The sequence below is a fragment of the Hyphomicrobium sp. genome (genome assembly GCF_009026145.1).
Taxonomy (GTDB): Bacteria; Pseudomonadota; Alphaproteobacteria; order Rhizobiales; family Hyphomicrobiaceae; genus Hyphomicrobium_A.
On sequence record NZ_WBUE01000033.1, the window covers coordinates 1 to 41,640 of the forward strand.

Here is a 41,640-nt window from a genome sequence, read left to right on the forward strand (position 1 = left end):
GGCGCGCGGCCTGTCCCGCAACCGGCACCCGGCGGCTATGGCACCGGGCGCCCACTGCCCCAGCAGCCCGCGCGCCCGACGGCCGGCTTGCGCAAGGACGCTGGCCTACAAGGCACCTCGGCGCGCGCTGCAGACCCTCTTCCGCAAGACGGCGCGGGCGAGGAGAGGGACGTGCCGGGATCGGCGCTGAAGTCGCTGCGCGACCGGCTCATCCAGCGTCAACAACGCTGAGCTCACACTTGCGCTAGCGCGGCGGCTCGCTCGCGCGGATGGCGACGACGCGGCGCGGTCCGCTCTCCCCCTCCTCGGCGGCCGGCGTCGGCGCCGCGGCCAGCATCTGAGTAAAGCGGCGCCAGCTGATGGGGATTGTCGCCAGATAGACGAGGCACGCGCCGGTGAGCGTGCCGAACGGATAGGTGACCAGCAGTGCTACGAACCCAATGGCGAGCATGAACAGCGGCAGCACGTATTCGCGCGAGATGCGCTCGCCCAAGAGCTTGCCGGAGAAGGTCGGGATCGTCGACACCATCAGGAACGCGATGGCGAGCGTGTAGAGGAGCACGAGATCGAGCATGAACGGCGAGGAGCGGATGGCCCCAAAACCTAGATGCTCGATGTAGACGGGCAGCAGCACGACGATCGCCGCCGCCGGCGTCGGCATGCCGCTGAAGTAGGCGGTCTGCCACTTCGGCTTGTCCTCGTCGATCGCCACGTTGAAGCGCGCCAGACGCAGGGCCGAAGCGAGCGCGAAGATCATCACGACGATCCAGCCGAGGCTTTTCAGGTCGCCCAGGCCCCAGGTGAAGATCAGGAAGGCCGGCGCCACACCGAAATTGACGAAGTCGGCCAGGCTGTCGAGCTCGGCGCCGAAGCGCGAGGAGGCTTTGAGCAGGCGCGCGACGCGTCCATCGACACCGTCGAGCAGGGCCGCGAAAACGATGGCCGCCAGCGCCAGCTCGTAGCGCCCCTCGATGGACATGCGGATCGACGTGAGTCCGGCGCACAGCCCCAGCAGCGTGAAGAAGTTCGGCACCAGCATGCGCACCGGCACACGCTGGTGACGGAACATGGGTGTGCGCCGCCGACGGCGCGTCTCGCGCTCCAGTCTAGGAAGGATCGGATCCATGCCGAGTGCCTTCTGCTCCCGATAGCCTATACGCCAATGCCTCGCCTTGACCATCGTCAGCTCCGCCGCGCCACACGCTCTGGTTCCGCCGACTGCAGGTCCGCCAGCACCGTCTCTCCGGCGGTGGCGATCTGGCCGACGGCGACCAGGGCATGCTTGCCCGGCGGCAGGTAGACGTCGACGCGCGAGCCGAAACGGATGAGCCCGATCCGCTCGCCGACGCCCACACTATCACCCTCGTGCACGAACGGCACGATGCGCCGCGCCACCAAGCCGGCGATCTGCACGACGCCGATTTCCGTGCCGTCCGTCTTCTGGATGATCATCACCCGGCGCTCGTTCTCTTCGCTCGCCTTATCGAGAGCAGCGTTAAGAAATGCTCCCGGAACGTAAATAGAGCGCACCAGGCGCCCCGAAACGGGCGCCCGCGTAATGTGAACGTCGAGCACGCTGAGGAAGGTCGAGATGCGCACGCGCTGCTCGGGGCCAAGGCCCATTTCGGCCGGCGGCTGCACGCTTTCGATGGCCGCGATGCGCCCGTCGGCGGGCGCGATGATCAGCCCCTCGCGCAGCGGTGTCACGCGGTCCGGGTCGCGGAAGAAATACGCGATGTAGAGCGCCGCGATCACGCACACCCAGGCGAGCGGCGGCCAGAGCAGGAAGAAGACCAGCGCCAGGCCGGCGGCGATGGCGATGAACTTGTGTCCATCGCGGTTAACCGGCGCGAGGCTGTCGATGATGGTGTCGACGATGCCGTGGCGGTTCGACACGTGCAGCTCCTTCGATGGTTTGACATGGGGTGCAGCGCGCGCTGCGACTGCAGTTGGCGACCGTTGTTGCCTCTTATTCCACGGGAACCGAGACGAACCTGTGGCCACCCTTGGCGTCTTCCACCTCGAGCATCATCGATTTGCGGCTGCTCTTCTTGACGGCCTCGATGCGCCGCGTGACGTCCTGCGGGCCGGCGACCGGCTCGTTCGCCGCCTGCACGATGACGTCGCCGGGCTTGATGCTCGCGGCGGCCGGACTCTTCGGATCGACGGCGTCGACGAGCGCGCCTTTGACGCCGGCATCGAAGCCGTACTTGGAGCGCAGCGCGTCGGTGAGCGCCGATAGCTTGAGTCCAAGAACCTCCGTCTCGGCAGCGGCAGGCTTGTCGTTGCCCGCGAGCACCTTCTCGTCGTCCTCCGACAGGCGCCCGACGGTGATCTGCAACGTCTTGCGCTCGCCTTTGCGCAGCACGTCAACCGGCACCATCTTGTCGATGGGCGCGCGCGCCACGAGGCGCGGCAGGCTGCGCATGCTCGTCACATCCTCGTTGTCGAACCGCATGATGACGTCGCCGGCCTGAACGCCGCCCTTGGCGGCGGGGCCGTCCGGGGTAATGGCGGCAACGAGAGCGCCGCTGTTCTCCGGAATGCCTAGCGCGCTGGCGATCTCCTCGGAAACCGACTGGATCTTCACGCCCAGCCAGCCGCGGCGCACCTCGTGATATTGGCTCAATTGCTGCACGACCGGCGCTACCGTATCGGCCGGCACCGCAAATCCGATGCCGATCGACCCGCCGGTCGGCGAGATGATGGCCGTGTTCACGCCCACGACCTCGCCGTCCATGTTGAACAGCGGGCCGCCTGAGTTGCCCTTGTTGATCGAGGCATCCGTCTGCAGGTAGTCGTCGTAGGGCCCCGAGTTGATGTTGCGCGCCTTGGCCGAGATGATGCCCACGGTGACGCTGCCGCCGAGCCCGAACGGATTGCCGATGGCCATCACCCAGTCGCCGACGCGGATCGTCGCCGAGGAACCGAACTTCACCGCCTTCAACGGCGCCTTGGGCGTCACCTTCAGCAGTGCGATGTCGGTCTTGGTGTCCTTGCCGAGCACCTCCGCCTTGAGCTTAGAGCCGTCGTGCAAGTTGACCTGAATCTCCTCTGCACCATCGATCACGTGGTTGTTGGTGACGATGATGCCTTCCTTGCCGTCGACGATGAATCCCGAGCCGAGCGAGGACACCATGCGGTCCGGGGCCGAGCGGCCGTCGCGGTTGTCGAAGAACTCATCGAAATATTCGTGATAGGGCGAGCCCTTGGGAACGCTCGGCAGCGGCAGGCCCTGCGGCCCCTTGATCGCCTGGCTGGTCGAGATGTTGACAACCGCCTCGATCAGCTCCTCGGCGACCGGGGCGACCGACTGCGGCCCGCGCGTCTGCGCCGCCGCGCCCGGCGTGCAGGCCAGTGCGCCCCACACCAAAGCGAGCGACAGCAGCCCGAGCCGCCGAAGTGCTACGGGGGTGCCGCACGCCCACCGGCCGCGCGCCTTCCTCACTTGCATTGTTCACTTCTCCTGTCGGCCGGGGCCCGGCCCACACCCGCACGCGCCTCGTTTCTCCGCGACTGATACCGAGCGGTCGCGGCAAGTGGATGGCAAGCCGCGGCAGCTGTCAACGCGGCCCAAGCACCTCTGAACCGGCGCCTTTCAACCGCGGATCAACCAGACTAGGACAAGTCCCACGAGAACCGAGCTCCAGCCGGCGATGCGCAGGCTGTTTTGCGGCACCGATGCGGCAGCTTCCAGCAGGCGCGTGGCGAGATGCGGAACGAGGGCCCAAAGCAGGCCCTCGATCACCAGGACGAGCCCGATGCCGACGACGAGATCGCTCATTGCCGCGGCGGTTGTCCCGAAGCCGGCGGCGGTGACTTGCCGTGCGGGTCGGTGAAGTACTTGAAGAAGTCGCTGTCGGGTGTGATCAGCAGCCGCGTGTCGGCAGATTTGAGGCCGTGCTCGTAGGCCTGCATCGAGCGGTAGAACTCGAAGAACTCCGGGTCGCGATTGTAGGCCTCGGCGTAGATCTTGTTGCGCTCGGCGTCGCCGGTACCGCGCAGCTCCTCGCCCTTGCGGGTGGCTTCGGCGCGGATGACGGTGGCTTCGCGGTCGGCGGTGGCCTTGATGCGGTTGGCCTCGGCGGCGCCCTGGGCGCGGAACTCGGCCGCCTCGCGCTGGCGCTCGGCACGCATGCGCTCGAACACGCTCTTGGAGTTCTGCTCCGGCAGATCGGCGCGCTTGATGCGCACGTCGACCACCTCGAGGCCGAATTCGTTGCCCTCCTGGTTCACCTGGGAAAGGATGCGCTTCATCAGCTCCTCGCGCCTGTCGCGCACCACGTCCTGGAAGGTGGCGGCGCCGAGCACGCGCCGCATCGCCGAATCGACGATCGGGCCAAGGCGCGAGCGCACGCCCTCCTCATAGCGCAGCGTCTGGTAGAACTTCAGCGGATCGACGATGCGATAGCGGGCGAAGCTGTCGACCACCAGACGCTTCTGGTCGGAGGCGGTGACCTCCTGCGGCTGGCTGTCAAGATCGAGGATGCGCTTGTCGTAGATCTCCACGGAATCGACGAGCGGCACCTTCCAGTTGAGGCCCGGAGACGTGACGACGCGCTTGGGCTCGCCGAAGCGCAGCACGAGCGCCTGCTCGTTCTGATGCACGATGAATGCCGAGGCATAGACCGCCACGGCAGCGAGGCCGACGCAAATGATGAGCAATGCGAGGAACGCGCGCATGATCAGTTGCCCTCCTCGGTGGTAGCCGGCGTGCGGCTCTGCAGTCTATCGAGCGGGAGGTACGGCACGACGCCGGACCCGGCGCCCTTGCTGTCGAGAATGATCTTGTCGGTGCCGCCCAGCACCCGCTCCATGGTTTCGATGAACATGCGCCGGCGTGTCACCTCGGGTGCGTTCTTGTACTGATCATAGACCTGCAGGAAGCGCGACGTCTGACCCGTGGCGTCGTTGACGACCTGCTGCTTGTAGCCCTCCGCGCCCTGCAAAATGCGCTCGGCTTCGCCCCGTGCCTCAGGCACCACCTTGTTGAAGTAGGCGTAGGCCTCGTTCTGCAGGCGCTCCATGTCGGCGCGCGCCGCCTGCACGTCGCGGAAGGCGTCGATCACCTCGGCCGGGGGATCGACCTTCTGCAACTGCACCTGATCGATCTGGATGCCGGCGCGGTAGCTATCGAGCGTCCGCTGCATCAGCGCCTGCACCGCTTCCTCGGTCTTCTGGCGCTCCTGCGTGAGGATTGGCTGGATCTTGGACTGGCCGACCACCTCGCGCATGGCGCTCTCGGCGACCTCTTTGACGGTGGTGTCCGGGTTCTGGATGTTGAACAGGTACTGCTCCGCGTCCTTGATGCGCCAGAAGACGACGAAGTCGATGTCGACGATGTTCTCGTCGCCGGTCAGCATCAGGCTCTCGGCGCGCTCGTCGCGCATGCCGGCATTGAGACGTCCGGCGGTCGAGCGCACGCCCACCTCGATGATGTTCTGGCGCGTGACCTTGGGTAGCCGCACCTCGTCGATCGGGTACGGAAGGCGGAAGTGCAGGCCGGGAGGGTACTTCTCCACGAACTTGCCGAAACGCATCAATACGCCGAGCTCGTCCGGGTTAACCCGGAAGGTGAACGCCTGCCAGGCGATGACGGCGCAGGCGATGACGGCGACGAGAAACAGCAGCGGGCCGGGGATGCCGCCGCCGTGCATGACCTGCTTGACCTTGTCCTGGCCTCTTTTCAGCATCTCCTCGAGGTCGGGGGGTTGCCCGCCGCTCGGTCCCTGTCCCCACGGACCTCCGCCGTTGCCGCCGCCGCTCTTCCAGCCGCCGCCGCCACTCTGATTGTTCCAGGGCATTATAGAGGTCCTTCAATCCTTTAGGGGGTAACGCCAAGGCCGGCGGCACGTGGGCTGTCCGGGGAATCCGTTCCCTTATCCTCGGCGGGAAGGTTGGCGTGCTCGCTTATAGGACAGGGTGTCCCTGCAGCGCAAACGCGCGATGTACATTTGGTGGGCGCAGGGCCGGTTCAAGCACCGGCCGAGCGTCGAAATTCAGGCGCGGCGGCGGTACAGCACGACAAGCGTGGCGGCATAATCGTCGCTGGGACCGCGCGGCAGCGCCTCGCGCGAGACTTCCTGCCATTGGCTCCAGTCGACGGCGGGGAACGTTGCATCTCCCGCCGGATTGCCGTGGACCTCCGTCTTGTAGATGCGGTCGGCGACGGGCAGCGCCGCTGCGAACACCGCCGTGCCCCCGACCACGGCGATCTCGCCGACGCCGCGTTCCTTCGCGCATGCCTGGGCGATGGTGAGGGCCGCGGCAAAGTCGTTGGCGGTGATGGCCCCTTGCGGCTGGTAGTCCGTGTTGCCCGTCACCACGATGTTGTCGCGGCCGTCGAGCGGCTTCTTCAACGATTGAAACGTGCGCCGTCCCATGATCAGCGGCTTGCCCATGGTGAGGCGGCGGAACGTCTTGAGGTCGGAGGAGATGCGCCACGGCAGGCCGCCGTCGCGGCCGATGACGCCGTTGTCGGCAACCGCGACGACAATGGAGATGATCATCTGTCGCTCAGCCCTTCCGTGCCCAGCTGGCGCGCCTCCCCTCAATCCCGCGCAGGCCGGAACCCACGCAAGCTTCCGCAGGCTCTCCTGGCAGAAGCCAAGTAGGACGCCGCAACGTGTAAGGTCCCCTGCTCAACTCTGTCACACCGCGACGGGGGCGGCGATGTGCGGGTGCGGCTCGTAGCCGACGAGCTTGAAGTCATCGTACTTGAACTTGAAGATCGATTTCACCGCCGGGTCGATCTCCATGCGCGGCAGGGCGCGCGGCGTGCGCCGCAACTGCTCGTCCGCCTGTTTAAGATGATTGAGGTAGAGGTGCGCGTCGCCGAAGGTGTGCACGAACTCGCCCGGTTTAAGGCCCGTCACCTGCGCCATCATCATGGTCAGCAGCGCGTAGCTAGCGATGTTGAACGGCACGCCAAGGAACACGTCGGCCGAGCGCTGGTAGAGCTGGCAGGACAGCCGCCCCTCGGCGACGTAGAACTGGAACAGGCAATGGCACGGCGCCAGCGCCATGTCCGGGATATCCGCCGGGTTCCACGCCGACACGATCATGCGCCGACTGTCGGGGTTGGTCTTTAGAGTTTCGATAATCTCGGTGATCTGGTCGATCATGCCTCCATCGGGCGCCGCCCAGGAGCGCCACTGCCTCCCATAGACCGGCCCGAGATTGCCGTTCTCGTCCGCCCACTCGTCCCAGATGGTGACGCCGTTGGCCTTCAAGTAAGCGGTGTTGGTGTCGCCGGCGAGGAACCAGATGAGCTCGTGGATGATAGACTTCACGTGCAGCTTCTTGGTGGTCACCAGCGGGAAGCCGTCGGCGAGGTCGAAGCGCATCTGGTGCCCGAACACGGACAGCGTGCCTGTGCCGGTGCGGTCCGCCTTACGGACGCCGTGATCGCGCACGCGGCGCATCAGATCGAGATACTGCTGCATGGCGTGAATATAGGACGATTCCGCACCGCTGCTTAATGGCGATGGCTCATACGGGCGACGGCAGCGTAACGAAGTACAGCACCACTCCGACCGCCGTGTTGTAGACCGCGTGGCAGAAGATGGTCACCCACACGCTCCCCGTGCGCACCAGGAGCCAGGAGAAATAAAGGCCGATGGCCAGCACTTCGATGAGGCCGAACACCGAATAGCCGAAGTGCAGCGCCGTCCAAAGAACGGCGGTCAGCACGCCGGTGCCGGCGACGCCCAGGCGGGACTTGGCCAACCCCGAAAACAGAAAGCCGCGAAACAGCAGCTCTTCGGACAGCGGCGCGCCGAGGCCGATGACGAGCAGCGCCATCAGGGCTGCATCGCCTTGCAGCAGCTCCTTGAACACCCGTAGATCACCGATCACGACCTCCGGCCGCCACCACAGCAGCAGCGCCGTCCACGCGCCCGTCAGGGCGAACATGGGGATCAGCGCCAACCCCAGGACGCGCCAGCCCCCGCGCGGTGGGCGCAGCGCCAACGTTTCGGCGCGATTGGAGGAGAAGAAGCCCGCGGCAACGATGGTGAGCACGATGAGCCCAACCTGCAGGCCGGCCAACCAGGCGGTGACGACCTGCAGCGGCGCCTGCGGAGACGTCGCTTCCACGCCCCCTTGCGCGAGCAGCGCCGAAACGACGATCGAAACCGCCAAGCCGACAACGGCAGAGATGGCAAAGATGGCAACGCCGGCCGGCAGCACCGCCCACGTCGGCCAGCCGGTGCGCGGCACGTAGGCTGGGCCTAGCTCGGTCGTGCTTGCTTCGATCGATGGAACTGTCAGCTTGCGGCTCCCGTGCAGCGCCACTTCCAATGCGTCCGGCGCGCGCCAATCGTCTCCGCCCTATAGCACGGCCGCCGCCGCGCGCATCCGAGCCAAATTCTCGCGCACACCATGGCGCGGCATCGATTGCCGGCATGATTACCGGATGCTTGCGCGCATCCATCCTCGGCATGTCTGCACATGTCGCGGGTGCGACAGGCTTTTTTTCTGCCGCGTCTGCCTCTATATTCACCTAGCCGGATTCGTCCGGCTATGGCGATAAACGCGGTCGTAATAAGCCGATCGGACCCGGGGGCAGTACCCGGCGCCTCCACCAAATGCCGCCGACAAGAGCACGTTGCGTCGGATGGGCACGTAGGATCAGTCGCGGGTCATACCGCGGCGGCATCTGATGGGGGCGAACTAGGATCGACGAAGGTGTAAAGGGCTTAGCTTTCGCTCGGCATGGTTCCGCCGTCATCGGGCCATTCAGAATAGTTGCCAATGACAACTATGCTGAGGCTGCTCTCGCTGCGTAACGCAGTGCGAAAAGCCTGAACTTGAAGCCCTTGCCCCTAGCCGGGTAAGGCGCGGTCCGGAGGGCACCGGGCAACAGAAGCCCTCCAACTCTACCTCGAGCCGAGCACGTCTTCGGCTCGAGAGTGACCGGGGACCAAATAAGCGAGACCGATGCCGGCCGAGCCGACGATCGACTACGAGGCCTTAGCTCAGGACGCCATGCGCGGCGTCGTGCGCACGGTTCTCACGCAGGCGGCCAAATCCGGCTTGCCGGGCGACCACCATTTCTACATCTCGTTCGATACCGCCGCCTCCGGCGTCGTCCTCTCCAAGCGGCTGAAGGACAAATATCCCTCCGAGATGACGATCGTGCTGCAACACCGCTTCTGGGACCTGTCCGTGTCGGAAGCCGGCTTCGAGGTGAAGCTGACTTTCGACGGCATTCCCGAGCGTCTCGTCGTTCCTTTCGCCGCCATCCGCGTGTTCTTCGATCCCTCGGTGCGCTACGGCCTGCAGTTCGAGGACCCGAATGCGGAGCCGGACTCCGGCGATAGCATGGGCCAGCGCTTTGCCAGTCGCGCCGGCGAGCGCGCCAACGGGCGGGCAACGCTGCGCTCGACGGCGCCGAAAAAGCCGCGCGTGCCGCGCAAGGCAAAGAACGAGCAAGCCACGCCTGCGCCAGCCGAGCCGCAGCCGAGCCGCGCTGCGGCCCCGCCGGTGCCACCTCCGGCACAGCTGAAGCCGCAGGCCCCGTCGCCGACGCCGCTTCAACCCGTCGCCGCCAAGGCCGCCGACGACAAGCCGAAGCAGGACAACGGCGGCGCGCAGATCGTCCGCCTCGACGCCTTCCGCAAGAAATAGAATTCGCCCACGTGGGGCCGCAGACGGTCGCGACGGCGGCGTCGATCTTGGCGTCGAGCCGGCGGCCGATTGGCTGAACTGCAAACAAAGATAACCCTGGAAGCGTGTAACGAATCCGCAAGCCCGCATTCTGCGGGCCTCCCTGCGCATTACGCGCAATTGTATCTATCTCTTGCGCGTGTAACCGAGGCGGACCGAGCCGCGTACCTGCGGGCACCAGGAAACGAACCCACAGGAGAACCGCCATGAACAAGCCTATCTTTGCCGCTCTCGCCCTCGCGCTCGCTGCTACCGTTGCCGCAGGCCCGGTCTACGCCGGCGTAGACGAAGGCAGCCTCTCCGACAAAGTGATGCAGGATGCGCCGGGAACGAAGGGCGGCACCACCGCCAATCCGACTGCCATCCCCGAGACCGGCAGCGCGACGCAAAAAGGCGATGCAGGATCTGCCGGGCACCAAGGGTGGCAGAACGGCCAATCCGACCGGTGTGCCGCAGAGCGGCGCCCTCACACAGAAGGCAATGGGGGATCATCCGGGCACCAGATAGCTCGCGAATTCGCGGCGCTCTTTCGCCAGCCAACTTGTCCGGCGGTGCGCGATCCTCACCACCGGACAAGTCGGCGCGTGAGCGGTGCAATGCACTCGGCACCGCGCAATGTTCCCGATGTGACATCGCGCAAATGAGCTAGCATGCCAAGCATCGACTCGACGGGCAAGTAGCCTGCCGCCATCATCGCAACCTCAATGATGAACCCGGCAGCGCAACAGATGCGCTGCCGGCTTCCCGCAATTGTGCTTCACGTCGAGCGTAGCAGCGAAGCGTTGATCGGCAGCTTGCGCACGCGCACGCCCGTAGCCGCATAGACGGCGTTCAGCACCGCTGGAGCCAGCGCCGATGTGCCCGGCTCGCCGATACCGCCCGGCGCTTCCGAGCTGTTGACGATCTCGACCTCGATCTTCGGAACCTCATCGATGCGCAAGATCCGGTAGTTGTCGAAGTTCGATTGCTCGACGCGGCCATCTTTGAGCGTGATCTCGCCCCACAGCACCGCCGTGATGCCGAAGATGATGCCGCTCTGCAGCTGCGCCTCGACCGTATTGGGGTTGACCACCGTCCCGCAGTCGACGGCCGCCACGACACGATCGACGTGCACCTCGCCGTTGTCGGCGACGCTCACCTCGGCAACCTCGGCGAGGTACATGCCGAAGGCGTTGAGCAGCGCGATGCCGCGCCCCTTGCGCGGGCCAAGCGGCGTGCCCCATCCCGAGAGCGCAGCGGCGCGCTCGATAACGTGGCGCGCGCGCCGGCTCTTGGCCGCAAGCTCGAGCCGGAACGCGACTGGATCCTTCTTCGCCGCCGTGGCGAGCTCGTCGATGAAGCTTTCCACCACGTAGGCATTGCGGGTGGGGCCAACGCCGCGCCAGAATGCCGTCGGAATTCCGGGCGGCTCCTCGCGCACATAATCGACGAAGAAGTTGGGGATGTCGTAGGCGAGCTCCACGGCCCCATCGACGGCGTCGACGTCGAGACCGTCCTTGAAGGCGTCCGGCGCAAAGCGAGCCACGATCGACGAGCCGACGATGCGGTGCTTCCAGGCGACGATCTTGCCCGTTTCGTCTAGGCCGGCGCTGATGCGGTCGTAGTAGTACGGCCGGTACATGTCGTGCTGGATGTCCTCCTCGCGGCTCCAGATGACCTTCACCGGATCCTTCGACTGCTTGGCGATCAGCGCCGCCTGCAGGATGAAGTCGAACTCGAGCCGGCGGCCGAAGCCGCCGCCGAGCAGGTGATTGTGAATGCGCACCTGGTCGAGATCGAGCCCCAGCGTCTTGGCGACCACCGTCTGCGCGATCACGGGGATCTGCGTGCCAACCCAGATATCGCAGCCGCCCGGTGTCACGTGCACCGTGCAGTTGATCGGCTCCATGGTGGCGTGCGCCAGGAAAGGATTTTCGTAGACGCTCTCCACCTTCGTCGCCGCCTTGGCCAGCGCGCCCGTCGCGTCGCCCACTGATTTGCCGACGGCACCGTCGCGCTCTGCCGCTTTCGCCAGCGCCTTAACGACATTGGCGGTCGAGATCTTGGCGTACACCCCCTCCACGAACGTCGGCCTCGCCGCGGCAAGACCCTGCTTGGCCGCCCAATAGTGGTCGGCGATGAGCGAGACCGCATTGTCGAGCTTGGCCACCTGGCGCACCCCCGGCACCGCCAACGCCGCCGCCTCGTCGACGGTGGCGAGCGTGCCGCCGAACACCGGCGAAGCGGCAACCGCTGCAACCTTCATGCCCGGCACCTGGGCGTCGATGCCGTACTTGGCCGCACCATTCACCTTGCCCGCGACGTCGAGCCGCTTCGCCGGCGTGCCGATGATGCGGAACTGGCTCGGCTCCTTGAGCGCGATGTTCGCCGGCACGGGAAGCTTCGCCGCGTCGTCGACCAGCGCGCCGTAGCCGACGCGCTGGCCGCTCTTGGCGTGCACGACCCCACCCGCCTCGGTCGTCAACTCTGCAGCATCGACGGCGAGCTTCGCCGCCGCGGCCGTGATCAGCATCTGCCGTGCCGCAGCCCCCGCCTCGCGCATCGGCTTGAAGAAGCCGCGCACCGAGGTCGAGCCGCCGGTGATCTGCGCGTTGAAGTTGGCGGGGTTGCCGTAGAGCTTGTCGTTCGCTGGGGCGTGATCGACGCCGACATCCTTCATGTCGACATCGAGCTCCTCGGCCACCAGCATCGGCAGCGCGGTGTAGGTGCCCTGGCCCATCTCGATCGACGGCGAGATGACCGTCACCTTGCCATCGCGATCGATCCGGATGAAGGCGTTGGGCGCGAACTCGCTGACCACCGTGTGACCGAGGCCCGGCTCAGCGTTCGCAACTTCCACCCAGCCGATCATCAGCCCGCCACCGAAGGCGGCTCCGGCCTGCAAGAACCGGCGCCGCGACAGAGTGCCCGCATCCATCGCCTTCATGCCTTGCACCATGGCGTGCCTCCTCACTTGCCGGCGACGGCCTTGGCCGCCTGCTTGATGGCCTCGCGGATGCGCAGGTAGGTGCCACAGCGGCAGATGTTGCCCGACATGCCCTGGTCGATGTCGGCGTCGGTCGGCTCGGGGATCATCTCGATGATCGCCGCCGCGCTCATGATCTGCCCCGACTGGCAGTAGCCGCACTGCACGACCTCGGCGTCGAGCCAGGCGTCCTGCACGGCCTTGCCAATCTTCGTCGCGCCGATGCCTTCTATGGTCGTTATTGCCCGGTCGGCGACGTCCGACACCGGCGTCAGGCAGGAGCGGCGCGGCTCGCCATCGACGTGCACCGTGCAGGCGCCGCACTGACCGATGCCGCAGCCGAATTTCGTGCCGGTCATGCCAAGCACGTCGCGGATCACCCACAAAAGCGGCATGTCATCCGCGACGGGCACGGAAACCTTGGATCCATTGACAGTGAGATTGATCATAGGGGGCTACTCCCTCGCGGGGGTTGGCTCACGCGAGTATAGCGTCGCCGCGCGCGAACGGAACGCGCATGGAGACGTCGCATTTTTATTACATGTGCCAGCTAAATGAGCAGCAGCCTAATCTTCGGCGAAGGCCTTGAGGCGCGCCAGCGCGTCGTCCCACTGCCGCGAGATGCGCTCCAAATACGCGCGCGCATCCTCGATCGGCGCCGGCTTCAGCTCGAACAGCGCCTCGCGTCCCGCGCGCACGCTGCGCACCACCCCCGCATGCTCTAGCACACGCAGGTGCTTGGTCACCGCCTGCCGCGTCAGCTGCGTGCCCTCGGTAAGGCGCGCGATCGACTGCGGCTCGCCGCTCAGCAGCTTGCCGACTACGCCGAGCCGAGTCTCATCGCCCAGCGCGGCGAACACGGTGGCGCGCGTCTTCAGCGACGCAAGCTTGCTAGGCCGCTTGTCGGACATGGCGCTCGATATTCCCCATTTGCGCTTGCCAGCCGCCTTCGTTCATGCGGAAAGCCTCATCGCGCCGGTGTGCCGGAATCTTGTCGAACCCGCTTTCCACCACCCGCAGCAGCGTGCCGCCCTTGGTCGGCTCCAGCGTGAACTCTACCAGCGTCGGCGTCTCGTCGGCATAATCGACTTTAGGGTCGACGGCATAGGGATGCCAGGTGAAGGAGAACAGGCGCTCCGGCTGCATCCTCTGCACCATGACTTCCATCGTCACGTGCTCGTAGCCCGGATGCGTAATCCGGCCGCGCGACGCCTGCCCTGGCACGAACGGCCCTTCGAGCCGCACGCGAAACCACGCCCCGAACTCAAGATGGTCGGTGAGCGCCTTCCACACCCGCGCCACCGGCGCCTTGATCTCGATGGTCTTTTCGATGCGATCGCTCATGCGCAACCTCCTGGTTGCGCATAGTCATAGCGACAAGCGCCGCGTCATGCAACCATTTTGTTGCTCTTTTTTCTAGTCGCGGTCGGGTGCACCGAGCGGGAAGAGTGGGCGATAGGGCCGCGCCTCGTCGACGGCGCGGGCGAACGACGGGCGGGCCAGCAGCCGCGTGCGGTAGGCGCGCAGCACGGGATAAGCGTCCGGGATCTGGTGAGTCCAGTCGGCATAGAACAGCGAGGGCGCCGCCGCGCAGTCGGCCAGCGTGAAGTCCGCACCGGCGCCCCAGGTCCTGCCGGCAAGCTCCCCTTCGAGCCAGGCGTAGGCGCGCTCCAGCTTTTCCCTGGCGATGACCAGTCCTTCCTCGCTCTTCACCGGGACCCGACCCAGCGCACTGTCGACCGCAATCTGCATCGCTTCCATCACGTGCAGATCGAAGAAGCGGTCGAGAAAGCGCACGTCCAGCGCGGCCATCGGATCCACGGGCAAGAGGCGCACCGGCCCGGGATGCTTAAGCTGCAGGTATTCGATGATGATGCTGGTCTCGACGACCTGCCGCTCGCCATCGAGCAGCAGCGGAAACTTGCGCAACGGCCAGCGCCGCAGCCACTCGGTGACGTGCTGCGGCGTATCCGGCCCGATGCAGCGGAACTCGAAGGGCATGTCGTTCTCGTACAGCGCGATGAGCACTTTCTGCGTGTACGACGAGAATGGATGACCGTAGAGCGCTATTGCCATGGTTTCCCTCTTGGCGCGTACCCGCGCCGCGATCAGTTGCTCTTTTGCAGAACGACGTGAGTGACGCCCGGCGTCGTGACGTGCTCCGCGACGCGGTAGCCGAGCTTCGGTAGGTCGAGGGCGGCGAGCAGGTGCTCTCCCGAGCCCAGCAGCACCGGCGCCACGGCAACGTGCATCTCATCGATCAAGCCTGCCGATAGGTACTGGCGAATGGTGCTGACCCCGCCGCCGAGGCGTACGTCTTTGCCGTCTGCGGCTTCGACGGCGCGTTGCAGGGCCGCCTCGATGCCGTCGGTGACGAAATGAAACGTCGTACCGCCTTCCATGGTGATGGGCGCGCGTGGATGATGGGTAAGCACGAACACCGGCGTGTGATAGGGCGGGTTGTCACCCCACCAGCCTTTCCAACTCTCGTCCGGCCATGCGCCGCGCACCGGGCCGAACATGTTGCGCCCGAGGATCCAGGCTCCGACGTTGTCGAATCCCCGTTCGATGAAGTCGTTGTCGACGCCAGTCGACCCCCTGTCGTTGCCGAGCATCTTTTGGAAGGCGCGCGTCGCAAAGGCCCAACCGTGCAGCGACATGCCGCCGACACCGAGCGGGTTGCCGAGGCTTTGATCAGGCCCGGCCCCGTAACCGTCGATGGATACGGTGAAATTGTGGATGCGAAGCTTGCCCATGCACGCCACCTCCTCACTGCTTTCATTTTGCAACCAGTTGTCCTCTACCCTAACCGCTCTTACTTTGCAAGCAGTGGCGATTCGAAAGACACAAACGTTGGAAAGCACGCAACGTTCCGGCTGCCCAATCAACCTCACGCTCGAGACGCTGGGCGACCGCTGGAGCCTCATCGTCATCCGCGACATCATGTTCGGCAACCGCCGGCACTTCCGCGAGCTCTTGCAGCGCTCCGAGGAGGGCATCGCCTCCAACGTACTGGCCGACCGCTTGAAGCGTCTCGTCGAGGCGGGGCTGCTCACCAAGCGCGACGACCCGACCCACAAACAGAAGGCGATCTACTCCCTAGCCGAGCCGGCCATCGCGCTCGTGCCGCTGCTCGCCCACATGGGCGCCTGGGGCTGCCGCTACATGCCCGTCTCCGAGGAGCTGTCGATCCGCGCGCAGCTGCTCGCCGACGGCGGCCCGCGCCTGTGGGAAGCTTTCATGAAGGAGCTGCGTGCGCTGCATCTCGGCGCCCCGGCGCCACGCCGCTCCGTGCTCGCCGAGCTGCGCTCGGCCTACGAAGCTGTGGTCGCCAAGCGGCAGATCTCCGCGCGTCGCGCGACTCGGTGAGCCGCGAGCGGCGCGGGCTTGATCCATGTCAGCGACAACCGGCGATGTGCCGCTCGAGCGGATGGACGCGAACGACGAGCGCTACTGCTCGTCGACGGCGACAGAATTAAGAGCTACAACAATGTCACGGCCATCAACGGGCGACGCATGCCTGACATGAGCGAGCCATCTACCGCGCCTCCTTGCACGCCCGCCCGGCGACGTCGCCGCGCGCTGGGTCGGGCAAGAGCTTGCCATCGCGCTGGCGGCCACCACCGCACCCGGCGCCGGCCGTTTTGCCGGGCAATCGCATACGGCAGCGGGATGTTCAGCCTCTGCCCCTTGCCGCAACCACTGCAGCAGCGGCACCATCAGCATCGGCCGCGCCGGCTGCCACACGCGCTGCGCCGCGGTGCGCATCGATCGGACAACCTGCGCGGACGCCGGTCAGGACGGGGCAGGATGTCGTTCAGCCGCTTGTTCCGGAAAGAAAACGCTGCATCGACGCCAGCACTTGTTCAGCGCTCTCCTCGCATACGAAATGCCCGCCGGGCACCGCGTGGCCTTCGACGCTACTGGCCCATGCGGACCAAGTCGTCAGCGGCTCACCCCTGGCGACGCTGAACTCCTCGCTCCAAACGATAAGCAGGGGAGCCGCGATCTTGCGCACGCCGCGGTCGGCCTCATCGTGGGCGCGATCGACGCTCCACCCGGCGCGATAGTCCTCGCAACTCGCATGGATCGACGCGGGAGCGCGGAAGCAGGCGACGTAGTCGACCATGCTCGCGGCCTCGAATATGAAGCCTTGGCCAGCCCAACTGCGCATCACGGTACGCAAGAAAAGCTCGGGATCGCCGCCGATCAGCGTCTCGGGCAACGGCTGCGGCTGCGCTAGGAAGTACCAGTGGTACATCGCCATGGCACGCTCGGCGCTGGCGCGCGCCCATACCTCGGCCGTCGGCAGGATGTCGAGCAGGACGAGGGCGCGCACCGCATCGGGGTGATCGAGCGCCAAGCGGTAGGCGACGCGCCCCCCGCGGTCGTGCCCGGCGACGGCGAAGCGGTCGAAACCCAGCGCACGCATCGTGGCGATCTGATCACGGGCCATGACGCGCTTCGAATAGAGCTCGTGAGCCGCATCGCCCGGCGGCTTGTCGGAACGGCCGTAGCCGCGCAGGTCCGGCACCACGACGGTAAATTGCCGGGCCAGCGCGGGGGCGAGGGCGCGCCACATCACGCGCGTCTGCGGATACCCATGCAGGAGGAGCAGCGGCGGCCCGGACCCGCCGACGAGCGCATCGATCATAACGCCGTCGCCAGTCAGGGGGCGGCGCGTAAAGCCCTCGATCAGTCCTTCGGGCAGGGCGGCAGGCGGCATGTGGCTACGGCTGATCTCGCTGCGCAGACGAGCCTACAGGATGCGAGCGGCGCCCGTCACGCCGAATGCGGCCATCCCATGGCACGGAGCTGAGCCTAACGCGCCGCCGCCATCCCCTGTGGATGCTGCGTCAACAGATCCTCCACGTCACGGGCCGGAACAGGCTCACTGAAGTAGAAACCCTGCACCTCGTCGCAACCGGCCTTCAGCGCCGTAGCGACTTGATCGGCGGTCTCGACGCCTTCGGCGACCGTCTTCATCTCGAGCTGATGGGCAAGCCCGGTGACGGCATTGATGATCGCCACGCAATCCTCGCGCTCGGGATGATTGACTTCGCGAACGAACGTTCGGTCGATCTTGATCTTGTCGAAGGGGAAGCTGCGCAGGTAGCTGAGCGAGGCATACGCGGTGCCAAAGTCGTCGAGCGCGATGCTGATGCCGAGGTTGTGGAGCTTGTGCAGCGTTTCATTGGTGCAGAAGTCGTCGCGCAACAACAAGCCCTCGGTGATCTCCAGCTCGAGACGCCGGGCCGGGAGTCCAGAGCGTTCGAGCGCTTCGGCCACCACGAGGTGCAAATCGCCGCGCTCGAATTGTAGGGGCGACAGATTGACCGTCACCTTGACGTCGCGGCTCCAGCGCGCTGCCTCGCGGCAAGCCTCCTTGAGGGCCCAGGCGCCCATCTCCACGATGAGGCCGGTCGCCTCGGCGATGGGAATGAAGTCGCTCGGACCGATCATGCCGAGCACCGGGTGGTGCCAGCGCATCAGAGCCTCGAAGCCGGCGATCTCCTGCGTGCGCGCATCGTAGATGGGCTGGTAATAGAGCTCGAGCTCGCCCCTGTCGACGGCGCCCCTGAGGTCGAGCTCCAGCGACCGGCGCCGTCCCCCTTCCTCCGCCGTGCCGCCGCAGTACACGCGATAGACGCCGCGCCCCGATGCCTTGGCCTCGTACAGGGCGATGTCCGCCTGCTTTATGAGCTCCTCGGCGTCGCTGCCATGCTCGGGCGCCAGCGAGATGCCGATGCTCGCCCCGACGTTGACCGAGTGTCCGAGGATGTAATGCGGCTGCGTGATGGTGCGGATGACGCGGTTTGCAAGATGCGCCGCCTGCTCCGCCGTTTTCGCCCCGCGCTGAATGATCGAGAATTCGTCGCCACCAACGCGCGCCACGATATCGGGGCCGCGCAGAACTTCGCGCAGGCGTCGCGCCACGCTCTTCAGCAGCGCATCCCCCACCGGATGGCCGAGCGTGTCGTTCACCTCCTTGAAGCGGTCGAGGTCGATGGCGTGCAATGCAAAGCCATCATCGGGGCCCAGCGCCGCAAGCGTCTCGTTGAGTTGCTCGCGGAAGTGGAAGCGGTTGGCGAGCTCGGTCAGGGTATCGTGCCGCGCCAGCCAGGAGATCTTGTGCTCCGCCTCGCACTTTTCGGTAATGTCCTCGAGCAAATCGACCCAGCCGCCATCCGGCAAAGGCTGATTGCTGACGAGGATCGTACGCCCATCCTGCAGATGACGCGTGCTGGAGAAGGACTTGCCGAGCGCCATCTCCGCCACGTGCGCCGCAATCCATTTCTTCTGACCTGCCATCTCCTCGGGCCCATCGCGACCACTCTCGTGCTTCACGTGATAGCGGACGATATCGGCGAATGGCGTACCGGGCTGGGTCAGCGACTCGGGCAGCGAAAAGATGTCGCGATAGCGCTTGTTGCAGACGATCAGCCGCTGATCGGCATCGAACATCGAGAGGCCGCGGCCCATATTGTTGAGGGCGATCTCGAACCAACGATTGAGCTGCGCGAATTCCTTCTTTCCGCGCTTGCCGTTTCTCGCCGCCTCGAAGGCGCGCAGGCTGGGGCTGAGATCGACGCTTAGGCCCGCGCCGCTCGGCGCATACTTGCTTGGTTCTTCGGTTGCCATGGCTGACGGTTTACCCCCGGCTCGTCCGTATAGCGATGATCTGGCAACATACCGGCGACGGCTGAGAGAACCGGCAACGCGGTCGTCGCAATTAAGACGATGCCGTTAACCTCCGATCAGCACTCTCCGCGTGGTGAGTCGCCCGCTGTTCGAGGGGCACCAGGATGTGGCTCAGTGGAGCGGCTACGCTCCCGAAGCCATGCCGGTGAGCCGAAAGCCGAGGGGCGAGCGCGACGATGTCGCACCCAAGCCATCGGGCACGCTCGGACAGCCGCGCAAGCATGACGAGATCGATGCTTTCGAAAAGCGCACGTGCAAACAGCGGGGCAAGAGCTCGCCGCGACGAAACCCGACAAGAGGTCACCTCCCATGCCCCGATGGATAGTATCTTCGGCGCTTCTCCGCGCGCGAGTGTCCGTTGTCGCGAGCACAAGCGGTGCGCCTCATGTGCCACTGCGAGAGCGCGGCTGCAATCACTTACGGCTGCTCACGCAGTGTCGGCACGTTGACCGCCTCACAACTTGCGATTGACGGCGCCGCGACAATGCTCGGCGAGCTCACAACTCGTTCATCGCATGGCAATGACGTTCGCAAATTTCGCACTGGCGACGGGAACGATCGGCAGGCACGTTGACCGGGGTCAAGTACGCGACGGTCCGCACCCGTCCTAATCTCGACTCGTAAACCAGCGCCGCGCAGCGGTGCTCGTGGCAACATCAAAGTGGACGAGTCGAGCAATGGGGGTGCCTACCCATCTAAGCGATCGAGCTGAGTGCGGCCAGACCAAGATACTCCTCATCGAGGACTCCGCCAGCGACGCGCAGCTCATTCGGCTGCTGCTGAGATCCGAGTTCGCCGTCACGACGGCCTCGCGGCTGAGCCGCGGGCTGACGCATCTGCGCCGCGAGCAGTTTGATCTCGTGCTCATCGACCTGTCGCTTCCAGACGCCGACGCAATCGACGCCATCGGCCAAGTGCAGCGCACGCTTGCCAGCGTACCAATCGTGGCGCTCAGCAGCGTCGACGACGAGCAGCTCGCCCTGCGGGCACTGCGCGAAGGAGCGCAAGATTGGCTCGTCAAGGCGCAGATGGACCGGTCCCTTCTCTTGCGCGTCATCCGCTATGCACAAGAGCGTCACCGGCTGCTAGCGGCGCTGCAAAGCCTTGCCCTCACCGACACGCTGACGGGCCTCTATAACCGGCGCGGGTTCATAACCGTCGCCGAAGAGCAGCTGAAGCTGGCGCGGAGATCGGGGTACAGCCTGGCGCTGGCCTTCGTCGATCTCGACGGCATGAAGCGCATCAACGACGAATTGGGACACGAGTTCGGCGATCAGGCGCTCGTCGCCACGGCACAGATATTGCGCTCGACATTCCGCGCCTCCGACGTCATCGCGCGCCTCGGCGGCGACGAGTTCATTGTCCTCGCCATCGCCGCCGGACCGGCGGTCAGCAACCGCATTCGCAGGCAGCTCCTGCAGTCGCTGGCCGAGCACAACCGCGTTCCAGGGGCGGTGCCGCTGTCGTTCAGCGTCGGCTTTTCCTATTATCATCCGGCCACCGACGGCGGCGAAGCCGGCATCGAGGAGCTGATGGTCGAGGCTGACAAGCAGATGTACATCGAGAAGCAGTCGAGTCGCGCCAGCCGTACGTTCCAGGAAAAGGCCGCCGCGCTGTCGAGCTAAGAGCGTCGGCGCAGATGCACCGCACCGCGGCGACGGCGCCTAATCAGCCTCCAGGCCGGTCCGAACCATCGTCGACACTTCGGAATACATTCCGACGATGGGAGATATCACCGTGTGCAGGGCATTCTTCGTGATCAGCGTGTCGTTGACGACGAGCTGGTCGATGCCGGTGGACAGGAAGCAGTCGACCGCATCGCGCGGCGTTTCGACGATGGGCTCGCCCTTCACGTTGAACGAGGTATTGACCAGCACGGGAACGCCGGTCAGCGCCTCGAACTCGAGAAGCAGCCGATAGAGCCGCTCGTTGGTATCGCGCCGCACCGTTTGCACACGTGCCGTTCCGTCGACGTGCACGACGGCGGGTATACTGGCTTGCCATGCGGGACGAACCCGCATGGCCACGAGCATGAACGGCGACTCCTCGTCCCCCTCGAAGATCTCGAACGCGCGCTCCGCGAGCACGATCGGGGCAAAGGGACGGAATGCCTGCCGATGCTTGACGCGCTTGTTCAGCTTGTCCTTCATCGCCACGGAGCGCGGATCGGCCAGGATGCTGCGATTGCCCAATGCGCGCGGCCCGAATTCCGAGCGGCCTTGGAACCAGCCCAAGACGTTCCCTTCCGCCAGCAGCCGTGCCGCCTCGGCGCATACATCTTCGCTCAGGCTGGACTTCGTTTCGATGCGCGCCAAAGGTGCACGCAGCGCAGCGTCGAGATCGTCCTGGCCATACGCCTTGCCGAGATGCGCGTGCCTCATCACGAACGAGCGCGGCTGCTTCCGAATGGCTAAATGGCCGTAATAGGCACAGCCGATGGCGATTCCGTCATCGCCGGCGGCCGGTTGAATCCATACGTTGTCGAACCCAGCCTCCCGCACGATGCGGCCATTGGCGACGCAATTTAGTCCCACGCCTCCGGCTACGACGAGGTTCTTGGCGCCGGTCGTCTCGCGCAGCCAGCGGGCGCGCTCGAGCAGCACCGTCTCGGTGTCGTGCTGCACCCGCCACGCCATGTCCTCCCAATGAGCCTTGTTGGGACTCTCCTCCCACTCCTTGTCCACGTCCGGCAGCCATAGCTTGTCGAGCGCCGAGGTCCACTCGGGCACGACCAGACAGCCATCCTGCAGATGAAGCAGCGGACCAAGCCGATCAGGGCGACCGTAAGGGGCCAGCCCCATCACCTCTCCGCACTTGTTCCAGTCGCTGAAAATATAGCTCGACACCCGGCTGTAGAGAGCGCCGAGCCCGCCCATGAAGAAGAATTCGTCGCTCAGGAAGCCGCGCGCCGGCTCGAGCCACACCTTTTTCAGCGTCTCGAGCTGCGCGCCCTTGAACCGGTAATAGCTCTCGGACTCGCGCGCCAGCGGATTGACGTTCTCCGTCAGCTGGCCCGGCTCGCGCACGTCGCAAGCATAGTTGCCGACCCCGTCGACGATCATCACCACCCCCTCCTCGAAGGGGCAGGCGGCAAACGCGCTATAGGCATGCGCGAGATGATGCGAGACCGTCACCATCTTGTCCGACTTGGCACGGTAGAGCGGGCTCTTGGAGGCCTGCTCGCGCTCCTTCGTGTCCATGAACTCGGGGATGTCTTCGTAGGTGAGCCGTTCCTCCATGTCCTCGACGGGTAGCACGTAGCAGTTGCGCACGATGAGATCGACGTCCTGCAATGCAATGCCCTCGGCTTGCAGGCAATAGTCGATGACCTCCTGATAGAAGCCAGTGTCGTGCTTATCGCGCGAGATGCGCTCCTTCGCGATAGCGAAGGCGATCTCGCCGTCGCGCAACAAGCACGCGCTGACGTCATGGTCGTAGGCGTTGATGCCCAGGATGTACGTGTGCTGCTTCGCCATCGACCTTCCATCTGTGTATGCGCTGCGAATGTCACGCGTTGAGTGGAAACGGATCGTGCCGATTTCGACACGTTCGCCTTGGCACCGCCATAGAAAAGAGCAATACTGTCTTCAGTTGGATCTCGATGACGTTGGGCTGTCACCCGCAAGGCAATCGGGTGGCACCTTGCATTCTTGCTGAAGAGCCGCGCTTTTTCGCGGTGGAAGGCGGAGGCAATCGAATGACTGAGAGCATCAAGGCAATTTGGCAGGGGCTGCAGTCGCTGGGTCGAGGCTTGCGTCGCGGCGTCGTTGCGGTGTGCGCCGCCGTGGCCATGGTCGTAATCTACGGCCTCGGCTCCATTGGCACGTACGGCCTCAGCGTCGCCGGCATCTCGACGCTATCGCTCGCCACCAGCAGTACGCCGGCCAACGCCCGCCGTCGTTGGCGCAGGAGGAGAGGCTTCGGGATATGGTTCGGCCGTCGGCGCAGGCGGCGCCGGTACTACCGGCGGCGTCGCAGGCGTGGACACGGCATCTACCTCTACATCCGGTAACGGACTGCAGGGTGACCTTCCCGGGGCGGGGAGGTCACCTTTTTTGCGACTGCCTTCCGCGACGTCGACAACCGTTTCCGTTCGAGGTGTCCTCGCAGGCAGCTTGCGCCGGCTGACGCCTCACTCCGCGTCCCGCTTCGGCGCCCGCGGCGCGCCGGCCCCAAGGGCGGCGCCTAGCTCAATCGGAAATGGGAACACGATGGTCGAGCTCTTCTCGCCCGCGATATTGAGCAGCGTGCCCAGATAACGAAGCTGCATCGCCTCCGGACGCCGGGCGAGGATTTCTGCCGCGCTCGCCAGGCGCTCGGCCGCCTGATACTCGCCCTCGGCATCGATGATCTTGGCGCGCCTCAAGCGCTCCGCCTCGGCCTGCTTGGCGATGGCGCGCACCATCGTTTCGTTGAGATCGATGTGCTTCAGCTCGACGTTGCTGACCTTGATACCCCAGGCGTCCGTTTGCTCATCGAGGATTTGCTGGATCTCGGTGTTGAGCTTCTCCCGCTCGGCCAGCATCTGATCGAGATCGTGCTGCCCGACGATGGAGCGCAGCGTCGTTTGCGCCAGCTGGCTCGTCGCGTCATCGAAGTGCTCGACCTGGATGATCGCCTTCTCGGCGTCGATCACGCGGTAATAGAGCACGGCGTTGACTTTGACCGAGACGTTGTCCCTGGAGATGACGTCCTGGGGCGGCACGTCGAAGACGCGGGTCCTGAGATCGACGCGCACCATTTGCTGGATGAAGGGCACGATGATGACGAGGCCGGGACCCTTCACCTTCCACAGGCGCCCGAGCAGGAAGACGACGCCGCGCTCGTACTCGCGCAGGATGCGGAACGTGGAAGCTATGACGATCACCAGAAACAGGACTGCGAATGCGAGCCACATGGGAACACCAATGGTTGGAGGAATAGGCATGATCTACCTCGAGGCTACGCGACCTCCTCGACGGTCAACGTGAGACCGACGCGGCCGATCACGCGGGCTTTGCGCCCACGCGCCAGGCTGTGGTCCGAGCGCGCGGCCCAAATCTCGCCGTGCACCCGCACCTGACCTTGCGTGCCGATCCAGCTGAGCACCTCGCCGACGCTGCCGATCATCTCCTCGGCGCCAGTGCGCACAGCGCGGTGGCGCGCCTTGAGGGCAAAGCCCATGATGCCGATCACCAATAGCGCGCTGGTCGCTGCGGCGCCGAGGATCAGTGGCCAGGCGACGCCGAAGCCGAAGCTCGTCTCCGCCGGATCGAAGAGAAAGAATGCTCCCACCACGAATGCGGCAATGCCGCCCAGCCCGAGCACGCCGAAGCTCGGCACGAAGGCCTCGGCCACCAGCAAGGCGATGCCGAAAAGGAGAAGCGCGAGCCCGCCGTAGTTCAGCGGCAGAACCGACAGGGCCGTGAGCGCCACGATGAGGCAGATGCCGCCGATGATCCCCGGCGCGACCGCGCCTGGATTCATGAACTCGAACAGGATGCCGTAAATCCCGATGAGCATGAGCACGAAGGCGATGTTGGGATCAGTGATGATCGACATCAACTGCGCCTTCCAGCCGGGATCGATCTCGACCACGGTGAGCCCCTTGGTGCTCAGCGTGACGTCGCCGGAGACGGTCGCGACCTTGCGCGCGTCGATTGCGTTGAGCAATTCAGCGACATCGGGGACGACGACTTCGACGACGCGCTGCTTCACCGCCTCGGAGGCGGTGAGCGTCGCCGCCTCGCGCACCGCCTTTTCGGCGAAGTCGGCATCACGATTTCGGATCTCGGCGAGACTGCGCAGATACGCCGCGGCGTCGTTGACGGCCTTGCGTTCGGCGGCAGGACCGGTGTCCGGCTCGGGTGATTTCTTATCCTTGTCGGGTGTTGGCTGCTGGGGCGGCGAGCCGGGCAAGCCGGGGACGCCAAGCGAGACCGGCGTGGCGGCGCCCAAATGCGTTCCCGGCGCCATTGCCGCCAAATGCGAGGCATAGACGAGATAGGTCCCGGCACTGGCGGCGCGCGCGCCACTCGGCGCCACGTATACGACCACCGGGATGGGGGAAGCGAGAATGTCGCGGATCATGTCGCGCGTCGACGACAGCAATCCGCCCGGCGTATCGAGCCGGACGATCACCAGAGGCGCCTCCTCGACCTTGGCCCTCGCCAGCGCCTTGCTCAGCTGGTCTGCGGCGACGAAGCCAATGACGCCATTGAGGTCGAGCAGCAGCGCGGGTCGCGGTTTGCTGTCCTGGGCGGGCGCGGAAAGCGCAAGAGCGACCAAGAGGGTGATCAGCGTCACGGCGCAGCGACCACCCCGGCGGAGCACCCCCGCATGGGCGGGTGGCGTGTCGCGGGCGCAGCATGCCTTACGCGTCGGAGCGAAGCGCCTCATGCGCTACTATATATGTTCGCCGCCGAGCTAGCACATGGGGTTCACGGGCCGTCCTGGCCCCTGGCAGGTCAGGCGAACCTGCTCCGCCAGGGTGCTTCGGAGAAGACGATGGCCGCATCCAAACCAAACAAGTATGAGGGCCAGGACCGCCCCGCTCCCCGTGCGTTTCACCCTGGGCGTCCCGCCGCGGGCCAATGCAGCGCGCCTTGCTCTTTTGACATCGCTCGGCCCCTCGCCTCCCCTCAAGGGATGGGGAAGTGAAAGGGCTCGTGCATCGGTGCTGCCGCTCTATTCCCCGCAACGTGTACCAGGTAGAGTGCGTGCATGGACGACAACGTCATCATCGATCGCGCGGCCATGGGCCGGCTCGCCAAGGCCCTCGCCTTCATCTGCGGGCCGCAGCATCCGACCACCGTTCGCCCTCCAGACGGCGGCGGACAGCGGCTCGGAGCGTGACATCAAGACAGCACGCACGGCGTTCCTCAAGCTGAAGCCGTCGGACCGCCGCTCCGCCCTGTCGATGCTGCGCGAGACCGACTGACGCGCACCCTACCACCAACTGCCTGCTGCCTGCTGCCGTCCCGCGTGCTATGGCGGCGCAGCCAAACACCCGCAACGGACCCTGCCATGACAGCCAAGAAGACCCGCACCGAGACCGACACCTTCGGCCCCATCGAGGTCGACGCCGACAAGTACTGGGGCGCGCAGGCGCAGCGCTCGCTGGGCAACTTCAAGATCGGCTGGGAGCGCCAGCCGCTGCCCATCGTACGCGCGCTCGGCATCGTCAAGCGCGCCGCCGCGGAGACCAACATGGCGCTTGGACGCCTCGATCCAAAAATCGGCGACGCCATCGTCAAGGCGGCGCAGGAGGTGATGGAGGGCAAGCTCGACGATCACTTCCCGCTGGTCGTGTGGCAGACGGGCTCGGGCACGCAGTCGAACATGAACACCAACGAGGTGATCTCCAACCGCGCCATCGAGATCCTTGGCGGTGAGAAGGGCTCGAAGAAGCCCGTGCACCCCAACGATCATGTCAACATGAGCCAGTCGTCGAACGACACTTATCCGACGGCCATGCACATCGCCTGCGCCGAGGAGATCGTGCACCGGCTCATCCCGGCGCTGCAGAAGCTGCGCAACGCACTCAATGATAAAGCGCAGGCGTGGAAGGACATCGTCAAAATCGGGCGCACGCACACGCAGGACGCAACGCCGCTAACGCTCGGCCAGGAGTTTTCCGGCTACGCCCAGCAGGTCGAGAACGGCATCAAGCGCATCGAGCAGACGCTCCCGTCGCTTATGGAGCTGGCGCAGGGCGGCACCGCCGTCGGCACCGGTCTCAACGCGCCCAAGGGCTTTGCCGAGACGATCGCCGAGCGCATCGCCGCCATCACCCAGCTTCCCTTCAAGAGTGCTCCAAACAAGTTCGAGGCGCTGGCCGCGCACGATGCCATGGTGATGAGCCACGGTGCCATCAACACCATGGCGGCGGGGCTGTTCAAGATTGCCAACGACATCCGCCTTTTGGGCTCCGGCCCGCGCTCGGGGCTCGGCGAGTTGGCGCTGCCCGAGAACGAGCCCGGCTCCTCGATCATGCCCGGCAAGGTCAACCCGACCCAGTGCGAGGCGCTAACCCAGGTGTGCGTACAGATCTTCGGCAACAATGCCGCCATCACCTTCGCCGGCAGCCAGGGCCACTTCGAGCTCAACGTCTATAATCCCGTCATGGGCTACAACTTCCTGCAGTCGGTGCGGCTGATGGCGGACGCCGCCATCTCGTTCACTGACAACTGCGTCGCGGGCATTACCCCGCGCGTCGACAACATCAAGGCGGGCCTCGAGCGCTCGCTGATGCTCGTCACCGCGCTGGCCCCCAAGATCGGCTACGACGCGGCGGCGAAGATCGCCAAGACGGCCCACAAAAAGGGTACGACGCTGCGCGAGGAGGCGGTGGGCGGTGGCTATGTTACCGATGCCGAGTTCGACGCCATCGTCGACCCGAAGAAGATGCTGTGCCCCGACTGAGCCCTGGCGAAGCCTATTTGACCTGCCGGTCGTCCGCATGCAGAATGCGCATTGACTATGCGCACTGGAGGATTAACCGATGCGGGATCACGCCAAGCGCAAGAAGAAGGCTGTCAACCTGTCGATCGACGCCGACCTGCTGGCTGAAGCCAAGCAGGCGGGCATCAACATGTCCGAAGCGCTCGAACGGACTCTTGCCAACGAGCTCAAGCATGGTCGCTGGGAGAAATGGCGGAGCGAAAACCGTGCCGCCATTGAGAGCCACAACGAATTCATCCGTAAGCACGGATTGCTCAGCGACGACTGGCGCAAGTTCTGATGCGTCAATACGACGTCTTCCAGAACCCCTCGCCGCGAACGCGCAAGTTGATACCGTATCTCGTCGTGCTGCAGTCCGATCTCGTCTCCGAGACCGACGCCGTGATTGTGGCGCCGCTCTCCAAGTCTGTCCGCTCTGAAGGATCGAGGCTGTATCCCCAGTTCGCTGTCGCCGACGGTTACTACACTTTGCTAACGCCCGACCTCGCCTCCATACCTCGCGTCGCGCTGACGGAACGAGTCACGAATCTGGCGAAGGATTGGAACCGCATCACCGCAGCAGTCGACATTCTCTTTACAGGCATCTGACGCAGGAGTTCGCAATGAGCGCCGAGATCGTCAATCTGCGTCGGGCCCGAAAGGCTAAGCAGCGCCGCGACGCGCAAGCACGCGCCGCGGAGAATCGCGCCGCCTTCGGCCGCAGCAAGGCGGAGCGCCAAGCAACCGAGGCCGAGCAGAGCCTCGCCGCACGCCGCCTTGACTCTCTGCGCCGCGAGCGCGGCGGCGACGAGCCGCGAGAGTAATGCCCGCCGCCGATAAGCATGCGAGTCTGCAGCGGATGACGCGCCCGCTGAAGCGCTCGTTCGCCATCAAGGGCCACCGCACCTCGATATCCATGGAGGCGCCATTCTGGGAAGCCCTGCAGCAGGCCGCGATGCTGGAGAACAGCACGCTGGCCGGGATCGTCGCGCACATCGACGCGGCGCGCGGCGACGCGGGCCTGTCGAGCGCCGTGCGCGTCTGGATTCTCGACTATTTCCGCAAGCGGGCGCTGCCGCCCCCGCGCTGACGCTCGTCGATCGGTCAGTTGGTGTTCTGCAAATTGCGCAGCACCTGCTCGCCCGGCTGCACCTGACGCTGCGGGCGCCGCGGCCGGTAGACGCCATTCTGCATCACCGGCGGCGTGATGCTGCCCGCCTCGGCTGGAGCCGTCGCGGCGGGATCGGCCGGCGCGGTGCCGAAGGTTTGGCCCTCCTGCCCCGGCGCCGGCGGCACGACAACACCGGGTGCGCTGGCGCTGCTGGGAGGAATGGCCGGCGCCGCGGCTGCGGCCGGCGGCAATGTCGGATCGATAGGAGCGGCGCTGGCCGACGGCTGCGGCGCTACCGGCGAGACGGGCACCGGGGCAGCCGGCACCGGCGTCTGCACATCCGGCGGCGCGCTGCTCTGATCGGATTCGAGCGCCCGCCGACGCTCATCCTCGCGGCGTGCGCGCTCGGCATCCGCCTTGTGCAGGCGCTCGAGCTGATCGGCATCGAGCTCCATTTTGCGGATGGCCAGCTCGCGCTCGAGCGGCTCGGCGGTAATGCGCGAGTCGAGCGCCCAGGCATTGGCCAGCGGCCCAGTGTAGACAACGCCAACGCTCGGCAGCGCACCCTGGCGCGGCCGGTCGGCCTGCGGAATGTCGGGGGCCCGCGGCTCGACGAGCCAGGCGCTGTCGACGATAAGCGAGGCCAGGTCGACCGTCGTCTCGACCTTGGTGGTGCCGGCTGGCGACTCGAGGGTGACGAGGGCGAGTTTTGCCGCTCCGTCCGCGATGTCGATCGGTATGGTGCGCGGACCGACGGCCACCTCGCTGGCCTCGATTTGCGTGCGCAGCGCGCTGGCGAGCTGCTCGCCGCTGCCGCCAGCCTCACCGTTGAGCACGGCCTCGGACGTGGCCACAACCGCCAGCGGGGTTGGCGCGTGCAGGCTGAGGTCGCCGAGCTTCAGCTCGCCCTTGCCGGACACGACCGAGATGAGCGCGCCGGGAGTCGAGGCGCGGCCCTTGAAGTCAAGCGACAGAGAAGCTTGCGGATCCTTTGCCAGTTGCGCCGATGCGCTCGCGTCCGCCGGGCGGACGTGCATGTCGGCGATGCGCAGATTGCCATCGAGGCTCGCACCGCCCGGCGCGCGCTCCAGAACGAGGCTCGACTCAAATTCGCCACCCAGCACCTTGCCTTCCAGCTTGCTTACCGTGATCTTGCCTGGCGCCAGCGCGATGTCGGCGCGCGCATTGGCAAGCGACATCCGCTCGGTGAGCGTAAGGTTGCCGAAGACGACGCTGAGCTTGCCCTCGATACCGTCGAGCGCCGAAAAATCGAAGGCGTGCTCAGGCCATATCGACTTGCCGGCGGTGAGCGGCTCGCCACCCGGCGCTTCGGCGACTTGCTTGCGGTCGAGCGTCAGGCCGAGCAGCCCGGGTATAGATGCGGCATCCACCTCGATCTGCCCAGTGGCGATGGCCGGCCCTTCGCTGGGATAAGCAAGTGCGAGACTGCCGTCCACTTTGCTGCCGCCGATGGTCAAGCCTTGCGGCTTCAGCTCGGTAGCGTGCTCGGCAGAGGCGACCTTCAGCGTGCCGGCGACGGGCGTCTCGCTGAGCGCCACACCGCCGCCCAATCCTGCGACGGCCATGGCGTCGCTCAATGCGCGCGCCGAAATGCGCAGCTCGCCATCGAGTCCGCGCTTGCCGTCAGCGGGGAGGACGATGCGACCGTCATAGCCGAAGAATAGCGCCGCCGCCTGCGCCGACGCGGTCGCCGTCATGCCCTTCGCCGGCGTGCCGACAGCCTTGAGGAAGACCTCGCCGGCTTGTGGGGCGCTGCCGGCAGACCGCGCCGTGGACGAACCGCCTACCCCGAGGCTCGCCACGATGGGGACGAGGTTCGCGCTGTCGACCGTGACCGTGATATCGGCCGGCGCCGCGCGCCAATTGCCGAGCCCGCCATCGAGCAGCGCGCTGGCGACCAGCCGGCCGCTGCCCTGCACGCCGCCGTCGATGGCGATATCGGCCGCTCCCGGCTGCCGGATGCCGAGCTGCACGGTGCCGGCGATGCGCATGGGGGCCAACGCCGCGAGCGCATCCGCCTGCCGGCGCAGATCGTCGGATAGATCGAAAAGCTCAACCAGCGTCGCGTAGGTGCCCTGGGTGGGCGCCGCGATGATCCACTGGACCGCACCGCGCGGGGCCTTGGTCGCGTCGGCGACATTGCCTTCGAGCTCCATCTGCAGCCCATCGGCGGTAGCGAACTTTAGGGCGCGTATGGCGAGGCGCCCCTGCTCGATACCGATATCCATCTCGACGTCGCGTAGACGCCCATGCTCGGCGATGACTTCGCCGGCGCGCAGGCGTAGGTGCTGATCCGTCGTCGCGGCATCGAGCCAAGGGAACTTCGACGGCGCGCTCGAGGTATCGTCGGTGGCACCGCCGGCGAGCAGCCGCTTGAACCCGCCGACGCCCGCCGGCCACAATTGCCCGGCATCGATCTCGGCGCCATCGAGCGTCACCGCCAGGCGCGGGCGACCCTTCGTACCATAGTGCACCTCGCCGGTGATCGGGCGGCCCCCGATTTCCGCGCCGGCCTCCGTGAGGTCGATGCCGCCTTCGCTCATGGCCAGCCGCCCCTGCAGAGAGAACGGACCCTCGTTGCTCACGGCTTCGGCCAGCGCCTTGTCCTTTGCCGCCCAGTCGAGGAAGCGCGCCAAGCTCGTCCCGTGCAGCGTGACATCACCGCGGAAGGCCTGGCCACTCGCGGCATCGGCCACGGCGCCGTCGAGTGCCAGCTTGGCTCCCCCTGGCACCCCGGCGCGCAGATTGTCGAGCAGCAGGGCACCCTGCTTGCGTGCCACCTCGAGGCGAATGCCGCTTACCGCCTCGCCGCCGAGCGTCGCCTGATCGAGGTCGAAACTGACCTTGCTGTCGGCATTCTTCGGCAGCGCAGCCATCATCGCCAGGATGAAGTTGCGCGCGGTGTCGAACGGACTGCCGGCGTCTTGCTGCGATACCGCCACCCGGTCGAGGTCGAGCCAGCGCGAGGACAAGTCCATCTCGACGCTCAGTGCCTCGTCCCAGGTCGCAGTGGCCGAGCCGGCGATGAGCTGCGGCTGGCCGACGTGCTCGAAGGCGAGCGCGATGTCATCGACCCGCAAGCCTTTGGCATCACCGGCGATGCGCGCCTTGAAATCGATGACTGGGATTTCCGTCTTGCCAGCGGTATCGCCGGGCGCCCCAAGAGGCGCGGAAGGCGCGAGCACATCGGATGCCAGCGTCAGCTTGGCAGTGATCTCGCCATCGATGCGCGGCCGTCCCTTGAGGTCATCGAGGCGTCCGTCGACCGAGTATGTGGTGGCATCACCGGCGGTGCCACGCACCGTTGCCTTGAAGCGGATGCCGCCGCTGGCCTCGGTGGCGCCTGTGGCGATGCGCACCTCGCGGTCGCTGTCCTGCCACTTGATGGTTCCCTTGAAAGCGAACGGCCCGTCGATCGAATCCGCTTTGAGCTCGCCATTGAGGCCATTGATCTCCGCGAAGCCGATCCCCTTGGGACCGTGGAGGGCAACGGCGCCGTCGGTGATCTTGACCGACTGCAGGGTGACCCCCGCCGGGACGAACGGCAGCGAGCCGGCGGCGATGGAGAAGCTGCGCCAATTGCCTCCGCCCTCGGCATCGACGGCAAGCCGCAAAAACGGCTCCTCGAGCACGACTTCATTGGCCTCGATGATGCCCTTGAGTAGCGGCGGCACCGACAGGCGCATGGTGAAGCTGTCGGCGCGGAAAAACGGCTCGCCCGTGGCGCCGGTGGGATCGGCGATGCGCAACTTTTCGAAGCTTACGTAGGGGGCCGGGAGCAAGCGCACGTTGACGTCGCCGCCGACGCGCACCTCGCGCCCCAGGATACGCGTCGCCTCCTCCTCGAACACGCCGCGATAGCCGTTCCAATCGATGAAGTAGGGAACGGCAAACAGCGCCGCGAGGGCGAGCGAGATCAGCCCCGCGATGTAAAGAAGCCCGTTGCTCATCTAACCTTTCAGGGGCCCGATAGGCATTCGGCCCTCTCTGCAAACATCGCGGAGTCAGAAGACGCGGCTGCGCCCCTGCCGGCATGCCTCTTTCGATTATCAAGCCAATGACGCCAGCGGCCAGTCAGGCTGGTCGACCGCCGCCCGCTTCGGTTGCGCGCACTCTAGCTTATTCGCTCTGCCCCGTCTTGATCACGATCCGACGACGATTTCACGGCGCAGCAACAGAAAAATGGCGCATGCACAGGCGATCTTAACCGACCCACGAGGGGGAATATTGGGGCCCTCGCCCCCATATGCCACCCCATATCTGGTGTGGGTGGCAGGCGCGCGCCGGTTGCCGCGCAGAGCCCGGTGCTATAGTGCGGAAGCATGGCGCAAAGTGGAAAACATTTGGCGAACGCGGCTCCCTCGGGCGACGCGGACGAGCCGCCGTTCGATCTACCCGCGGCTCCACGGCCGCCGACGCCACCTGTGACAGACGCTGACGAGCCACCATTCGACCTGCCTGCCGCGCCGGAAGCGCCGCGACGACCGATCTCGGCCCGCGCGTTGCAGGGCTCCGGCGCGATGCCGTCTGGCCCAGCACCCTACCTCGACGATCTCAACCCCGAGCAGCGGGCAGCCGTCGAGGCGCTCGACGGCCCGGTGTTGGTGCTCGCCGGCGCCGGCACCGGCAAAACGCGCGTCTTGACCACGCGCATCGCCCATATTCTCGCCACCCGCCGCGCGTTTCCCGGCCAGGTGCTCGCCGTCACCTTCACCAACAAGGCGGCGCGCGAGATGAAGGAGCGCATCGGCGACCTGGTCGGCGGCGCGGTGGAGGGCATGCCCTGGCTCGGCACCTTCCACTCCATCGGCGTGAAAATCCTGCGCCGGCATGCCGAGCTGGTGGGTCTCAAGTCCGGCTTCACGATCCTCGACACCGACGACCAGATCCGCCTTTTGAAGCAGGTGATCGAGGCCGAGGGCCTCGACAAGGACCGTTGGCCCGCGCGCCAGCTCGCGGCGCTCATCGACAGTTGGAAGAATCGCGGCCTGACGCCGGAGAAGGTGCCGCCGGGCGAGGCCTACGGCTTTGCCACGGGCAAGGGCGCGCATCTCTATGCCGCCTACCAGCGGCGCTTGAAAGAGCTCAACGCCTGCGACTTCGGCGATCTGCTCCTCGAGAACCTGCGCCTGTTCCTCGAGCATCCCGACGTGCTGGCCGACTATCAGCGCCGCTTCCGCTACATTCTCGTCGACGAGTACCAGGACACCAACGTCGCCCAGTACCTGTGGCTGCGGCTCTTAGCGCAAGGCTCACCAAACATCTGTTGCGTCGGCGACGACGACCAGTCGATCTACGGCTGGCGCGGCGCCGAGGTGGACAACATCCTGCGCTTCGAGAAGGACTTCCCCGGCGCGCGCGTCATTCGCCTGGAACGCAACTATCGCTCGACAGGACACATCCTCGCTGCCGCCTCCGGTCTGATCTCGGCCAACAAGGGGCGGCTCGGCAAGACGCTGTTCACCGATGGGCAACTCGGCGCCAAGGTGACCGTATCGGCCGTATGGGACGACGAGGAGGAGGCGCGCTCGATCGGCGACGACATCGAGTCGCTGCAGAAGCGCTCCAACCAGCCGCTCAACGAGGTGGCGATCCTGGTGCGTGCCTCGTTCCAGATGCGCGCCTTCGAGGACCGCTTCATCACCATGGGCCTGCCCTACCGCGTCATCGGCGGCCCGCGCTTCTACGAGCGCCAGGAAATCAAGGACGCCATCGCCTACCTGGAGATCGCCGCCAACCCGGCGAACGATTTGAAGTTCGAGCGCATCGTCAATGTCCCGAAGCGCGGCCTTGGCGACACCTCGGTGAAGCGCGTGCACGAGCTGGCCCGTGCGCGCTCCATCCCGATGTATCAGGCGGCACAGATGATCATCGACACCGAGGAGCTGCCCGGCAAGGCGCGCAAGTCGCTCGCCGACCTCATCGCCAGCTTCGAGCGCTGGCGCGGCCTCATCGGCCACATGAAGCACACCGAGCTCGCCGAGCTGATCCTGGATGAGTCCGGCTACACGGCCATGTGGCAGGCGGACAAGAGCCCGCAGGCACAGGCGCGCCTGGAGAACCTCAAAGAGCTCGTGCGCTTCATGCACGAGTTCGACTCGCTCGAAGGCTTCCTCGAGCACGTCAGCCTGGTCATGGACGCCGACCAGGCCGGAGACGGCCAGCGCGTGTCGCTGATGACGCTGCACGCCGCCAAGGGCCTCGAGTTCGAGGTGGTGTACCTACCGGGTTGGGAGGAAGGGCTGTTCCCGCACCAGCGCAGCCTCGATGAGAGCGGGCAGGCGGGCCTCGAGGAGGAGCGGCGGCTCGCCTACGTCGGCCTCACGAGGGCGAAGCGCATCGCCAAGGTCTCCTTCGCGCAGAACCGGCGCAACCGCGGGCTCTACCAATCGGCGCTGCCCTCGCGCTTCGTCGACGAGCTGCCTGAGGCGCACGTCGAGGTGACGGAAGCGAAGATGCCGTTCGGAGGCGCCTATCAGAACTTCGGCGGCACCTTCGGGCGAGCAGGCTATGGCCGCAGCCGCTTCGACGAGGCCGACCCGTTCGAAGGCCACTACGACACGCCCGGCTGGCAGCGCGCGCAGGAGCGTACCAAGGAAGCCAAGAAGTGGAGCCCGGCGGCGCAGCGCAAGGCCCGCGGGCCGCTGACCATCGAGGGCGAGCTGGTCGCCGCCTCCACCGAGCGGGCGAGCTACAAGCGCGGCGAGCGCGTGATGCACCAGAAGTTCGGCGCCGGCACGGTGACCGACGTCGACGGCAACAAGCTGACCATCGAGTTCGACGAGGCGGGGCGTAAGCGCGTCGTCGACAGCTTCGTCGACCGCGCCTAGGCCTTGCTCATCACTCTGTCATCCCGGAAGGCGAAGCCGAGCGAAGCCTGTCCGGGATCCAGCGAATGTGCGGCGCAGCCTCGATATAGAAGGGAAGTTTACGCTGGATCCCGGGTCTGCGCTCGCTTCGCTCGCTTGCCCGGGATGACAGTGTTGAGCGTCCGAGGTCAGTTGGCTTGCGGCTCGACGCCTTCCTGCAGCCCGAGCACGTGCCCGGCGAGGTAGAGCGAGCCGCAGATGAGGATGCGCTTCGGCCCCGGCTGGTAGGCGTCGGTGCGCTTGAGGGCCGCCGCGACGTCGGTGGCGCTCTCCGCCTTGAGGCCCACCTCGCGCGCCGTCTCGGCCAACGTCTCGGGTGCGTGCGGGGCCTCGTGCGCGCCCGGAATGGGGACGGTGACGACGTGGCTGGCGAGCCCGCGGAAGGCGGACAAGAAGCCGCCGGCATCCTTGAGACCCATCATGCCGACGATGAGGTGCAGGGGTTTGGGCGAGCGCTCCTCAAGGTCGGCCATGGTCTGCGCCAGCGCGCGCCCAGCCGCCGGGTTGTGGCCGCCGTCGAGCCACAGCTCGGCGCCCGGCCGCAGCAGCGAGGGCAGCGGACCGGCATCGAGCCGCTGCATGCGGGCCGGCCAACGCGCCGCCGTGAGCCCCTGCTCGATGGCGCGCTCGCCGAGGCCGAGCTGCGGCAGGCTGAGGCCGAGCCGCAGCGCCGCCGCCACGGCGGTGCCGGCGTTGACGGTCTGATGGCGGCCGATGAGCACCGGCAGCGGCAAATCGAGTAGCAGCTCCTCGGACTGGACGACGAGCCGCCCGCGCTGCTCATAAGCGTCGAAATGCTCGCCCCACACTATGAGCGGGGCGCCGACGCGCAGCGCCTCGGCGCGGATGACGTCCTCGGCCTCTGGCTCCTGCTGCGAGATCACCGCCGGCACGCCGCAGCGCAGGATGCCGGCCTTCTCGAAGGCGATCTTGGCGAGGCTCGCACCGAGCTTCTCGGAGTGATCGAGCGAGATGGGCGTGATGACGTCGAGCACGGGGCGCTCGACGACGTTGGTTGCATCGAGCCTGCCGCCTAGGCCGACCTCGAGCAGCAGCACGTCGGCCGGGTGCTCGGCGAAGGCAAGAAACGCCGCTGCCGTTGTGATCTCGAACTGGGTGACGTCGTCGCGGCCGTTGGTGGCCTGCGTGCGCATCAGCACATCGACCAACGTATCCTCGCCCACCGGCACCGCCTTGCCGCTCGGCCCGGCGAGCTCGATGCGCTCGTGGAAACGCACCAGATGCGGCGAGGTGTAGACGTGCACGCGCGCCCCCGCCGCCTCGATCATCGCCTTTAGATACGCGGTGACGGACCCCTTGCCGTTGGTGCCGGCAATATGCACGACGGGCGGCAGCTTCTTGTGCGGATCGCCCAGCTTGCCAAGCAGCCGCTCGACGCGACCGAGCGAAAGGTCGATCAGCAACGGATGCAGCAACTTCATCTCGGCGAGGAGCTTGGCGCTCGTCGGCATGCGGCCCTCCCGCCGTTACGCTTCTTGCATCGGCTGCGAAAGCGTGAGGCTCCCGCCGATCGAGAACCGCGCGGGAAGCCGCGATGGGGCCATGGGGAGCATCAGTGCTGTCTGTCTTTGGGGTGCGAGCGCGAGGTGGGCTGCTCGTCGTCGTCGCGGGCCATGTCGCGCTGTTCGATGCGCGCGGGGTCGAAGCGTTCCTCCGGACCTAGGATCTCAGGCTCGATCGCCGGCGTCGAGCCGTTGCCAGCGGTGATCAGGGTGGGTTCCACGCCGCTGCCGTTGGTGACGTGGGTCTTGCCATTGAGCTTCTTCTTGTCGACGTGCTTGACGGGCTGCGCGCCCATCAACAGGTGGCAAATGCGGCTCAGCGTCTCGCGCAGCTTGTGGCGATGCACGACCATGTCGATCATGCCGTGCGCCAGGAGATACTCGGCGCGCTGGAAGCCATCGGGCAGCTGCTCGCGGATCGTCTGCTGAATGACGCGCGGGCCCGCAAAGCAGATGAGGGCGCCGGGCTCGGCGATGTGGATGTCGCCCAGCATCGCATACGAGGCGGTGACGCCGCCCGTGGTCGGATCGGTGAGCACGACGATGTAGGGCAGCCGCGCCTCGCGCAGGCGCTGCACGGCAATGGTCGTGCGCGGCATCTGCATCAGCGACAGAATGCCTTCCTGCATGCGCGCACCGCCCGAGGCGGCGAACAGGATGAAGGGCGTCTTCTTCTCCACGGCGCGTAGCATGCCGGCGATGACGGCTTCGCCCGCCGCCATGCCGAGCGAGCCGGCCATAAAGCGGAAGTCCTGCGCCGCGGCGATGATATCCTGGCCGTCGAGCCTGCCCTCGCCGACCAGCACCGCGTCGTCGAGCTCGGTCGTCGACTTGGCATCCTTGAGGCGCTCGGAATAGCGGCGCCCGTCGCGGAACTTGAGCGGATCGTGCGGGACTGGGGGCACCGGCACGCGGCTGTAATGGCCGCCGTCGAACAGATGCTGCAGGCGCAGGTCAGCAGCCATGCGCATGTGGTAGTCCGACCCCGGCACGACGAACTGATTGGCTTCGAGGTCCTTGTAGAACACCATCTGCCCCGTCTCGGGGCATTTGATCCAGAGATTGTCGGGGACCTCGCGCTTCGTCGTCAGGAAGCTGCGGATCTTCGGCCGGACGACGTTATTGATCCAGTTCACGCTCTTGGCCTCTCGACACTTGGCCGGACCGGGCGGCGATGTTTGCCTCGTCAGGCATTGGTCCAGATCCCTAGCACATGGGACCGTAAGACCCCCTAATATGGCGCTTTCCGGCGCCGTGCCGCACTGCGGCAATTAACGCGGTTAACTGCGACTTCGGCTGAGTCAGGCGGCCCGCAGCGCAGCAGCCAGGGAGCCGACCAAATCTAGGACAGCCGGAACCGTCTTGCTAGTGGAGCGACCGTCGGTGGCGAGAGTCTTCTCAATGGCACCGACCAGCGCCGAGCCGACCACGACGGCATCGGCGACCTCGCCGAGCGCCTTCGCTTGGTCGGGGCTTTTTACGCCAAAACCGACCGCGACGGGAAGGGCCGTCGCCTGCTTAATCCGCCGCACGTGATTGTGAACACTGTTAACATCGGGTGCGGCGGTGCCCGTGATGCCCGTGATCGACACGTAATAAAGGAAGCCCGAGGTGTTGCGCAGCACCGTCGGCAGGCGCTTGTCGTCGGTCGTCGGCGTGGCGAGGCGGATGAAATTCAGTCCCTTGGCAGCGGCCGGGAGACACAGCTCGTCGTCGGCCTCGGGCGGCAAATCGACGACGATGAGGCCGTCGACACCGGCGGCGAGCGCGTCGGCGAGGAAGGCTTCGTTCGGATAGACGTAGATCGGGTTGTAATACCCCATGAGCACGATGGGCGTGTCCTGGTCCGCCTTGCGGAACTCGGCGACCATCGCGAGCGTGTCGCGCATCTTCTGCCCCGCCTTCAGCGCGCGCAGCGAGGAAGCTTGGATCGCCGGGCCGTCGGCCATCGGGTCGGAGAACGGCATGCCGAGCTCGATGACGTCGGCGCCGGCCCTGGGCAGCCCGAGCAGGATCTTCCTCGAGGTCTCGAGGTCGGGGTCGCCGGCGGTGATGAAGGTGACGAGGCCCGGGCGGCCGTCACGCTTCAGCTGGGCGAAGCGGCGATCGATGCGCGTCTCTTTGCTCATGCGTTTGGAGGCAGTCGGCAATCGGCAGTGGGCAGCCGGAGCGCTGCCTATTGCCAACTGCCTACCGCCCATTGCCTCCCATTAGATGGTCATGCCGAGGTGGCCGGCGACGGCGAAGATATCCTTGTCGCCGCGCCCGCACATGTTCATGACGAGCAGATTGTCCTTGGGCAACTTCGGCGCCAGCTTCTTGACGTAAGCGAGCGCGTGCGAAGGCTCGAGCGCCGGGATGATGCCCTCGAGCTGGGTGCACATCTGGAAGGCGTCGAGCGCCTCCTTGTCGGTCGCCGAAACGTAGGTGACCCGGCCGGTATCCTTGAGCCAGGCATGCTCGGGGCCGACGCCCGGATAGTCGAGGCCGGCGGAGATGGAGTGGCCTTCGAGAATCTGTCCCTCGGCATCCTGCAAAAGGTAGGTGCGGTTGCCGTGCAGCACACCGGGCCGGCCGCCGTTCATCGATGCGGCATGTCCGTTCGGCACCTCGAGGCCGTGGCCGCCGGCTTCGACGCCGTAAATCTTGACGCTCTCGTCATCGAGGAACGGATGGAACAGGCCCATGGCATTGGAGCCGCCGCCGATGCAAGCGACGAGCGTGTCGGGCAGCCGCCCTTCGCGCTCCAGCATCTGCTCGCGCACCTCGCGGCCGATGATCGACTGGAAGTCGCGCACCATCTCGGGATAGGGATGCGGGCCGGCGACGGTGCCGATGATGTAGTAGGTATCGCGCACGTTGGTCACCCAATCGCGCAGCGCCTCGTTCATCGCATCCTTCAACGTGCCGGCGCCGCTGGTCACGGGGTTCACCTTGGCGCCCAGCAGATGCATGCGGAACACGTTCGGCTTCTGCCGCTCGACGTCGGTGGCGCCCATGAAGATCTCGCACGGCAGCCCAAAGCGCGCGCACACCGTTGCCACCGCGACGCCATGCTGGCCGGCACCCGTCTCGGCGATGATGCGCGTCTTGCCCATGCGCATGGCGAGCAGGATCTGGCCGAGGCAGTTGTTGATCTTGTGGCTGCCGGTGTGATTGAGCTCGTCGCGCTTGAAGTAGATCTTGGCGCCACCCCCGCCGGAGGCGGCAGACTTTTCACGAAGGTGCTCGGTCAAACGCTCGGCGAAGTAAAGAGCACTTGGCCGCCCGGCGTAGTGCGCGTTGAGATCGGCGAGCTGGGCGTGGAACTTCGGATCGGCCTTGGCGTCGTCGTAGGCCTGCTGCAGATCGAGGATCAACGGCATCAAGGTTTCGGCGACGAAGCGGCCGCCGAAAATGCCGAAGTGCCCGCGCTCGTCGGGGCCGCCACGGAAGGTGTTGAGCTTGGCGTCCATCGCCTTGTCTGTCGCCGTCACCATCGTAATCCTCTGCGGCCACCCTATCGCGGCCTGGGCCGTCGTCAGGGGCTCTGCTTAACGGTCTTTGCCGCCTGAAGGAAGCGGCGGATGAGGTCGGGGTCCTTTTCGCCCGGGCGGCTCTCGACCCCGGAGGAAACATCGACCGCGTGTGCGCCGGTACAGCGGATGGCCTCGGCGACGTTGGCCGGGTTGAGCCCTCCGGCGAGCATGAAGTCGATGCGGCCTTCGAGGCCGGCGAGCGCCTGCCAGTCGAAGGCGATGCCGTTGCCGCCCGGAAGGGCGCCCGCTGCGCCTTCGAGCAGCTTGGCATCGAACAAGATGCGATCGGCGTGGCCCGCATAGGCGAGCGCCGCCTCGACGTCCTTAGCATCGGCCACCGAGACGGCCTTCAGCACCGGCCGGCCGAAGCGGCGGGCTATGTCGGAAACGCGCGCCGGACTCTCCGCGCCATGCAATTGGATGATGTCGGGCGACACGGCTTCGATCACGCTGGCGAGGAGCTCATCGTCAGGATCGACAAACAGGGCGACCACCTTGGCGCGGCCGCGCGCCCTGTCGGCCAGCGCGCGCGCCGCATTGGGCGCGATGTTGCGCGGGCTGGGCGCGTAGAACACGAAGCCGACGTAATCGGCGCCTCCGGCGAGCGCGGCGTCGAGCGCCGCTTCGCTGCGTAGTCCGCAGATTTTGACTTCGGTGGCCATCGGTTGCCGCGGGGTCCGCCCGCTCGAATGCGATATGCGCTATGGGTCTACATATAGTGCCGGCAGGACTGCAGGGGATTGCCGGCGGCGCGCTGCTTCAGGTACCGGTGGCCGCCAGGCGCGGACGCGACGTCGGCGATTTGGCCGCCGCGGCGGCGTCGCGCTCGTAGGGGGATGCG

General features: G+C 66.1%; 39 protein-coding genes and 1 other RNA gene. 14 read left to right on the forward strand and 26 right to left on the reverse strand.

Annotation, left to right across the window (positions count from 1 at the left end; all coding sequences use genetic code 11):
* On the forward strand, nucleotides 1–231 hold a 231-nt coding region (locus F9K20_RS18675), incomplete at its 5' end, for a hypothetical protein (RefSeq protein WP_291005487.1).
* Nucleotides 232–244: 13 nt separating this feature from the next.
* On the opposite strand, the gene pssA is transcribed toward F9K20_RS18675, so the two are convergent.
* From pssA to F9K20_RS18720, 9 genes are all read right to left on the reverse strand, one after another.
* Nucleotides 245–1,180, reverse strand: coding sequence for a CDP-diacylglycerol--serine O-phosphatidyltransferase (pssA, locus tag F9K20_RS18680; protein WP_291005490.1), 936 nt, complete (start codon nucleotides 1,178–1,180; stop codon nucleotides 245–247).
* Nucleotides 1,181–1,182: 2 nt separating this feature from the next.
* Nucleotides 1,183–1,896, reverse strand: coding sequence for a phosphatidylserine decarboxylase (locus F9K20_RS18685; protein ID WP_291005493.1), 714 nt, complete (start codon nucleotides 1,894–1,896; stop codon nucleotides 1,183–1,185).
* A gap of 73 nt (nucleotides 1,897–1,969) precedes the next feature.
* Nucleotides 1,970–3,454 carry a Do family serine endopeptidase gene (locus tag F9K20_RS18690; protein WP_291005496.1) on the reverse strand — a complete coding sequence of 495 codons (1,485 nt, stop codon included), beginning with the start codon at nucleotides 3,452–3,454 and terminating at the stop codon, nucleotides 1,970–1,972.
* A gap of 144 nt (nucleotides 3,455–3,598) precedes the next feature.
* On the reverse strand, nucleotides 3,599–3,784 hold the full coding sequence (locus tag F9K20_RS18695; protein ID WP_291005499.1) for a DUF2065 domain-containing protein: 186 nt from the start codon (nucleotides 3,782–3,784) through the stop codon (nucleotides 3,599–3,601).
* Nucleotides 3,781–4,683: a protease modulator HflC gene (hflC, locus tag F9K20_RS18700; protein ID WP_291005502.1), complete on the reverse strand. Its 903-nt coding sequence runs from the start codon at nucleotides 4,681–4,683 to the stop codon at nucleotides 3,781–3,783. The genes F9K20_RS18695 and hflC overlap by 4 nt, the downstream gene beginning before the upstream one ends.
* A gap of 2 nt (nucleotides 4,684–4,685) precedes the next feature.
* Entirely contained in the window at nucleotides 4,686–5,804 is a 1,119-nt protein-coding gene (gene hflK, locus F9K20_RS18705) for an FtsH protease activity modulator HflK (RefSeq protein ID WP_291005505.1), read from the reverse strand.
* Nucleotides 5,805–5,999: 195 nt separating this feature from the next.
* Nucleotides 6,000–6,509: a dihydrofolate reductase gene (locus F9K20_RS18710; RefSeq protein ID WP_291005508.1), complete on the reverse strand. Its 510-nt coding sequence runs from the start codon at nucleotides 6,507–6,509 to the stop codon at nucleotides 6,000–6,002.
* Nucleotides 6,510–6,650: 141 nt separating this feature from the next.
* Nucleotides 6,651–7,445 (reverse strand): thymidylate synthase, encoded by a 795-nt coding sequence (locus F9K20_RS18715; protein WP_291005511.1) that lies wholly within the window; start codon nucleotides 7,443–7,445, stop codon nucleotides 6,651–6,653.
* Nucleotides 7,446–7,491: 46 nt separating this feature from the next.
* Nucleotides 7,492–8,295 carry a CPBP family intramembrane glutamic endopeptidase gene (locus F9K20_RS18720; RefSeq protein WP_291005514.1) on the reverse strand — a complete coding sequence of 268 codons (804 nt, stop codon included), beginning with the start codon at nucleotides 8,293–8,295 and terminating at the stop codon, nucleotides 7,492–7,494.
* A gap of 172 nt (nucleotides 8,296–8,467) precedes the next feature.
* Here F9K20_RS18720 and ssrA point away from each other — a divergent pair.
* The 3 genes from ssrA to F9K20_RS18735 all read left to right on the forward strand — a co-directional run bounded on the left by ssrA (nucleotide 8,468) and on the right by F9K20_RS18735 (nucleotide 10,313).
* Nucleotides 8,468–8,879, forward strand: a transfer-messenger RNA (tmRNA) gene (gene ssrA / locus F9K20_RS18725).
* A 61-nt stretch (nucleotides 8,880–8,940) separates the two neighbouring features.
* Nucleotides 8,941–9,630 carry an SspB family protein gene (locus tag F9K20_RS18730; RefSeq protein WP_291005517.1) on the forward strand — a complete coding sequence of 230 codons (690 nt, stop codon included), beginning with the start codon at nucleotides 8,941–8,943 and terminating at the stop codon, nucleotides 9,628–9,630.
* A 245-nt stretch (nucleotides 9,631–9,875) separates the two neighbouring features.
* Complete coding sequence (locus F9K20_RS18735) at nucleotides 9,876–10,313, forward strand: hypothetical protein (protein WP_291005520.1); 438 nt, start codon at nucleotides 9,876–9,878, stop codon at nucleotides 10,311–10,313.
* 113 nt (nucleotides 10,314–10,426) lie between these two features.
* On the opposite strand, the gene F9K20_RS18740 is transcribed toward F9K20_RS18735, so the two are convergent.
* The 6 genes from F9K20_RS18740 to F9K20_RS18765 all read right to left on the reverse strand — a co-directional run bounded on the left by F9K20_RS18740 (nucleotide 10,427) and on the right by F9K20_RS18765 (nucleotide 15,390).
* Nucleotides 10,427–12,607, reverse strand: a complete 2,181-nt coding sequence (locus tag F9K20_RS18740) for a xanthine dehydrogenase family protein molybdopterin-binding subunit (RefSeq protein WP_291005523.1) — start codon at nucleotides 12,605–12,607, stop codon at nucleotides 10,427–10,429.
* Between the two features lie 11 nt (nucleotides 12,608–12,618).
* Nucleotides 12,619–13,083, reverse strand: coding sequence for a (2Fe-2S)-binding protein (locus tag F9K20_RS18745; RefSeq protein ID WP_291005526.1), 465 nt, complete (start codon nucleotides 13,081–13,083; stop codon nucleotides 12,619–12,621).
* A 117-nt stretch (nucleotides 13,084–13,200) separates the two neighbouring features.
* Nucleotides 13,201–13,545 (reverse strand): helix-turn-helix transcriptional regulator, encoded by a 345-nt coding sequence (locus F9K20_RS18750; RefSeq protein ID WP_291005529.1) that lies wholly within the window; start codon nucleotides 13,543–13,545, stop codon nucleotides 13,201–13,203.
* Nucleotides 13,526–13,978 (reverse strand): SRPBCC family protein, encoded by a 453-nt coding sequence (locus F9K20_RS18755; protein WP_291005533.1) that lies wholly within the window; start codon nucleotides 13,976–13,978, stop codon nucleotides 13,526–13,528. The genes F9K20_RS18750 and F9K20_RS18755 overlap by 20 nt, the downstream gene beginning before the upstream one ends.
* 72 nt (nucleotides 13,979–14,050) lie before the next feature.
* Nucleotides 14,051–14,710 (reverse strand): glutathione S-transferase family protein, encoded by a 660-nt coding sequence (locus tag F9K20_RS18760; protein ID WP_291005536.1) that lies wholly within the window; start codon nucleotides 14,708–14,710, stop codon nucleotides 14,051–14,053.
* A gap of 32 nt (nucleotides 14,711–14,742) precedes the next feature.
* Nucleotides 14,743–15,390 carry a dihydrofolate reductase family protein gene (locus F9K20_RS18765; protein WP_291005539.1) on the reverse strand — a complete coding sequence of 216 codons (648 nt, stop codon included), beginning with the start codon at nucleotides 15,388–15,390 and terminating at the stop codon, nucleotides 14,743–14,745.
* A gap of 97 nt (nucleotides 15,391–15,487) precedes the next feature.
* On the opposite strand from F9K20_RS18765, the gene F9K20_RS18770 reads away from it, so the two are divergent.
* Nucleotides 15,488–16,003 carry a helix-turn-helix domain-containing protein gene (locus F9K20_RS18770; protein ID WP_291005542.1) on the forward strand — a complete coding sequence of 172 codons (516 nt, stop codon included), beginning with the start codon at nucleotides 15,488–15,490 and terminating at the stop codon, nucleotides 16,001–16,003.
* Nucleotides 16,004–16,451: 448 nt separating this feature from the next.
* Here F9K20_RS18770 and F9K20_RS18775 read toward each other — a convergent pair whose 3' ends face one another.
* Together F9K20_RS18775 and F9K20_RS18780 are read right to left on the reverse strand one after the other, a co-directional pair.
* Nucleotides 16,452–17,360 (reverse strand): alpha/beta hydrolase, encoded by a 909-nt coding sequence (locus F9K20_RS18775; protein WP_291005545.1) that lies wholly within the window; start codon nucleotides 17,358–17,360, stop codon nucleotides 16,452–16,454.
* A gap of 95 nt (nucleotides 17,361–17,455) precedes the next feature.
* Nucleotides 17,456–19,276 (reverse strand): EAL domain-containing protein, encoded by a 1,821-nt coding sequence (locus F9K20_RS18780; RefSeq protein WP_291005547.1) that lies wholly within the window; start codon nucleotides 19,274–19,276, stop codon nucleotides 17,456–17,458.
* A 737-nt stretch (nucleotides 19,277–20,013) separates the two neighbouring features.
* On the opposite strand from F9K20_RS18780, the gene F9K20_RS18785 reads away from it, so the two are divergent.
* Entirely contained in the window at nucleotides 20,014–20,961 is a 948-nt protein-coding gene (locus F9K20_RS18785; protein WP_291005550.1) for a GGDEF domain-containing response regulator, read from the forward strand.
* 39 nt (nucleotides 20,962–21,000) lie between these two features.
* Here the strand turns inward: F9K20_RS18785 and F9K20_RS18790 are convergent, their stop codons facing one another.
* On the reverse strand, nucleotides 21,001–22,812 hold the full coding sequence (locus F9K20_RS18790; protein ID WP_291005552.1) for a carbamoyltransferase C-terminal domain-containing protein: 1,812 nt from the start codon (nucleotides 22,810–22,812) through the stop codon (nucleotides 21,001–21,003).
* A gap of 221 nt (nucleotides 22,813–23,033) precedes the next feature.
* Here F9K20_RS18790 and F9K20_RS18795 point away from each other — a divergent pair, with 221 nt between their 5' ends.
* Nucleotides 23,034–23,348 carry a hypothetical protein gene (locus tag F9K20_RS18795; RefSeq protein WP_291005556.1) on the forward strand — a complete coding sequence of 105 codons (315 nt, stop codon included), beginning with the start codon at nucleotides 23,034–23,036 and terminating at the stop codon, nucleotides 23,346–23,348.
* Between the two features lie 120 nt (nucleotides 23,349–23,468).
* Here the strand turns inward: F9K20_RS18795 and F9K20_RS18800 are convergent, their stop codons facing one another.
* Nucleotides 23,469–24,263: a slipin family protein gene (locus tag F9K20_RS18800; protein ID WP_291005559.1), complete on the reverse strand. Its 795-nt coding sequence runs from the start codon at nucleotides 24,261–24,263 to the stop codon at nucleotides 23,469–23,471.
* Between the two features lie 14 nt (nucleotides 24,264–24,277).
* Nucleotides 24,278–25,621 carry a nodulation protein NfeD gene (locus tag F9K20_RS18805; RefSeq protein ID WP_291005561.1) on the reverse strand — a complete coding sequence of 448 codons (1,344 nt, stop codon included), beginning with the start codon at nucleotides 25,619–25,621 and terminating at the stop codon, nucleotides 24,278–24,280.
* Between the two features lie 417 nt (nucleotides 25,622–26,038).
* Here F9K20_RS18805 and F9K20_RS18810 point away from each other — a divergent pair, with 417 nt between their 5' ends.
* The 6 genes from F9K20_RS18810 (at nucleotide 26,039) to F9K20_RS18835 (ending at nucleotide 28,847) form a co-directional block, all read left to right on the forward strand.
* Nucleotides 26,039–26,170 (forward strand): hypothetical protein, encoded by a 132-nt coding sequence (locus F9K20_RS18810; RefSeq protein ID WP_291005563.1) that lies wholly within the window; start codon nucleotides 26,039–26,041, stop codon nucleotides 26,168–26,170.
* Nucleotides 26,171–26,341: 171 nt separating this feature from the next.
* Nucleotides 26,342–27,739 carry a class II fumarate hydratase gene (gene fumC, locus F9K20_RS18815; protein ID WP_291005565.1) on the forward strand — a complete coding sequence of 466 codons (1,398 nt, stop codon included), beginning with the start codon at nucleotides 26,342–26,344 and terminating at the stop codon, nucleotides 27,737–27,739.
* A gap of 79 nt (nucleotides 27,740–27,818) precedes the next feature.
* On the forward strand, nucleotides 27,819–28,058 hold the full coding sequence (locus F9K20_RS18820; RefSeq protein ID WP_291005567.1) for a type II toxin-antitoxin system CcdA family antitoxin: 240 nt from the start codon (nucleotides 27,819–27,821) through the stop codon (nucleotides 28,056–28,058).
* Nucleotides 28,058–28,366, forward strand: a complete 309-nt coding sequence (locus tag F9K20_RS18825) for a CcdB family protein (RefSeq protein WP_291005570.1) — start codon at nucleotides 28,058–28,060, stop codon at nucleotides 28,364–28,366. The genes F9K20_RS18820 and F9K20_RS18825 overlap by 1 nt, the downstream gene beginning before the upstream one ends.
* Before the next feature lie 14 nt (nucleotides 28,367–28,380).
* A complete protein-coding gene (locus F9K20_RS18830) occupies nucleotides 28,381–28,581 on the forward strand; it encodes a DUF4169 family protein (RefSeq protein ID WP_291005574.1) in 201 nt (66 codons plus the stop codon).
* Complete coding sequence (locus F9K20_RS18835; protein WP_291005577.1) at nucleotides 28,581–28,847, forward strand: ribbon-helix-helix domain-containing protein; 267 nt, start codon at nucleotides 28,581–28,583, stop codon at nucleotides 28,845–28,847. Before F9K20_RS18830 ends, F9K20_RS18835 begins: the two co-directional genes overlap by 1 nt.
* Before the next feature lie 14 nt (nucleotides 28,848–28,861).
* On the opposite strand, the gene F9K20_RS18840 is transcribed toward F9K20_RS18835, so the two are convergent.
* Nucleotides 28,862–32,839 (reverse strand): AsmA family protein, encoded by a 3,978-nt coding sequence (locus F9K20_RS18840; protein ID WP_291005580.1) that lies wholly within the window; start codon nucleotides 32,837–32,839, stop codon nucleotides 28,862–28,864.
* Nucleotides 32,840–33,409: 570 nt separating this feature from the next.
* On the opposite strand from F9K20_RS18840, the gene F9K20_RS18845 reads away from it, so the two are divergent.
* Nucleotides 33,410–35,719: an ATP-dependent helicase gene (locus tag F9K20_RS18845; RefSeq protein ID WP_291005583.1), complete on the forward strand. Its 2,310-nt coding sequence runs from the start codon at nucleotides 33,410–33,412 to the stop codon at nucleotides 35,717–35,719.
* Between the two features lie 167 nt (nucleotides 35,720–35,886).
* Here F9K20_RS18845 and F9K20_RS18850 read toward each other — a convergent pair whose 3' ends face one another.
* The 5 genes from F9K20_RS18850 to F9K20_RS18870 all read right to left on the reverse strand — a co-directional run bounded on the left by F9K20_RS18850 (nucleotide 35,887) and on the right by F9K20_RS18870 (nucleotide 41,461).
* On the reverse strand, nucleotides 35,887–37,230 hold the full coding sequence (locus F9K20_RS18850; RefSeq protein ID WP_291005586.1) for a folylpolyglutamate synthase/dihydrofolate synthase family protein: 1,344 nt from the start codon (nucleotides 37,228–37,230) through the stop codon (nucleotides 35,887–35,889).
* A 101-nt stretch (nucleotides 37,231–37,331) separates the two neighbouring features.
* Nucleotides 37,332–38,417, reverse strand: a complete 1,086-nt coding sequence (gene accD / locus F9K20_RS18855) for an acetyl-CoA carboxylase, carboxyltransferase subunit beta (protein ID WP_291005589.1) — start codon at nucleotides 38,415–38,417, stop codon at nucleotides 37,332–37,334.
* A 165-nt stretch (nucleotides 38,418–38,582) separates the two neighbouring features.
* On the reverse strand, nucleotides 38,583–39,410 hold the full coding sequence (gene trpA, locus F9K20_RS18860; protein ID WP_291005592.1) for a tryptophan synthase subunit alpha: 828 nt from the start codon (nucleotides 39,408–39,410) through the stop codon (nucleotides 38,583–38,585).
* 81 nt (nucleotides 39,411–39,491) lie between these two features.
* Nucleotides 39,492–40,760, reverse strand: a complete 1,269-nt coding sequence (gene trpB, locus F9K20_RS18865) for a tryptophan synthase subunit beta (RefSeq protein ID WP_291005595.1) — start codon at nucleotides 40,758–40,760, stop codon at nucleotides 39,492–39,494.
* Nucleotides 40,761–40,801: 41 nt separating this feature from the next.
* Nucleotides 40,802–41,461, reverse strand: a complete 660-nt coding sequence (locus F9K20_RS18870; RefSeq protein WP_291005598.1) for a phosphoribosylanthranilate isomerase — start codon at nucleotides 41,459–41,461, stop codon at nucleotides 40,802–40,804.
* Between the last annotated feature and the right edge of the window lie 179 nt (nucleotides 41,462–41,640).

What these genes read in the sequence shown, in the direction of transcription:
- pssA (WP_291005490.1), bottom strand. Translation starts at nt 1,180, where the DNA reads ATGGTCAAGGCGAGGCATTGGCGTATAGGCTATCGGGAGCAGAAGGCA.
- F9K20_RS18690 (WP_291005496.1), bottom strand. Translation starts at nt 3,454, where the DNA reads ATGCAAGTGAGGAAGGCGCGCGGCCGGTGGGCGTGCGGCACCCCCGTA.
- F9K20_RS18695 (WP_291005499.1), bottom strand. Translation starts at nt 3,784, where the DNA reads ATGAGCGATCTCGTCGTCGGCATCGGGCTCGTCCTGGTGATCGAGGGC.
- hflC (WP_291005502.1), bottom strand. Translation starts at nt 4,683, where the DNA reads ATGCGCGCGTTCCTCGCATTGCTCATCATTTGCGTCGGCCTCGCTGCC.
- hflK (WP_291005505.1), bottom strand. Translation starts at nt 5,804, where the DNA reads ATGCCCTGGAACAATCAGAGTGGCGGCGGCGGCTGGAAGAGCGGCGGC.
- F9K20_RS18710 (WP_291005508.1), bottom strand. Translation starts at nt 6,509, where the DNA reads ATGATCATCTCCATTGTCGTCGCGGTTGCCGACAACGGCGTCATCGGC.
- F9K20_RS18715 (WP_291005511.1), bottom strand. Translation starts at nt 7,445, where the DNA reads ATGCAGCAGTATCTCGATCTGATGCGCCGCGTGCGCGATCACGGCGTC.
- F9K20_RS18730 (WP_291005517.1), top strand. Translation starts at nt 8,941, where the DNA reads ATGCCGGCCGAGCCGACGATCGACTACGAGGCCTTAGCTCAGGACGCC.
- F9K20_RS18735 (WP_291005520.1), top strand. Translation starts at nt 9,876, where the DNA reads ATGAACAAGCCTATCTTTGCCGCTCTCGCCCTCGCGCTCGCTGCTACC.
- F9K20_RS18740 (WP_291005523.1), bottom strand. Translation starts at nt 12,607, where the DNA reads ATGGTGCAAGGCATGAAGGCGATGGATGCGGGCACTCTGTCGCGGCGC.
- F9K20_RS18745 (WP_291005526.1), bottom strand. Translation starts at nt 13,083, where the DNA reads ATGATCAATCTCACTGTCAATGGATCCAAGGTTTCCGTGCCCGTCGCG.
- F9K20_RS18750 (WP_291005529.1), bottom strand. Translation starts at nt 13,545, where the DNA reads ATGTCCGACAAGCGGCCTAGCAAGCTTGCGTCGCTGAAGACGCGCGCC.
- F9K20_RS18755 (WP_291005533.1), bottom strand. Translation starts at nt 13,978, where the DNA reads ATGAGCGATCGCATCGAAAAGACCATCGAGATCAAGGCGCCGGTGGCG.
- F9K20_RS18760 (WP_291005536.1), bottom strand. Translation starts at nt 14,710, where the DNA reads ATGGCAATAGCGCTCTACGGTCATCCATTCTCGTCGTACACGCAGAAA.
- F9K20_RS18765 (WP_291005539.1), bottom strand. Translation starts at nt 15,390, where the DNA reads ATGGGCAAGCTTCGCATCCACAATTTCACCGTATCCATCGACGGTTAC.
- F9K20_RS18775 (WP_291005545.1), bottom strand. Translation starts at nt 17,360, where the DNA reads ATGCCGCCTGCCGCCCTGCCCGAAGGACTGATCGAGGGCTTTACGCGC.
- F9K20_RS18780 (WP_291005547.1), bottom strand. Translation starts at nt 19,276, where the DNA reads ATGGCAACCGAAGAACCAAGCAAGTATGCGCCGAGCGGCGCGGGCCTA.
- F9K20_RS18785 (WP_291005550.1), top strand. Translation starts at nt 20,014, where the DNA reads ATGGGGGTGCCTACCCATCTAAGCGATCGAGCTGAGTGCGGCCAGACC.
- F9K20_RS18790 (WP_291005552.1), bottom strand. Translation starts at nt 22,812, where the DNA reads ATGGCGAAGCAGCACACGTACATCCTGGGCATCAACGCCTACGACCAT.
- F9K20_RS18795 (WP_291005556.1), top strand. Translation starts at nt 23,034, where the DNA reads ATGACTGAGAGCATCAAGGCAATTTGGCAGGGGCTGCAGTCGCTGGGT.
- F9K20_RS18800 (WP_291005559.1), bottom strand. Translation starts at nt 24,263, where the DNA reads ATGCCTATTCCTCCAACCATTGGTGTTCCCATGTGGCTCGCATTCGCA.
- F9K20_RS18810 (WP_291005563.1), top strand. Translation starts at nt 26,039, where the DNA reads ATGGACGACAACGTCATCATCGATCGCGCGGCCATGGGCCGGCTCGCC.
- fumC (WP_291005565.1), top strand. Translation starts at nt 26,342, where the DNA reads ATGACAGCCAAGAAGACCCGCACCGAGACCGACACCTTCGGCCCCATC.
- F9K20_RS18820 (WP_291005567.1), top strand. Translation starts at nt 27,819, where the DNA reads ATGCGGGATCACGCCAAGCGCAAGAAGAAGGCTGTCAACCTGTCGATC.
- F9K20_RS18825 (WP_291005570.1), top strand. Translation starts at nt 28,058, where the DNA reads ATGCGTCAATACGACGTCTTCCAGAACCCCTCGCCGCGAACGCGCAAG.
- F9K20_RS18830 (WP_291005574.1), top strand. Translation starts at nt 28,381, where the DNA reads ATGAGCGCCGAGATCGTCAATCTGCGTCGGGCCCGAAAGGCTAAGCAG.
- F9K20_RS18835 (WP_291005577.1), top strand. Translation starts at nt 28,581, where the DNA reads ATGCCCGCCGCCGATAAGCATGCGAGTCTGCAGCGGATGACGCGCCCG.
- F9K20_RS18840 (WP_291005580.1), bottom strand. Translation starts at nt 32,839, where the DNA reads ATGAGCAACGGGCTTCTTTACATCGCGGGGCTGATCTCGCTCGCCCTC.
- F9K20_RS18845 (WP_291005583.1), top strand. Translation starts at nt 33,410, where the DNA reads ATGCCGTCTGGCCCAGCACCCTACCTCGACGATCTCAACCCCGAGCAG.
- F9K20_RS18850 (WP_291005586.1), bottom strand. Translation starts at nt 37,230, where the DNA reads ATGCCGACGAGCGCCAAGCTCCTCGCCGAGATGAAGTTGCTGCATCCG.
- trpA (WP_291005592.1), bottom strand. Translation starts at nt 39,410, where the DNA reads ATGAGCAAAGAGACGCGCATCGATCGCCGCTTCGCCCAGCTGAAGCGT.
- trpB (WP_291005595.1), bottom strand. Translation starts at nt 40,760, where the DNA reads ATGGTGACGGCGACAGACAAGGCGATGGACGCCAAGCTCAACACCTTC.
- F9K20_RS18870 (WP_291005598.1), bottom strand. Translation starts at nt 41,461, where the DNA reads ATGGCCACCGAAGTCAAAATCTGCGGACTACGCAGCGAAGCGGCGCTC.